Annotated in this window: 42 protein-coding genes, 2 tRNA genes and 1 other RNA gene (1 of these 45 running past the window's edge); 37 read left to right on the top strand and 8 right to left on the bottom strand. The window is 31.2% G+C overall.

Translation table 11 applies throughout. The features are described 5' to 3' along the window. The 6 genes from H527_RS23180 to H527_RS0114225 form a co-directional block, all read left to right on the top strand. Positions 1-2,847: T9SS type B sorting domain-containing protein (locus H527_RS23180; RefSeq protein ID WP_051316773.1), on the top strand; the 2,847-nt coding region annotated here is incomplete at its 5' end. Positions 2,848-2,915: 68 nt separating this feature from the next. Further along, positions 2,916-3,872: a PorP/SprF family type IX secretion system membrane protein gene (locus tag H527_RS0114205; protein ID WP_027413327.1), complete on the top strand. Its 957-nt coding sequence runs from the start codon at positions 2,916-2,918 to the stop codon at positions 3,870-3,872. A gap of 135 nt (positions 3,873-4,007) precedes the next feature. After that, positions 4,008-5,975 (top strand): OmpA family protein, encoded by a 1,968-nt coding sequence (locus H527_RS0114210; protein WP_027413328.1) that lies wholly within the window; start codon positions 4,008-4,010, stop codon positions 5,973-5,975. A 132-nt stretch (positions 5,976-6,107) separates the two neighbouring features. Further along, positions 6,108-6,926, top strand: coding sequence for a mechanosensitive ion channel family protein (locus H527_RS0114215; RefSeq protein ID WP_027413329.1), 819 nt, complete (start codon positions 6,108-6,110; stop codon positions 6,924-6,926). Between the two features lie 1,183 nt (positions 6,927-8,109). After that, positions 8,110-8,766 (top strand): TrmH family RNA methyltransferase, encoded by a 657-nt coding sequence (locus H527_RS0114220; RefSeq protein ID WP_027413330.1) that lies wholly within the window; start codon positions 8,110-8,112, stop codon positions 8,764-8,766. Positions 8,767-8,820: 54 nt separating this feature from the next. Continuing rightward, complete coding sequence (locus H527_RS0114225; protein WP_051316774.1) at positions 8,821-9,141, top strand: VOC family protein; 321 nt, start codon at positions 8,821-8,823, stop codon at positions 9,139-9,141. 167 nt (positions 9,142-9,308) lie between these two features. Here the strand turns inward: H527_RS0114225 and H527_RS0114230 are convergent, their stop codons facing one another. The 3 genes from H527_RS0114230 to H527_RS0114240 form a co-directional block, all read right to left on the bottom strand. Continuing rightward, on the bottom strand, positions 9,309-10,076 hold the full coding sequence (locus tag H527_RS0114230; protein ID WP_027413332.1) for a carboxypeptidase-like regulatory domain-containing protein: 768 nt from the start codon (positions 10,074-10,076) through the stop codon (positions 9,309-9,311). Positions 10,077-10,173: 97 nt separating this feature from the next. Next, entirely contained in the window at positions 10,174-11,937 is a 1,764-nt protein-coding gene (locus H527_RS0114235; RefSeq protein WP_027413333.1) for a DEAD/DEAH box helicase, read from the bottom strand. A gap of 170 nt (positions 11,938-12,107) precedes the next feature. Further along, positions 12,108-13,157: a glutaminyl-peptide cyclotransferase gene (locus tag H527_RS0114240; protein WP_027413334.1), complete on the bottom strand. Its 1,050-nt coding sequence runs from the start codon at positions 13,155-13,157 to the stop codon at positions 12,108-12,110. An 88-nt stretch (positions 13,158-13,245) separates the two neighbouring features. Here H527_RS0114240 and ffs point away from each other — a divergent pair. The 3 genes from ffs (at position 13,246) to fsa (ending at position 15,047) form a co-directional block, all read left to right on the top strand. After that, positions 13,246-13,344, top strand: an RNA gene (gene ffs, locus H527_RS23575) — signal recognition particle sRNA small type. A 98-nt stretch (positions 13,345-13,442) separates the two neighbouring features. Then, positions 13,443-14,264, top strand: a complete 822-nt coding sequence (locus H527_RS0114245; RefSeq protein WP_027413335.1) for an SDR family oxidoreductase — start codon at positions 13,443-13,445, stop codon at positions 14,262-14,264. Positions 14,265-14,393: 129 nt separating this feature from the next. Then, positions 14,394-15,047 (top strand): fructose-6-phosphate aldolase, encoded by a 654-nt coding sequence (gene fsa / locus H527_RS0114250; protein WP_027413336.1) that lies wholly within the window; start codon positions 14,394-14,396, stop codon positions 15,045-15,047. A 68-nt stretch (positions 15,048-15,115) separates the two neighbouring features. Here the strand turns inward: fsa and H527_RS0114255 are convergent, their stop codons facing one another. Then, the gene (locus H527_RS0114255) at positions 15,116-16,507 is read right to left on the bottom strand and encodes a hypothetical protein (RefSeq protein WP_027413337.1); all 1,392 of its coding nucleotides are present in this window, start codon (positions 16,505-16,507) and stop codon (positions 15,116-15,118) included. Between the two features lie 351 nt (positions 16,508-16,858). Between H527_RS0114255 and H527_RS0114260 the strand changes: the two genes are divergently transcribed. From H527_RS0114260 to H527_RS0114270, 3 genes are all read left to right on the top strand, one after another. Then, positions 16,859-18,484 (top strand): ABC-F family ATP-binding cassette domain-containing protein, encoded by a 1,626-nt coding sequence (locus H527_RS0114260; RefSeq protein ID WP_027413338.1) that lies wholly within the window; start codon positions 16,859-16,861, stop codon positions 18,482-18,484. A 923-nt stretch (positions 18,485-19,407) separates the two neighbouring features. After that, positions 19,408-19,827: a hypothetical protein gene (locus H527_RS0114265; protein WP_027413339.1), complete on the top strand. Its 420-nt coding sequence runs from the start codon at positions 19,408-19,410 to the stop codon at positions 19,825-19,827. Positions 19,828-19,830: 3 nt separating this feature from the next. Further along, positions 19,831-23,331 (top strand): T9SS type A sorting domain-containing protein, encoded by a 3,501-nt coding sequence (locus H527_RS0114270; protein WP_027413340.1) that lies wholly within the window; start codon positions 19,831-19,833, stop codon positions 23,329-23,331. An 823-nt stretch (positions 23,332-24,154) separates the two neighbouring features. Here the strand turns inward: H527_RS0114270 and H527_RS23185 are convergent. From H527_RS23185 to H527_RS0114295, 4 genes are all read right to left on the bottom strand, one after another. Next, positions 24,155-24,352 (bottom strand): hypothetical protein, encoded by a 198-nt coding sequence (locus H527_RS23185; protein WP_027413341.1) that lies wholly within the window; start codon positions 24,350-24,352, stop codon positions 24,155-24,157. A gap of 77 nt (positions 24,353-24,429) precedes the next feature. Beyond that, on the bottom strand, positions 24,430-26,154 hold the full coding sequence (locus H527_RS0114285; RefSeq protein WP_027413342.1) for an FAD/NAD(P)-binding protein: 1,725 nt from the start codon (positions 26,152-26,154) through the stop codon (positions 24,430-24,432). Positions 26,155-26,802: 648 nt separating this feature from the next. Further along, positions 26,803-26,876: transfer RNA gene (locus H527_RS0114290), tRNA-Arg, on the bottom strand. Between the two features lie 785 nt (positions 26,877-27,661). Continuing rightward, a complete protein-coding gene (locus H527_RS0114295; RefSeq protein ID WP_027413343.1) occupies positions 27,662-28,720 on the bottom strand; it encodes a M28 family metallopeptidase in 1,059 nt (352 codons plus the stop codon). Positions 28,721-28,893: 173 nt separating this feature from the next. Here H527_RS0114295 and H527_RS0114300 point away from each other — a divergent pair. The 25 genes from H527_RS0114300 to H527_RS22205 all read left to right on the top strand — a co-directional run. Continuing rightward, a tRNA-Ser gene (locus H527_RS0114300) sits at positions 28,894-28,978 on the top strand. A 1,237-nt stretch (positions 28,979-30,215) separates the two neighbouring features. After that, positions 30,216-30,674 (top strand): hypothetical protein, encoded by a 459-nt coding sequence (locus tag H527_RS0114305; protein ID WP_027413344.1) that lies wholly within the window; start codon positions 30,216-30,218, stop codon positions 30,672-30,674. Positions 30,675-30,709: 35 nt separating this feature from the next. Then, complete coding sequence (locus H527_RS0114310) at positions 30,710-32,071, top strand: DUF5458 family protein (RefSeq protein WP_027413345.1); 1,362 nt, start codon at positions 30,710-30,712, stop codon at positions 32,069-32,071. Positions 32,072-32,417: 346 nt separating this feature from the next. Beyond that, the gene (locus tag H527_RS0114315) at positions 32,418-32,846 is read left to right on the top strand and encodes a GPW/gp25 family protein (RefSeq protein WP_027413346.1); all 429 of its coding nucleotides are present in this window, start codon (positions 32,418-32,420) and stop codon (positions 32,844-32,846) included. A gap of 83 nt (positions 32,847-32,929) precedes the next feature. Then, complete coding sequence (locus tag H527_RS0114320; protein ID WP_027413347.1) at positions 32,930-34,702, top strand: type VI secretion system baseplate subunit TssF; 1,773 nt, start codon at positions 32,930-32,932, stop codon at positions 34,700-34,702. 5 nt (positions 34,703-34,707) lie between these two features. Continuing rightward, complete coding sequence (locus tag H527_RS0114325; RefSeq protein WP_027413348.1) at positions 34,708-37,146, top strand: AAA family ATPase; 2,439 nt, start codon at positions 34,708-34,710, stop codon at positions 37,144-37,146. 3 nt (positions 37,147-37,149) lie between these two features. Further along, the gene (locus H527_RS22195) at positions 37,150-38,124 is read left to right on the top strand and encodes a hypothetical protein (RefSeq protein WP_051316776.1); all 975 of its coding nucleotides are present in this window, start codon (positions 37,150-37,152) and stop codon (positions 38,122-38,124) included. A gap of 21 nt (positions 38,125-38,145) precedes the next feature. After that, on the top strand, positions 38,146-39,042 hold the full coding sequence (locus H527_RS0114335) for a TssN family type VI secretion system protein (RefSeq protein WP_027413349.1): 897 nt from the start codon (positions 38,146-38,148) through the stop codon (positions 39,040-39,042). A 1-nt stretch (position 39,043) separates the two neighbouring features. Beyond that, positions 39,044-41,170, top strand: coding sequence for a type VI secretion system tube protein TssD (gene tssD / locus H527_RS0114340; RefSeq protein WP_027413350.1), 2,127 nt, complete (start codon positions 39,044-39,046; stop codon positions 41,168-41,170). Positions 41,171-41,172: 2 nt separating this feature from the next. Further along, on the top strand, positions 41,173-41,868 hold the full coding sequence (locus tag H527_RS0114345) for a hypothetical protein (protein ID WP_027413351.1): 696 nt from the start codon (positions 41,173-41,175) through the stop codon (positions 41,866-41,868). A gap of 81 nt (positions 41,869-41,949) precedes the next feature. Beyond that, the gene (locus tag H527_RS22200; RefSeq protein WP_051316778.1) at positions 41,950-42,513 is read left to right on the top strand and encodes a hypothetical protein; all 564 of its coding nucleotides are present in this window, start codon (positions 41,950-41,952) and stop codon (positions 42,511-42,513) included. 64 nt (positions 42,514-42,577) lie between these two features. Then, positions 42,578-43,180, top strand: coding sequence for a toxin-antitoxin system YwqK family antitoxin (locus tag H527_RS0114355; protein WP_155837906.1), 603 nt, complete (start codon positions 42,578-42,580; stop codon positions 43,178-43,180). Between the two features lie 264 nt (positions 43,181-43,444). Further along, positions 43,445-44,596, top strand: a complete 1,152-nt coding sequence (locus H527_RS0114360; RefSeq protein ID WP_027413353.1) for a hypothetical protein — start codon at positions 43,445-43,447, stop codon at positions 44,594-44,596. Positions 44,597-44,660: 64 nt separating this feature from the next. After that, the gene (locus H527_RS0114365; protein WP_027413354.1) at positions 44,661-45,161 is read left to right on the top strand and encodes a hypothetical protein; all 501 of its coding nucleotides are present in this window, start codon (positions 44,661-44,663) and stop codon (positions 45,159-45,161) included. Positions 45,162-45,207: 46 nt separating this feature from the next. Continuing rightward, positions 45,208-45,663, top strand: a complete 456-nt coding sequence (tssO, locus tag H527_RS0114370; protein ID WP_035088247.1) for a type VI secretion system TssO — start codon at positions 45,208-45,210, stop codon at positions 45,661-45,663. Between the two features lie 5 nt (positions 45,664-45,668). Beyond that, complete coding sequence (locus H527_RS0114375) at positions 45,669-46,610, top strand: PKD domain-containing protein (RefSeq protein ID WP_027413356.1); 942 nt, start codon at positions 45,669-45,671, stop codon at positions 46,608-46,610. Next, entirely contained in the window at positions 46,607-49,012 is a 2,406-nt protein-coding gene (gene tssR / locus H527_RS0114380) for a type VI secretion system protein TssR domain-containing protein (RefSeq protein WP_027413357.1), read from the top strand. The genes H527_RS0114375 and tssR overlap by 4 nt, the downstream gene beginning before the upstream one ends. A gap of 3 nt (positions 49,013-49,015) precedes the next feature. Further along, positions 49,016-49,786, top strand: a complete 771-nt coding sequence (locus tag H527_RS0114385; RefSeq protein ID WP_027413358.1) for a DUF5457 domain-containing protein — start codon at positions 49,016-49,018, stop codon at positions 49,784-49,786. Between the two features lie 306 nt (positions 49,787-50,092). Further along, positions 50,093-50,491: a type VI secretion system tube protein TssD gene (gene tssD / locus H527_RS0114390; protein ID WP_027413359.1), complete on the top strand. Its 399-nt coding sequence runs from the start codon at positions 50,093-50,095 to the stop codon at positions 50,489-50,491. Between the two features lie 352 nt (positions 50,492-50,843). Continuing rightward, positions 50,844-51,503, top strand: a complete 660-nt coding sequence (locus tag H527_RS0114395; protein ID WP_027413360.1) for a hypothetical protein — start codon at positions 50,844-50,846, stop codon at positions 51,501-51,503. Between the two features lie 162 nt (positions 51,504-51,665). Further along, positions 51,666-51,947 carry a hypothetical protein gene (locus tag H527_RS0114400; protein ID WP_155837907.1) on the top strand — a complete coding sequence of 94 codons (282 nt, stop codon included), beginning with the start codon at positions 51,666-51,668 and terminating at the stop codon, positions 51,945-51,947. Positions 51,948-51,954: 7 nt separating this feature from the next. After that, positions 51,955-52,668, top strand: a complete 714-nt coding sequence (locus H527_RS0114405; protein ID WP_027413362.1) for a hypothetical protein — start codon at positions 51,955-51,957, stop codon at positions 52,666-52,668. A gap of 146 nt (positions 52,669-52,814) precedes the next feature. Continuing rightward, positions 52,815-54,545: a type VI secretion system Vgr family protein gene (locus tag H527_RS0114410; RefSeq protein WP_027413363.1), complete on the top strand. Its 1,731-nt coding sequence runs from the start codon at positions 52,815-52,817 to the stop codon at positions 54,543-54,545. 8 nt (positions 54,546-54,553) lie between these two features. Then, on the top strand, positions 54,554-55,909 hold the full coding sequence (locus H527_RS0114415) for a hypothetical protein (protein WP_027413364.1): 1,356 nt from the start codon (positions 54,554-54,556) through the stop codon (positions 55,907-55,909). Between the two features lie 12 nt (positions 55,910-55,921). After that, positions 55,922-57,671: the 5' portion of an RHS repeat-associated core domain-containing protein gene (locus H527_RS22205; protein WP_051316780.1), read on the top strand. Its footprint extends 2,483 nt past the window's final position; only the first 1,750 of its 4,233 coding nucleotides appear in the window; its start codon is at positions 55,922-55,924; its stop codon lies beyond the right edge, outside the window.

Raw genomic sequence — 57,671 nt, forward strand, 5'->3', positions numbered from 1 at the left:
GGTCCAGCACAAGCAACCAGTGTTGTCCTTACAGACCTGCTTCCAGCAGGAGTTACGTATGTAAGTGATACGGGAGCAGGAGCGTATGTTTCCGGAACAGGAGTTTGGACGATAGGCACAATCAACAGTACAGGAGTTGCAACTATAGATATAGTAGCGAGTGTAGATGCAGGTACTAGTGGAGACACCATTACCAATACGGTAACGGGTGTAACTTTAGACCAGACCGATACCAATACGACTCCAGATGATCCAAGTGAGGACATTGTGGTAAACAATGTAGTAGACTTAGTGGTAGCTAAAACAGTAGATAATACTACTCCGGATGAAGGTAGTACGGTTACCTATACATTAAGTGTAACCAACAATGGTCCTGCACAAGCAACTAGTGTAGTACTTACAGATCTGTTACCAGCAGGAGTAACCTATGTAAGTGATACAGGAGGTGGAGCGTATGTTTCCGGAACAGGAGTTTGGACCATAGGCACAATTAATAGTACAGGAGTTGCGACTATAGATATAGTAGCGAGTGTAGATGCAGGTACTAGTGGAGATACCATTACCAATACGGTAACAGGAGTGACTCTAGATCAGATCGATAACAATACCACCCTGGATGATCCAAGTGAGGATATTGTGGTGAATAACGATGCGGATTTGGTAGTGAGTAAAACAGTAGATAATGCTACTCCAAATGAAGGAGATACGATTACCTATACTATTGATGTAACTAATAATGGAGTAGCACAAGTAACTAATCTGGTTATTACTGACTTGCTTCCAACAGGAGTAACGTATGTTAATGATATTCCATCTCAGGGATCTTATGCTCCAGCATCTGGTAATTGGACTGTAGGAAATCTACTTAGCGGAGCTAGTACCACATTGGATATTATAGTAACCATAGATTCTGGGACTAGTGGCAATACAATTAATAATGTAATCACATTTGTGATGGATCAAAATGATCCTAATCTAACTAATAATGACCTTGAAGAAGATATTGTTATAGGTAACGATGCGGATTTAGAGATTACCAAAACGGTAAATGATAGCGCACCTACCGAAGGGGATACAATTACATATACGATTACAGTACGTAATAATGGAGAAGCTCAAACCACTAATTTACTTATTAATGACCTTCTTCCATCAGGACTGACTTATGTTTCAAATGCATCAAATGTAGGAACTTATGATAACATTACAGGAAATTGGACTATTGGTAACTTAAATGCAGGAGTTACGGCTATATTAAGTATAAATGCTATAGTGGATATAGGAACGAGTGGCACCACTATTAACAATGTAATCACTTATACAATGGATCAAATAGACCCTGATCTTACTAATAATGATCTGGAAGAAGAAATTAATGTCATAGGAGATATTGATCTTGTAGTAATTAAATCAATAATTGAGGCGGGACCATATGTACTAGGAGGAGTGTATACTTATAGCATTATTCTTTCTAATACAGGGCCAGCACAAGCAACAAATGTTTCGATTACAGATCAGTTACCAGCAGGAATTACTTATGTTTCTGATATACCAGATCAAGGATCTTATAATGCAAGTAATGGAGTTTGGACAGTAGGAACTATACCATCTGGAGAGCTGAGAATGTTAACGATAAGTTTTTCAGTAGATAATAATGTGGCAGGAGCGACTATCACTAATGTCATAACAGATGTAACACTGGATCAAAATGATGTGGATACTACCCCTGATGATCTAGAAGAGACAATCATCATTGATGGTGATAATGATAGCGATGGAATTTCTGATAGTGTAGATCTTGATGATGATAATGATGGTATTCTGGATACCGTAGAAGGTACAGTAGATAGCGATGGAGATGGTATTATAGATTCTTTTGATCAGGATGCTGATAATGACGGTATTCCAGATAATGTAGAGGCGCAGTCTACAGATGGATATGTGTCACCTACAGGTAACGATTCTGACAGAGATGGATTAGATGATGCATATGAAGGGACTGGTAATCAAGGAATAATACCAGAGAATACAGACGGAAGCGATACTCCGGATTATCTGGATGAGGATAGTGATAATGATGGTATTCTTGATTCAACTGAAGGTTTTGATTATGATAACGATGGAGAGCCAGATACATTACCTATTGGTAATGATGTAGATAGAGACGGTTTAGATGACGCTTATGATGGAGATACTACAGGTTATGGAGATCCAAATGGAGATATTGTAGATAGCGATCCTGGCACAGATCTGAATAATACAGATAATGAAGATGAACCAGATTACAGAGATACTGATGATGATGGTGATGGAGTCGATACTGCTGAAGAAAATTATGATGATGATAACGATCCTTCTGATACGGATACAGATGGAGACGGAACACCTGATTATTTGGATACGGATGATGATGGTGATGGAATTTTAACAGAAGACGAAAATCCAGATCCAAATGGCGATGGAAACCCAGATGATGCTTTTGATAGCGATGGAAATGGGACACCAGATTATTTAGAACCTAATAGCCCTAAAGGAGAAGGAGATGACGGTATAACAGTCTTTACAGGTATGTCACCAAATGGAGACGGAGTTAATGATGTATTTGTAATAACAGGAATAGAAAGGCTACAAAATACTTTAGAGATATATAACCGTTGGGGAGTTAAAGTATATGAGGCGAAAAACTATGGAAGAGATGGTAACTTCTTTAAAGGTTTTTCAAATGGAAGGGTTACAGTAGAAGAAAAAGACCAGTTGCCTGTAGGAACTTATTACTATGTACTTGAATATACCTTAGAATCTGGAAAAAGAAAAAATAGAGCAGGATATTTATATATCAATAGGTAATCAATCAAAATTTTAATTCCCATGGAGATACTACTCCATGGGTTTAATGAAAAAATAAATTATAGCGGATGAAAAAAATACACACAATAATAGCTACAACGCTTTTGAGCTTTGTGTTTTACAATAATTATGCGCAGCAAGATGCTCAATATACCCAGTACATGTATAATACGATAAGTGTTAATCCTGCTTATGCTGGTAGTAGAGGTGTTATGAGTATACTTGGACTTCATAGAAGCCAATGGGTAGGGCTCGATGGAGCTCCAAGAACACAAACAATTACTTTAAATACTCCTTTAGGAGAAAAAGAGCGTTTAGGACTAGGGTTATCTGTAATTAATGATGAAATAGGGCCAACGAGCGAAACATATATTGATATAGATTTTTCATATACAATTCCATTATCAGAACAATCTAAATTAAGTTTTGGTTTAAAAGCAGGAGGTCATTTACTTAATATTGATTTTCAGCGCTTGTCTCAATTTAATAATAATGATGCTTTGTTTGAAACTAATATAGATAATAAATTTAGTCCTAATGTAGGAGTAGGAGTGTATTATCATACAAATAAATTTTATTTCGGACTAAGTGCTCCAAACCTTTTAGAAACGGATCATTTTGATAAAAGTACTACTAGTAGCGATAGTAATGCCTCTAGTTTTTTGGCAGAAGAACGTGTTAATTATTATTTGATTGCAGGTCATGTTTTTAATATCAGTGATGATGTAAAATTTAAACCAGCAGTATTGACTAAATTAGTTTTCGGAACACCTTTGCAAGTGGATCTTTCTGCTAACTTTTTATTATATGATAAATTTACTTTGGGTGCTGCTTATCGATGGAGTGCTGCGATTAGTGGGAATATAGGTTTTCAAATATCTGATTCCATGATGATTGGATTTGCATATGATAGAGAAACTACACAATTAGGAAATACAACTTTTAATGATGGGAGTTATGAGGTGTTTTTAAGGTTTGAATTATTCAAAAAATATAATAGAATGTTAACTCCAAGATTCTTCTAATTTTAAAAAATAAAAATTACAAAAGTTTATGATTAGTTTATTCTTTTAAGAAAATTAATATCTAATAAAAAGTATTAAAAAACAAGTAACCATACAAAATTTAGTTTTTAGATCTTATATAAAAACGACCACATCATGAATTTAAATAAATACTTTATCAATATCGCTATAAGTTTGTTAATATCTTGTTTCACATTTTCTCAAGAAAAGCGTTTAGCTAAAGCTGATGAAAATTTTAGTCGTTTTGCTTTTGTTGATGCCAGAAAAATCTATCTTCAAGTAGCAAAAAGTGGTTATGCATCTCCAGAGTTGTTTAAAAAAATAGGGGATTCATATTATTTCAATGCCGAATTAGAAAAATCTGTAGGATGGTATGAAAAATTGGTAAATGAATATGAGGATCAGATAGAACCCGAATATTTATTTCGCTATTCTCAAAGTTTAAAAAATGTAAAACGTTATGAAGATGCAGATAAGGCTATGGAAAAATTTAAGCTATTATCAGGAAATGATCAAAGAGCAGAATATTTCGTAAGTACGAGAGACTATCTTAAATTTATAGAAATGCAATCAGGTAGATATACTCTAAAAAGACTTTATATTAATTCTAAATATTCAGATTACGCTCCTAGTTTTAATTATCAAGGGCAATTAATTTTTGCTTCTTCGAGAGAAGGGAAAAATAGCATGGTGAAAACGCTACATGAATGGAATGAAATGCCATTTTTAGATTTATATATTTCAGATATTTTAGGAGAACGTAGGGCATTAACGACGCCAAAAAAAATAAAAGGAAAAATAAATACCCGTTTTCATGAATCCTCTACATCTTTTAGTAAAGATGGACAAACGGTATATTTTACAAGAAATAATTTCATAAAGAAAAAATTAAAATCTAATGTAAATGGAACAACACTTTTAAAATTATATAGAGCAACTCTTGATGGAAAAAAATGGACTAATATAGAAGAATTACCTTTTAATAGTGACGAATATTCAGTAGCACACCCTGCTTTGAGTGCAGATGGTAGAAAACTATATTTCGCAAGTGATATGCCTGATAGTAGGGGGCTTTCAGACTTATATGAAATAGATATTTATGAAGACGGTACTTTTGGCGAACCTAAAAATTTAGGAGATCGTATTAATACAGAAGGAAGGGAGACTTTTCCTTATATTAGTGATTCTGGCAGGTTATATTTTGCTAGTGATGGACATGTAGGGTTAGGAGGATTAGATATATTTGTTGCAGTACCTGAAAGTTTAGGATATTCCATTCCTTACAATATAGGAGAGCCAGTAAACAGTTCAGAGGATGATTTTACTTTTGTTTTAGATGAAAACACCAAGATAGGTTATTTTGCTAGTAATCGCTCTGGAGGTAATGGAAACGATGATATTTATAGTTTTAAACAAACAAAAGAGCTTATAACAACCTGTGCACAATATGTAAGTGGAGTACTTACAGATGCATATACTAGGAATGTTTTACCAGGATCCGAAGTTATTTTGTTAGATGATAATAATCACGAAATATCTAGAGTAACGACAAATGCAAAAGGAAAATATAAATTAAATGTAGATTGTGGTAAATCGTATATTGTTAGAGGAACCAATCCAGGATATAGTGCGACAGAAGCCTTATTGGAAACTAATTTTGCTTTAGAATATACACATCAACTTCCTTTACAATTGGGAGAAGGAGGTTTGAATCAAAAAGAACTAAAACCAGGAGATGATCTTGCGGAGATATTAGATTTAGAAATTATATATTTTGACTTAGATAAATCATTTATAAGACCAGATGCAGAAATAGAATTGCAAAAGATCATAGCAACACTGAAAGAGTATCCTAATCTAAAAGTAGATGTTCGATCTCATACCGATAGTAGAGCAGGAGATAATTATAATATGTATTTGAGTGAGAGACGAGCGAAAAGCACCATAAAGTATATTATAGAAAAAGGAAAAATAAATAAATCTCGGATTACTGGAAGGGGATATGGAGAAACTTCTTTGGTTAATAAATGTAAAAATAAAATCCCTTGTAGTGATGAAGAGCATCAGCAAAATCGTAGAAGTGAGTTTATAATTGTGAAATAATAGGATTTACAATACGTTTTGATTTTTATTAAAGTTTTATTATTTATGATGTTTATTTCATTAGTTCTAGAAATATACGTAGATAATAAAACTTTAATCATTTTACCATTTAAATAAAAATACATTATAATTATGGAAAAAGCCCAAGAATGGTTCAACTATGGTATTGAACTGGCAAAAGAATTTGGACCTAAATTAGTCACTGCAATCCTTATATACGTATTAGGATCGTGGGTTATTAAGAGATTAATAGGTAGTATGAAAAAAGTAATGGCAAAAAGTAAATATGATGAGTCGTTACAAAATTTTTTACTAAACCTAGTATCTTGGGGATTAAAGGTGTTTTTGATAGTATTGGTTATATCAAGACTAGGAGTAGATGTAACTACATTTGCTGCAATAATAGCTGCAGCAGGTTTGGCAGTAGGTTTAGCATTACAAGGATCTTTATCTAATTTTGCAGGAGGGGTTTTAATTATGATTTTTAAACCATATAAAATAGGAGATTTTATAGAAGCTCAAGGAGCAATAGGAACGGTTAAATCCATAGAAATTTTTACTACTAAATTAACAACTCCTCAAAATAAATTAGCAATTATTCCTAATGGAGCAATTGCAAATGGAAACATAGTTAATTATTCTGCTGAGAAATGGATGAGAGTAGATCTTACTATTGGAATAGGATATGATGAAGATATCAAGAAAGCAAAAAATGTTTTATTAGAAGTTTTAACCTCTAATCCAAAAGTGTTAAAAAATCCAGAGCTTTCAATAAACGTAGAGGCTTTAGGAGAAAGCTCCGTAGATTTGGCAGTACGTCCATTTTGTAAACCAGAAGATTATTGGGATGTTTATTTTAGTACTCTTGAAAATTCCAAAATAGCATTGGATAATGCAGGTATAGAGATTCCGTATCCACATTCAGTAGAAATCCAAAAAAAAGATAACTAAACAAAATATATTTTCGGAAAGATACCTCGTGAGTTTGCTCCGAGGTTATTGATTTGACGTTTTTTAAATATAAATAAAAACAGGTAAAAGGATGATGTTATAGGTTAGAAAATGCTATAACTTATTCATAGTGAAGGTTTTTTCTTTTAGATGTTTAAATTATTTTGTTTTATTGTTTTGTTTAAATATTTGATTATTAATGTTTTATTTTTTTTGTAGTGTTATTTTTTAATTTGAATTTTATATTACTTCATAGAAATTAGTAAAATATTTTTAGTAAGGTAAAACCATAGTAATTTGGTGTTTTTAAGGTATACGATTTTAATTATTTGTGACTATCTTTAAATATCGCTTTTAATAAAAAAGTAACGTCCTAATTTTTAAATATAAGAATTAGTATTTTTGAAATATTATATTATTAAAAACATTAACTTGTTTATTTAAAGTTAGTGTTTTTTGGTAGTTTGTCTATCAAAAAAATGTGAAAGCTATTAAAATTACTAAATCGAATTTATGATTTTAACGCTATAACAAAAAACAACCCCGCAATTGTGAAACTTTGGCGAGCCAACAAAAGCAGGGGTCTGAATAACGATTAATTATGGATCAATCATTATGAGAGGACTATCATTTTTTAAACCAAAAAAATATCAATTAATATCATTAATTGAAGCCCGTTTACTTTATTTTAAAGAATCAACATCTTATTTTATTAGTGCATATTCAAAGTCGAAATATAGTAATTCTTTATCTTCTATAAGGGTTTACCATACTTTTTTTAGCAATTTGTTAACTAAATCTATAATTGAGAAAACTTTCGTTTTCCATCATAATACTTTTCTACTAAAGATTAAAATATAAATAATAAAGCTAATATCATATAGGTATTAGTTATAACAGAACATTTTGACAATGTGTTTACTTAAACCTTCCGTTTTTAGGGGTAATTTCGGGAGGTTTTTTTTTGTAACTACTTAGTATAATGATTAAAAATGCTATTTATCTGTAAATTCTATATATTGTTATGATACCCCATAAATCATATATTTTTGTGTATAAAGAAAGAGTACTTAAAATAATTTAAAAATTAAATTAAGTAGATTATTGGGGAGTTGTCTAATGTTTATCATTAGTACAGCTCTTTTTTGTTTAAAATTGTATATGTTTTTATACTTTAGCGGTTATGGTAGATATAAAACTTCTAGAATATTTAGAGTCGTTTCTTACTTCGAGAAGACAAGGCTTGTGCAAAAAAATACTTAATGAACGTACAAATTATTTTACTGTTGCTGTAGAAGATGTGTATCAGTTACATAATACTAGTGCTGTAATACGTAGTTGTGATGTTTTTGGTATACAAAATGTACATGTGATAGAAGAGGTTAATGTAAAACGTATTGATCGAGAGATAGCAATGGGAGCACAAAAATGGGTAGATATTAATCGATATGATTCTACAGGTAATTGTGTACAAGCTTTAAAAAATAAGGGATATCAAATTGTAGCGACTACACCTCATGACAATTCTAAGGTATTGCAAGATTTTGACATCAATAAACCAGCAGCCTTTTTTTTTGGTAGAGAGCAACAAGGATTAAGTGATACGGTTCTTAATGCAGCGGATAGTAAGCTTCATATTCCTATGGTTGGTTTTACAGAAAGTCTTAATATATCCGTTTCGGCTGCAATAATATTACAACATGTTACTTCAAAGTTAAGAGGCACAGATATTAAATGGCAATTATCTGAGGATGAAAAATTAGAGAAACGGTTAGAATGGACAAAGAAGGTAGTCAAGAGTCACGAACAAATAATTGCACGCTATTATGAAAACAAGTAGACCTCCTATAATATTTAAGTTGTGATTATATGATTTGAAATCCCTGTTACGGATATGAACAGGGCAAAAATATTTTATGAGAAAGTATTTTACATTGAGATATTACTTCAAAAGATGGATGGTATTGAAATGGGGTGGTTTCCTAATAAAAATGAACAAGGAACTGCTACAGGAACATTAATCTATGCAGGAGAAAATTATGGATCTAGTAAAGATGGAGTTTTAATATACTTTTCTTGTGATGAAATCAGTAGAGTAGAAGATGCAGGAGGTAAAATAGTCTCTGCTAAAAAACAAATTTCAGAAAATCATGGCTATATGGCTCATTTTATGGATTCCGAAGTTAATCGGATAGCGTTGCATTCTCTAAAATAGTTTTTATACGATTTACGGATGAGAATTGCGTATAAATAATTGCAAAGGTTTTTCGCTAGATTGATGAATCAAATTAAAGAATAGCCATAGCTATTGTTTCATTTTATGAAGAAAATATAGTAGAAAAAGAATGCGATTATATGCGAGATTTTTATTCGTAAATCGTATTATTTCCTGTCTAGTATTTTATACTCTTCGTAACATTCGCTTATGGCATCAAGAATTTGTAAGTCATTTGCAAATTTTATAAAATCAACAGAGTAATTACAGTTTCTGAGAATTTCATCTATATCTAATCTTTCTACTTGTAATAAAGCCATTAAAGTAGCACGGTCAAATTTAGTTTCTAAAAGATTTCTTATATCGTCATCTTTCTTCATTTTACGAAGCTTTCTTAGCTCTTTTGATCGCTTACTAAATATATTGTATAAAAAATCTGTGGGATTAAATATAGCACCTAACACTTTGTTAACAGCTCCAGGTTGTCTGTTTCCTCCTTCATATCCAGAGTTTAATCCAGAAATACTATATCTGTAATTATTATATATTGGTATTCTTTTTGCGTCTATTTCTAAATAACCTGTTAACTGAACATCGGCAACAACTACTTCTTCTAAGGCGATTCCTAATTCTGTTATCTTAATTTTAACTTCGCCAAACTTAATCCAGTCATTAGTGACTCTAATTCGTAATGGTTTGAATCCTATATAAGAAAAGTATAGCGTATCGTTAACCTTGGCTTGAATTTTAAAATCACCTTCATTGTTAGTAATTGTACCAACTACTTGGCTAAGGTTTATAACATGAACATTTTGTAATATTCGATCATTAGAAGCATTTTGTACTTTTCCAGAAACAATACCAGATATGTCTTCTTCTTGAGCATAAGTGGAAATGCTTAAAATAAGTGTAATAAAAAATAATATTCTTTTCATTTATTTATAATAAGACATTCAATTTTAAATAATATTACATTATTTTGTTATAAGAATATTATTTAAAATTGAATTTTGCTAAAGATGTTTTTTTATATTATTTACGGTCACTTCGTTTCCTTTTATCTCTTCTGCCTCCTCCGCTATTTCGATCATCGCTAGATTCAAAACGACTTTTACTTCTTGGTTTAAAACCATCACTTCTGCGTTTTCCTTTAAAGCCACCTCCATTATTATCTCGACGTCTTTTTCCTCCTCTATTTCTGCCAGAATCTTTAGAAATTTCTACATTAACCTTTCTTCCTTCCATTTTGAAATCTTCAAAAACAGAAAGAACACGTTCCTGATGTTCTGCATTTGTGTTGAAAAATGAAAAGCTTTCTTTTACATCTACTCGGCTTAATGAATCACTTCCTATCTCCAAAATATCTTTTAGAAAATCTTTTAATGTCATCCAATCAAACCCATCTTTTTCTCCTACATTAATAAAATAACGAGTGCTACCGCTATCGTTGCCAAAACTACTTTCTCGTTCATTAGAGGTATTTAAATCTTTAGATTTTTTGTAGTAATTATGAAAACGAGAAAATTCTACTGAAAAGAATTTTTTAATTAATTCTTCTTTAGAAAAATCTTCTAAAACCTCATTAATGGAAGGTAAGTAACTATCGATTTCATGGTTTATCTCGGCTTTACTGATGTCATTTGCCAAATGAAAAAGTTGTACTTGACAAATTTCTTCGCCACTTGGGATATCTTTTTTCTCAAAATTCTGTTTGATAATTCGCTCTACAGATTTTATTTTTCTAACTTCACTTTTAGAAACAATTACCATAGAAACTCCACTTTTTCCTGCACGACCAGTTCGTCCACTACGGTGAGTGTAGGTTTCTATTTCATCAGGAAGTTGATAATTTATAACATGTGTTATATCATCTACATCAATACCACGAGCAGCTACATCTGTAGCAACCAGCATTTGTATTTGACGGTTTCTAAAGCTTTTCATAACCAAATCTCTTTGGTTTTGGCTTAAATCACCATGTAAAGCTGCAGCATTGTATCCATCTTCAATAAGATTTTCAGCTACTTTTTGTGTATCTCTTTTGGTACGACAAAATATAACAGAAAAGATATCAGGGTTAGCATCTGATAATCGTTTTAATGCAGCGTATCTATCTCTTGAGTTTACTACATAATATTCATGTGAAACATTTTTAGATCCTGTGTTTTTATGACCTACTGTAATTTCTACAGGATTACGCATAAAACGTTTAGCGATAGTAGATACTTCTTTTGGCATAGTAGCCGAAAATAACCAAGTGTTTTTTTCTTTTGGGGTATGCGATAAAATAGCGTTAATATCTTCATAGAATCCCATGTTAAGCATTTCATCTGCTTCATCCAGAATACAATAACTAATCTGAGAAATGTCTACCATTTTACGATTAATCATATCCTGCATTCGCCCTGGTGTTGCTACGATAACTTGGGCTCCCCGTTTTATTTGTTTTGCTTGATCTGTTATGCTGGCACCACCATATATAGCTACGGTATGTAATCCAGGGATAAATTTAGAGTAATTTTTAAACTCATTAGTAATTTGTAAACAAAGTTCACGGGTAGGAGAAAGGATTAAACCTTGGGTAATCCTGCTCTTACTATCTATTTTTTCAATTAAAGGAAAGCCAAAAGCAGCTGTTTTTCCAGTTCCTGTTTGTGCCAATGCAACAATATCAGTATCTTCATTTAGCAAAATAGGTATTGCCTTTTCTTGTACTTCACTTGGGGTTTCAAACCCCATTTCATTCACCGCCTTCACGATGGCTTCACTAAGGCCTAATGCTTCAAATTTATTCATATAATAGTTAAAATAAGCCGCAAAGGTACGGTTTATTATCTGTCTATTATAATAACGAACGATTTATTATGATGTTACAATATGTGTACAAGCTTTATAGGTTCAAATATGTTTTTTAAAAATATTTTGTGCTAGTTTTATACACTTATTATAAAAAGGATGAATTATGTTTATTCGATTACCTCAATTTCAAAAAGTTTATTCCAGTTTTTTCCAGTAACAAATAATTGTTTTGTGTCTTTTTTATAAGCAATACCATTTAGAACATCTAAATCACTATGTTGTTTTACTTTTTCACGAAGCCCCGATAGATTGATAACTGCTTCTAGAGCACCATTTTTTGGATTGATGATCGCTATACCATCTTTTTGCCAGGTGTTTGCATAGATTTTTCCTTCTACCCATTCTAGTTCATTAAATCTGGATTTTACACTTTTATTGGTAGTAACTTGTATATAATCTTTTTCAGCAAGTGTATCTGGATCTAAAAACCATATTTTCTCAGTACCATCACTTTTGTAGATAAAGTCTCCATCAAAACAAAGTCCCCAGCCTTCTTTGCTTTTATTGTAGGCAAAACTATCTATTTTTTCCAAAGTATTACGGTCATATATAAACCCTTCTTTCGAAGTCCAGGTAAGTTGTATTATTTTGTCTTTAACGATAGTTATTCCTTCCGCAAAATATTCTTTCGAAATATCTTTTTTTTGTATTATTTTCCCAGTTTTATAATCCACTTTTCTTAAGGAAGAACTTCCTTTTCTTCCTGTACTCTCATAAAGAGTATCTCTGTAGAATTCTAATCCTTGTGTAAAAGCTTTTATGTCATGTGGATATTCGGCAATGATTTTATACGAATATAATTTTGGGGAACTATGGTTTAGAAAAGTGATTTTTTTAGTAATGGTATCCATGTTTCCATCATAAAATACTTGAGCAGTCAAGGTGTGATTGCCTAGTTTTTCATCATCTATTTTTTCTTCGTAATTAAAGTTGTTTTTAAGAGAAGTAACTTTATTGTCTAATATATAAGTTACAGAATCTATTTTGAAGTTTTTAGCATTTATGATGTTTGCTTTTATTGTTTCTCCTAGCTTAAATTTGACTTTATTGTCACTAGTAGCAATAGAAAAATGTTTTTTTTTCTGATCAGAATTACTTCCGCAAGAAAAATAAAATATGGTTAACAGTATGATGACGAATAGGTTACGAATATTCATTTGTGTGATTAAAGTTTATGGCAAGATATTTATTTTAATTGGGTTTAAAAAATCATTGTTTTATATATTAAAGATTGTATCTTTGCAGCGGCAAGTCCTACACAACTAGCTCCTGTTGAATCCTCCAGGGCGGGAACGAAGCAAAGGTAGACGGTTGTAGCAGTGTGATGTAGGTAGCTTGCCTTTTTTTGTATCCAATAGTTACGTGCAAAAAGTCTTACCTAAATTAAGTAAATCTATTTTCTTTATATATAATTAAATGTTCATAATTGTATATTTGCAAATATGGATAAAAACAAAAAGGAAACAGTTGTTTTGGTCACAGGAGGTTCTTCTGGGATTGGAAAATCAATAGGGGTATATTTAGCTGAAAAAGGGTATACTGTATATGGTACTAGTCGAAATCCATCAAGATTTCCTGATTTTTCTTCCTTTACTCTTTTACAATTAGATGTAGCAGATGTAAAGAGTATTAAAGATGCAGTTAAATTTATTGAAGAAAAACACGGAAGACTAGATGTTTTAGTAAACAATGCAGGGGCAGGTATAACGGGGCCTATAGAAGAAATTCCTAATGAAGAGATAATAAGAAATTTTAATACAAATTATTTTGGACCAATCAATGTTACGAAAGCTGTTTTGCCGATAATGAGAAAACAAGGTAGTGGTTTGGTTATTAATATAACTTCGATTGCGGGGTATATGGGATTGCCTTTTAGAGGTGTTTATAGTGCTTCTAAAGCAGCATTAGAGATGACTACAGAGGCATGGAGAATGGAGCTAAGTAATTTTAATATTAAAATGACTAATATCGCTCCAGGAGATTTTGCGACTAATATAGCAGCTGGACGTTATCATGCACCCGTAATTAAAGGTTCTCCTTATGAAGACCCTTATGGAAATGCTTTAAAATTGATGGATGATCATGTTGATTTAGGAAATGACCCATTGGATATGGCTAAAGAGGTTTTTATGGTTATAAATTCTAAAAAACCAAAAGTGCATTATAAAGTGGGGGCATTTATGCAAAAATTTTCTATTGTATTAAAACGAGTTTTGCCTGATAGGATGTACGAAAAACTCTTAATGAATCATTATAAATTATAAAATATTTTTTTTGTAACGTGTGGTTTCAAATAATCTAAAAGATTATGTGGGACGATAATGATTATTTTTATCTTCGCGCTGTAATAAGAATAGCATAAATTTTATACACAACAATCTAAAAAGAATACTATGAAATTTTTTATTGATACTGCAAATCTGGATCAGATTAAAGAAGCACAAGATTTAGGTGTTTTGGATGGGGTAACGACAAATCCATCCTTGATGGCAAAAGAAGGTATCACCGGTAAAGAAAATATAATAAATCATTATAAGAAAATATGTGAAATTGTAACTGGAGATGTTAGTGCAGAGGTTATTTCTACAGATTTTGATGGTATTATCAAAGAAGGAGAAGAATTAGCAAAACTTCATGATCAGATTATTGTAAAAGTACCTATGATTAAAGATGGTATTAAAGCAATTAAATATTTTAGTGATAAAGGGATTAAAACAAATTGTACATTGGTTTTTTCTGCTGGGCAAGCCTTATTAGCTGCTAAGGCAGGTGCTACTTATGTGTCTCCATTTATTGGTAGACTAGATGATATTTCTACAGATGGGCTTAATCTTATTGCAGAAATTAGATTAATCTATGATAATTATGGTTTTGATACCCAAATCTTAGCAGCTTCGGTAAGACATACTATGCATGTAATAGATTGTGCAAAGATAGGAGCAGATGTAATGACAGGGCCTCTTTCTTCTATAGAAGGATTGCTTAAGCACCCTTTAACCGATATCGGTTTAGCTAAGTTTTTAGAGGATTATAAGAAAGGAAATTAAAGTGTACTGTTAACACTTCTAAATTAAAATAATATCAACAAAGCTATTCTTTAAATAGAATAGCTTTGTTAGTTTTCTAAACTTGATAACTGTGTATATTGCATTAGTTGTTTTTCGAATAAAGAAGCAAATAAATCTGTATTTGGATTTATAATTTTTCCTTCTTGGTTAACAAGTATAACTTTATTTCTGTAATGAATAACTAGTTCTTCAGAAGAACATTTTGGGTATTTAAACTCATATTCATAATCTAAGTTGTACCGATGTCTTTTTATTGTTTTTAACCAATTCTTTTCTTGTTCGCTATCCGTATTGATGGCAATAAAATCAATATTTGGATATATAGTACTTAAATAAGCTGTTTTTTTATGAGCTTTTACATAGTGATCTTTGCTTTCCATAGACCAGAAATAGAGAGCGGTAATAGGTTTTTTGAATAATGAAGATAATTTTACAGTTTCTCCTTTTGAGGTTATTAAATCTTGATTAGGAATAATTTTATTAGGTCTTAATTTTGAGATTGATCTAGCAAGATTTTTTAATTCCATTTTCGATTTCTTGTTAGAGCTAATCTTTTGGTAATGTTTTAGTACCTTATCGGATTCATAATCATTTTTACTATCCAATAAAAAATTAGTAGTAAATCTTCTAAGTAGATTGTTTTTGATATATGGGTGTTTTATCATACTATCGATTAAATCCAGTTTATATAATGTGCTGCCAGATTGGTTATTATATTTAGATAACTTATTAGCATAATTAGATAAAGAAGCATTAATAAAATAATAATTTAAAAATCGATGAAAAGAGTATGATCTTTTTAATTCTTCATCATTAAAATTAATTTTGTTTCGATAACTAAAAAAAGAAGTAGATAGTCTTTTAGTAGCGTTAATACCTCCTATTTCATAACGTCTATTAAAGTACAGTTCATGTCTTGTGTAATAATCAAAAATTAAACTGGCTTGTGTGATTTTTTTAGCTAGGTTGCTTAAATTGTTTCGTTTAACTAATTTTTTGTATGTGATTAATTTTAAATTAAGTAAAGAATCTTGTTTTTTTTTGAAAAGAGAAGTGGATAGTCTAAAATCAGTTCTTCTTAATTCTTCACGTTCTATTTCATCTTGTAAAAATAAATCGATTAAAAAATTATTTTTTGCTGCACCATCACCAGTAAATACAAGAGATTCATCAAACTCTAAAGTATTTAGACGTATAAGGATACTATCTCCTTTTTCAAGAAGAATAACTTGGTTTTCAGGATTATGCTTAAAATAATACAATCCTTCTTCTTGATTTTCTATTTTATGCATAAACCTATTATTTCTATCTAGAAAGATAGTGTCATCATAATCAGAGTTTTTAGATAAAATGACATAATTGGTATTTGGATTTACAATTTCGCCTCCAAAATAAGTGTATTTTCTGTTGCTTTTTTCAGGAGTACTACAACTAAACAAGAAACACGATAAAAAAGAAATTAGGGTAAAATATCTCAATATATGAAATTGTATTTAAAGATTATATATGACTATCATTCAAAAATAAAGGGAAACATCTTTTTGGATTGTTAAGGATACGTTAATTGTGTTTTAATAGAGCTTTTAATCCACATTGTGGAGTTTAATTCTCCGAAGCTAGCCTCGAAAACAAGATATATTTTCGGAAACATACTTTAGCTTGCTCCGAGGTTATTGACTTATGAAATGAGATAGTGGATATTGTATTTAAATTAAACATAGATTATATTTCAGGTTCTGAATCCATTTTTCTACTTTTGCGCAAAATTTAACTATTCAATTTTTATAATCATGCTATCAGTTTCTAATCTTTCAGTTCAATTTGGTAAACGTATACTTTTTGATGAAGTAAATACATCTTTTACACAAGGCAATTGCTATGGTATTATAGGTGCTAATGGCGCTGGAAAATCTACATTTCTTAAAATACTTTCTGGAGTGATGGAGCCTACATCTGGTCATGTACATTTGGAGTCTGGAAAAAGAATGTCAGTTTTAGAACAAAATCATTATGCATATGATGAGTTTACTGTCTTAGAAACTGTGATTATGGGTAATAAGCCTTTATATAAGATTAAAAAAGAAATTGATGCTCTTTATGCAGATTATACAGATAAAAATGCAGAAAAGATAGGTGAACTTCAAGTGCAGTTTGAAGAAATGAATGGTTGGAATGCAGATAACGATGCAGCAGCAATGTTGTCTAATTTAGGGATTAAAGAAGACTCTCATTATACACCAATGTCAGATTTAGATACTAAACAACGTGTACGAGTACTAATAGCACAATGTTTATTTGGTAATCCAGATGTATTGATTATGGATGAGCCAACAAATGATTTAGATTATGAAACTATATCTTGGTTAGAGAGTTTTTTGGCAAACTTTGATAATACTGTTATTGTAGTATCTCATGACCGTCACTTTCTGGATGCAGTATGTACTCATATTTCAGATATTGATTTTAGTAAGATTAATCATTATAGTGGTAATTACACATTTTGGTATGAATCTTCTCAATTAGCTGTAAGGCAGAGAGCCCAACAAAATAAAAAGGCAGAAGAAAAGAAAAAAGAATTACAAGAATTCATTGCACGATTTAGTGCCAATGTTGCAAAATCAAAGCAAGCTACTTCGCGAAAAAAAATGATAGAAAAACTTAATATCGAAGATATTAAGCCTTCTAGCCGTCGTTATCCAGCTATAATTTTTGAAAGAGAAAGAGAGGCAGGAGATCAGATTTTAAATGTAGAAAACTTAGCAGCAAGTCTAGAGGGAGAAACATTGTTTAAAGATATAGATATCAACTTAGCTAAAGGAGATAAAGTAGTGGTTTTTTCAAAAGATTCTAGAGCAACAACAGCCTTTTATCAAATTCTTAATGATAAACAAAAAGCAGATAAAGGAACATTTGATTGGGGGATTACTACAAATCAATCGTATCTACCTGCTGATAATAGCGAATATTTTCAAAATGACTTATCTCTTGTTGATTGGCTTCGTCAATGGGCAACTACCGAAGAAGAGAGAGAAGAGGTGTTTATTAGAGGTTTTTTAGGTAAAATGATTTTTAGTGGCGAAGAAGCACTTAAAAAATCAAATGTATTATCTGGAGGAGAAAAAGTGCGTTGTATGTTATCAAAAATGATGATGACAAGAGCTAATGTCCTAATGTTTGATGAACCAACAAATCATTTAGATTTAGAATCTATTACAGCATTTAATAATTCTCTTAAAAAGTTTAAAGGCACAGTTTTGTTTACAACTCATGATCATGAGTTTGCTCAAACTGTAGGTAATAGAGTGATAGAATTAACTCCTAATGGAGTGATTGATAGATATACTACATTTGATGAGTATATGAGTGATTCAAAAATTAAAGAATTAAGAGAAAAAATGTATACAGTTAATGTATAAAATTTTTGTTAATTACATATTGTTATTTTAGAACCTGTATTTTTAAATCATAGCTTTAGTAAAACTGTTAGAATATTAGATTATTTATTTTAATATAAAAACAAGTACTATGATAAAGTTAAAAAATAACCAATGTTAGTTTTTGTAACATATTTATAATGAAATAGGTTTTTTAATCTATAGGATACTTCTTGGTTTTACGATTAACTATTTAGATAAATAGTAATAAGGGAGTAATTTCGAAGTTTCTTTTATAAATAGTATTCTATTTAAGTGTTTGAAAAACAGTAGTTTGTTATTTTACATGAGTTTTTTATTCCTTATATTTACGAGTCTTTTTATTAACCTGAGCTCTAATATTAGGATATACTATAAAAACCGTCATTTTTTTTATATTAATCTCTTGATTGTACTTGATATAATTTTTCTACTAGCCAATCAATCTCATTATTTATATATTTTAGTTTGAAGCACGGAATAAAAAGATGATTTTAATATATAATTTCATTTAAAAAACTAGATTTCTCCAATTAATTCAGAAATAAAAACAATGAAACCTATTTATTTAGGTATAGTTAAGGTATTCTGTTTTTAGCTTTACTGCCTAATAAAACCGTAATAACTTTACTGTTTTATTAAAATTAATATATTTAAATCTAAATTTTAAAAAAAATAAAACTTAAATTTGTATCATAAATGGTTAATTTAATATTAATTTTTTGAGAATATAGTCAATTGTATGTTAAACTAGACATAATTACTTTTTTAAAGTAAAAATAATTACAGCTATGCTGATTTTTCAGCACCTTTTAAATCTTCACCCCAAACCTATTAAATAAGAAGCTATAATTATAAAGTTTTATATTTTTCAAAATACTATTAATAGAATAGGTTGCCTTCATAATTTTAAAATATTAAAAATAATGTTATCAAGAAAAATCACAATTATTTTTTTTCTTACTCTAACGATATTTTCTTTTGGTCAATGTAAAACTATTAAAAATGGTAATGCAGGGGATAAAGAATCAAAGACTTTAATGATACAAGAAAATAAAAAAGACTCAAAGTTAAATGGAGATAAAACGATGAACCTTGTTATTAAAAAGAAGGTTAAATCAGAAGATCCAGCAACCTTTTTTGAATATATAGTATATAATCAAAAAACAAGAGAAATTATTAAAAAAGGCTCATTTAGAGGATCAGATATAGATTGGTATGATAATAATTCACTTCAGCTTATTCCTTATATAGGAATCGAACAAAAACCAATTTCAGATAACCCAGAAGATTTTCTCTCTTCAGAAAATAAAACTCAAATTACAATTATTAAATTAAATTACTAACTCATGACACACAAATTTTACTTTAAAAAAATGCTAGTCTTAGTGTTTTTAATAGTGGTGTATACTTCTTGTACAACGACTAAAAAAGAGCAAAAAGACATCGCTAAAATTGAGACTAGGGATATTGTTAAAAAACCTAAGGTCAAAAAAGATCATAATAAGAAAAAAGGCATAGAAATAATGGCAGACTATGTCAAAAATCTTTTAATGCCTATTGGAGCAGAAAAATCCACTTATGAAGAAGGTTTTTTAATAACGGAGCATCAGAAAGCTATGAAGAATGCTTCTAAGTTTAAAAATGCTAGTATTATTAAATGGAATGAACGAGGGCCGGTTAATGTACCTGGTAGAATACGAGGTATTGTAGTAGCGCCAGATGATGTAAATAAATGGTATGCAGGTACAGTAGGTGGAGGTCTTTGGGTTACTAAAGATGCAGGAAAAACTTGGGAAAATCTAACAGATTATAAAGTGCCAAATCTATCAACATCTACTATTGCAGTAAGTAAAAAAAATCCTAAAACACTTTATGTTGGAACAGGGGAACCATTCGGTAATTTAGATGCAATTGGAGGTATAGGTGTTCTTAAAACTATAAACGGAGGTCGTAGTTGGGAGTATTTGGATAATACAAAAGATTTTGGAGGAATAGGAAGGTTAGCTATAAACCCAGCAGATGAAAATAACCTTGTAGTAGCAAGTAGTACAGGTATTTATGTAACGACAGATGGAGGGAAAACTTGGCAGAATACGTATAGCGGAGGTAATGTTCAAGATTTAAATGCCTCTCCTAGGACTTTTAACACGATTTATGGAGGTGTTAATGGTGTAGGAATTATAAAAAGTAAAGATGCTGGGCTTACTTGGGATTTAGTATTAAATAAAGATGATTTTAATGCAAATCATGCTCGTTTTGAATTAGATGTTTCTCCAGCAGATCCTTGTAGAATATTTGTTTCTGTATATACACCTAGTGGAGGTGCTACAACAGCTGTTAATACTGATTTTTATGTTTCTGATGATCATGGAACTACATTTAAAGTTCTTGAATTTGATGGAGCGCCAGAGGCAGGGAACTTAGTTACAGGACAAGGATGGTATGATAATATGCTTATGGGGCATCCTTTTAATAAAAATATATTTTATGTAGGAGGAGTAGTAGTGTATAGAGTTGAAGTAGAAAAAACAGGAGTAGATAAAGATGCTCCTTTGAAATATTCATTTCAACCAATTGCAGCAGGGTATAATAATGAGTTAAATGATTATGTACATGTAGATCAACATGGATTAACATGGGCTTCAAATTATCCTGAAAAGAAATTTAAACTTATCCTAGCTAATGACGGAGGAGTATATCATACAGATTTTTTAACTGATCCAGGAACCACGGTTAACGATTGGTCAACATCCGCAGTAGGTCTTAATTGTACTCAGTTTTATGGTGCAGATAAACGTAATGGTGTAGAGGATTACATGGCAGGAGCACAGGATAATGGTACATGGATATCTTTAACAGGAGCTCAAGCAAATGATGAAACCGAATATGAATTTATAATTGGAGGAGATGGATTTGAAGTATTATGGAATTATAATGATCCTAATAAATTTATCGGAGGTTCTCAATATAATGGTTTTGTACGTTATGTAAATGGTAGAGGTTTTAATGCAAGACATGGTGATGCAGGAGCGGGTAAATCTCCTTTTTACTCCAAGATTGTCAATGCTAATAATAATCCAGATGTATTATTTAGTCCTTCCATTAATGGGGTTTGGAGATCTGATGACTTTGCAGAATCTTGGAGTTTGACTAGTATTCCTGAAAAATTTGCAGTAGGAACCAATGCATCAAGTGCATTGGATGTAGCTGTATCTATTGCTAATCCTGATATAGTATGGGCTGGTAATGCAATGACAGAGAATGGTAATTTTGTAATGCATGTTTCTAAAGATAATGGAGTTTCTTATGAATCGACGCTTCCATTTTCTGATCCAAGAGATGATAAAAATCACAATTTGTATATTTCAGGAATGGAGACTTCTCCTAATAATGAAAATAGAGCTTATATGTTGTTTTCTTCTCAAGGAGCAGCTAAAATTTTAAAAACAAATGATTTAGGAAAAACTTGGGAAGATATATCTGGTTTTTCTACAGGAGAGGATAGAGGTTTTCCTGATGTAGCCATTCACAGTATTGTTGAAATGCCTTTTGATGAAAATAGAATATGGGTAGGTACCGACATAGGGGTTTTTCAAACCCTAGATGGAGGTAAAAACTGGGCTCTTTTAGCAGGGTTACCAGCATTTTCTGTTTGGCAAATGAAAATAGTAAACAATCAAGTAGTAATGGCTACACATGGTAGAGGTGTTTGGACAGCTACTCTTGAAGAGTTAGAAGGATACGAGCCTCCAAAATATTTTGCTCCTCCTACAATAGTAAATGTAGCTCAGGAATCGATAGAGAATCAAAATGGAGTCGTTAATTATATCCATAGCAATGAGGATGTTGCCGCAATTATTGTATATCTTGATGGAGAAGAAGTAGCCCAGATTACAGATAATGTTGCTCCAAACACACAATTTGCTTATACTTTGGATAATCTTTCTGAAGGATTACATACGATAGGTTTACAAGCTATAAATAATGACCAAAAGAGATCAACAATATCTTCAAAAACTTTTGATATTATCGATTTCAATGTTCCAGACTCATTCATTGCGATTCAAACTTTTAAAACTTCTGATGTGTATACTTTTGGAGGAGAATTTGTGATTAATAATCTTGATGCAACCGTTAGTCAATCTGTTCTTAGTAATTTAGATCATCCATATTTAGATGATTCAGAATACCGAACTGTTTTAAAACAACCTATTATTGTTTCTGCGAATAACGCAAATTTAACGTATAATGATGTGGCAATTACAGAATTTGATGAAACACCAGGGCAGTTTTATGACTATGTATCTATAGAGGCTTCAAGTGACTTGAGTAATTGGGTAAGATTGGATGCTTATGATGCAGAAAAATTTTCAGAGTGGACAGATTTTTATAATTCAGGAGCTACAGTAATAAATGATGACTTATTTAAAGAGCAAACAATTAATTTGCTAAACTTTTTCCAAGCAGGAGAAACTATTGCAATACGATTTAGATTAATATCCGATCCTAATACTAATTCTTTTGGTTGGGCGATACGTTCTTTTAACGCACAAAAACAAGCTATTGCACCAGAAGAGGAAGAAAATCTTGTTAGAAGCTCACAAGGACCTCTTGTATACCCAACAAGTTCTGATGGGAATGTACAAATATCTTCTGCAATTGTTATGAATAATACTACTGTAGAAGTCTATGGTTTAAATGGCGCTTTAGTATATAACAAAAGAATAGGCGTTTTAAATAGTGCTGAGCAACCTCTATCTTTAGGAAAGCTTAATTCTGGAATTTATATGGTTAGAGTAAAAGGAGAAGGTGCTCCGGATACTATATCTAGAATTTTAATTAAATAATTTTTTATAAAAACAGATACCTCTATTGATAAGAGAATGAATTCTAAGTTATAAAATAAATAATTTAGCTAAATTTAGTAAAGACCTTTCATTAATTTGAAAGGTCTTTTTTTTAGAAATCAGGTTAATAATATGTTTTTAAGTTGTTTATCCATCTTAAAAATGACGCTTTGTTATACGTTATATTGGATTAAGACCAGTTTATATGAAATATAAATTATCGTTAATAGAAGGTGTAGAGGTAAGATTGGATCAAGATCAAAATGGATCATTACTTGATCCCTCTTTTGGTCTTGATCTCTAATAAACAAAAAAGCCTCACTAAATAATAGTGAAGATTTTGTGATCTAGAAAAGACAAATATTGAAAAAAAATAAAAATAGTTACTGAAAATCAGATATTTAGAAGTGTGTTTTAACGTTGCTTGATTTTTTTTGGACTTTTAATAAATCTTAGTTATTTCCATAATTAGATGAAATTTTTTATTTTTTTTGAATCCTTAGAAATTGAATTTTACTTTATTTATCAATGGATAATCCGTCATTCCTAATCCCGCTCTTTATTATACTCGACAGCATTGCAAAGCATTAAAACGATACCGATAAGAGCTTCATTTACAATAGTCGAAGTACTTAGAGTAATACATGTAACTGTACCAATTAGAAAGCACATTTTCAGCCTCTGTGATAGGTATATTGAAAATCTAAAAAGCTATTATTGATGATACAAATACAGTAGTATCAAATTTTGCTATGATTAATACATGCCTGTAATTATTCACATTCAATTTAGACTTACTGCTAGAACTAAATACTTAGTAAAGTTAATAATAGAGCAGAGGTAGTTGCGGATGCAATACAATAGTATTACATAATGTGTTGATTTCTGGCAAAGATGCTTTTATAAGGTCTTTCGTTTCGTAACCACTGATGTTACCCAAAAAGTATGCTCCACTTCCAGTTATTAAGGTGGCAATTATAGCAAAAGTCAATGCTCTTTTGTTATAATGAGTTAATTTCATTTGAAAACAAAATATATTTTCGGGAGCATACCTCATGAGCTTGCTCCGAGGTTATTGATTTATGTTATTTTTTTATATTAAAGATTACTTTTATTTACCCTAGAAGCGCAGTTTTTTGCCCAGTCTTCTACACGTTTTCCAAAACATTCTAGTATAGCATCAACACCCAATACACTACCCTTACAATTACGGCCTAACATATAAATCTGACTGTTTTGTCTATATGTATTTGTTTTTATTTGTCCATCCTCAAAAGTTTCAACACCTAAACTAGACGTAACAGCTTTTAGAACGTTATTATTTAAAAGGTTCAAAATTATATCAGAATTAATTTCTTTCAAAACAGGACTATCTAATACTGCATTAATCATAATATCAGCTTTTTTCATACTCTCATTATTTTTTAGGATCCAACCATCCTCAGATGCATTAACCTCTGGGTCTTTAACTAGGTCAAAATTAATTACACCTTCATCTGAAAGTGCAATTACTTGCTTTATAGAATCAACTGGTGGACCATAAGAGTATCTTTTAAGCCTTTCATCAATATTTATTATTTCCTCCATAATAGTATCGTCCAATCCACAGTACGAGAATAATTTGTACATACTAGGTTGCAAGTGGCGCCATAATTGACCTATAGCGTAATCTAAACTTATCCCTGTTTTGTGATGCGCCATAAGAACTGTTTTTTTCATATAACTAGTAACTTCTAAATCAGTATCAAGTATACAATCGTGCTTAAAGCAAGAATCTTTTAACCAAGCGCTTGAAATATCTTTAATTTTTTGATTAGAGAAATCGGCTGTAAGAAAACAATTCGGATTTCGATTCAAAACGGGAATTAAAGTGCTTATAAAAGTTTCTACCAAATATTGAGGAAATAACTCATTAGCTTTTAATCCATTTTTGATCTTGATTTCAAACATCTCAGTTAATTCTTTTTCAGGATCAAATAAAGAATCTACTTTAATATTGTATGGTTTAGGAACAGGTGGTAATCCATCAAGGGAAAATGGAATTATAGTATTCTTTGAAATCTGATCGTGTTTGTAACGTAAAAAGCAGTCATTTTTATTTTCTTTAAATTTAGATTCGTCATTTAATCCAAATAGTCTGAATAGATCCAAAGTTGCTAAACCAAAACCCCTTATGGCTATTACTCGGTTTTTGTCTATTCTTTTATCAAGCTTAATATCATAAGGAGTTAACTCTAATTGCAGTCCATACGTTTTAGATAATTTGTGCCATTTTTTTATTTGATCTGAAGGAAATGTTGGTTGGTGACCAATCGTTATTAAGCATTCATCTGCATTCTCTTTTTCATTATCTGGTGTTTCAATTAATAGAGCCCCATCTTGAAATACTACATTTGAAACCTCTAATTCAAAAAGTTCAATTTTATTTTGTTCCTGCAATATCTTTTTGACAGAATTAAAACGCTCCATTAAGTATTCTCCCATTACTTTTCTGGGTATGAAATAAAAGGTGTTTTTTGGAAATTTAAATTTATGAATCTCAAACCATTCAATAAATGAAGGAAAACCAGGTATGGTAAAATTTTCGAACTTAACAGGTTCTCTACCTTGCAAAGATTTTAAAGCCTTGTCAGAAATGTTAATCCAATTAGTTTCTACTTGATCGGTTCTCCATACTCGTCCAGCACCAAAAAAAGGATAGGAATCAAATAATTTGATATTTGGAATGAAATTAGATTTTGATAAATGTTTTAGTAAGGACTCTAAAGAGGATAAACCTCTAGGACCACAACCAATGATTGCTAAAGTTTCAATTTTTTTCATAAGTCTGACAGATAGTTCTTTTAGAAACAAATAATACTATTCATTTAAAAGTTGATAATCGAAGTTAAATTTCTTAAAGCATATCAATTAACTGAAAAGCTAAAATTATGACCTCTTATAGTAACCTCGATCTGTTTATTATAAACTTCGCATCACGTATGTAAACAACTAATCCTTAAATTTATAAATCCCATTTTATCAATATCTTAACTACTTAATTTAAAAAAATATTTGCCCCTTGATAAATTATTTTAACTAAATTCTAAAAAGGATATGTTTTACGCTTTGTTCTTTTATATTTTAACCCTATTTAACAAATCGCATCAATTTAAACCTTCAAGGTTTTTTGAATACCCCTGAATTACTAACTAATGGAGATACATTAAAACAACTATTGGCTCGAAGTAGATATCTACTATATAATACGATTTACGAATAAAAATCTCGCATATAATCGCATTCTTTTTCTACTATATTTTCTTCATAAAATGAAACAATAGCTATGACTATTCTTTAATTTGATTCATCAATCTAGCGAAAAACCTTTGCAATTATTTATACGCAATTCTCATCCGTAAATCGTATAACTTATTTTAGGACGGGACAATAAAAACAAAAAAGCCATACTAGTAATAGTATGGCTTTTTGTGAGCCCGATAGGATTCGAACCTATGACCGCCTCCTTAGAAGGGAGGTGCTCTATCCAGCTGAGCTACGAGCCCGTAACCATTTGAAACATCCAATAGAATAAATAACCTATTGTTTTGACGTTTTCAGCGGCGCAAATATACAATACATTGAGGTTTTTGCAAGCATATTGAGATATTTTTTTTCTTTTTTTTTCTTTACTTTAGTTGATAGTCTTTCTTAATATCATTATGATGACCTGTAATTATTTGACTTTCTTTTGTTTATAATCAATATAAGTGAGCTTTTTTTAGAGATTAAAAAGAACTAAAAAATCAATTTTTTTAATCATACATAAAATCTAACTAGTTGTGTAAAATATCCATTCTTATTATTAGGAAAAAAGTATACAAGCTGTTAAAGTAAACCTCATTATAGTCTTTGTTGGTCACTGTAAAATTCACTAAAAAGAGGAGGGTTTGAAAAAGATGGCTATTTTAAAAGATATTCATTCTTCTGAGTTAGATGGCATTTTTTCTAGATGCTTTTAACGTATTATATGAGATATGTTCAGTTCCTCTTTTGTTGATTAGAACATTACATATATTATAACTGCCTATCTTTTTTATGGTGAACAAAATTTCTACATATAAAATAACTTTTATAGCTTTTCACAATTTTGGTTACAGATATATGTTAAGCGGATATGGTAAAAATCAACTAAGTCAAAAAATTATATGTTAAGTATTAGGTGAATTAGCTGTTAATATGAATTAGGAAGAGCTAGATACTTTTAATTACCTTATTAAGGATCATAAATCACTTAATGTTTTATACGAAATTGATTTCCATTAAAAATATTTCTTAAACAAGAGAAAAATTATTCTCCTTCTTTAGCGCCATCAACCTTAATTCTTTCTATTCTATTTGCTACTTCCCAAGCTGTATAGAAAACCAATTTTGCTCGTTTTGCCATTAATTCATAAGCAATCTTATCTGGTGTGTCTGTAGGCTTATGGTAATCTTCATGTACCCCATTAAAATAAAAGATTATAGGGATATTATGTTTTGCAAAATTGTAATGATCACTTCTGAAATAAAATCTATTAGGGTCATTTTTCTCATTATACGTATAATCTAAATCTAATTGTGTATACTTTTTATTAGCCGTTTCACTAATTTCATGCAGTTCAGAACTCAATCTATCACTACCTATTAAGTATATATAATTTCTTTTATCTTCATCTTCATGCTTTTTATCAACTCTTCCTATCATATCGATATTAAGATCTGTTATTGTATTTTTTAAAGGAAAAACAGGATTCTCTGTATAAAATCTAGAACCATACAGTCCTTTTTCTTCACCAGTAACATGCAAAAACAAAATAGATCGTTTAGGGCCAAAACCGTCTTTTTTAGCTTGCTTAAAAGCACTAGCTATCTCTAAGAGGCTCACAGTACCTGAACCATCATCGTCGGCTCCATTGTATATATTACCTTTTTCATCCACTCCTACATGGTCATAATGTGCAGATAGCACTACTATTTCATTCGGTTTTTCCGTTCCTTCGATAAAAGCCAAAACGTTTTCTGAAGATTTAATACCACCTCTAAAATAGCTTTCTGGTATTTCTTGATAATAATCATCCCCTCCAAAAGGAGATGGTATCTCCATTTTTTTATATTGAGTTTTCAAATATTCTGCAGCTTTTTTTTGGCCGGCCTCTCCTGTATCACGACCTTCAAATTCATCTCCTGCAAAAACATATAAATATTCTTTCAACTCTTCTGCTGTAATACTTTCTGCATACGTAACTACAACTGACTCTGTATTCATACCAGATGTTGAATCTGTTTTTAATGGATTTATTGTCGGATTTTGAGAAGTTCCACAACAACAAATTATGAATGAAGTAACTAAAACTAAGATGTTTTTCATGTAATTTTTTAATTAATAGCGCACAATATAATCATTTTGTCGCATATCTCTTAAAGCTCTTTTCTTCTTTTAGAAAAAAAAACTTCAAAATATTTTATATTTTTCTTTTTAGATTTAAAAAAGGTTTTATATTTGCACCCGCATTCAAGGAATACTTGATGAGACTAAACACTGGAGAATTGGCAGAGTGGTCGAATGCGGCAGTCTTGAAAACTGTTGAGGGTCACACCTCCGGGGGTTCGAATCCCTCATTCTCCGCTTATAAGTTGTAAAAGCCCATAAATTATATATTTATGGGCTTTTTATATTTTCTTCAATATTAAATTCTTACACCTCTGAACTGGGCTCTAAAGGCTTTTATACGATTTACGAATAAAAATCTCGTATATAATCGCATTCTTTTTCTACTATATTTTCTTTATAAAATTAAACAATAGCTATGGCTATTCTTTAATTTGATTCATCAATCTAGCGAAAAACCTTTATAATTATTTATACGCAATTCTCATCCGTAAATCGTATTATTTTAGGATTAAAAGATTCTGCCGAAGCATTTATACTTCGATTGATAAAATAGTTTAGTGTTGATCTATGGTTTATCGTTATGGTATTGGCAATAGTATTGAATGCTTTAAAATGGATCAATCTTCTTTATTTTGGGATTAAAGATTCTGCTGATGCATTTGTGCTACGGTTTATAAAGTAATTGAGTATAGACCTATCAAGATACTTGTTTGTATTAAAATTTCACTGAAAATAGGGTATAAAAAAAAAGAGATGATGTTTAATTTTACAAATAATCATTAAATCTATAAACTTTAGTTTAATAAAAGATAGCTATACTGTATTTTGAGAAAGTCCGCTTTATTTTTGATGAATTACTTATTTTATAATAATCAATCTTAAAACTTATGATTAAAAACAGTGTAGGTAAAACTAAAAGTTTTTTAGAAATAATTGATTGATTTTATTTTATTGATATAGTATAAGTGGAATTATAACTTTTTTAAGGAAAAATTAAGACATGTTTATATTTGTATTTAATTATTTGTTTGTCAGGTATTTAGTTTGTTTTTAAATGCATTTTAATGTTTAAACAGTATTAATATTGAGGTTTAACCGTATGTATATTTATTTAATATCGATTAAGTTTGTTACATATTTACCCTACCCTATATAAAGTATTAGTTTTAATGGATTATTAAATGCTAAGTAATATGCATACAGGCTTGTTTTTTGTATGATGTATATTATGGAATTTAAAGATAATACTATCTTTTTTAGCATTTTAATAAATCAATTACTTACTGTATTGATGTGAATTTGTTCATTTTAAAATTTGTTAAAAAAGAAAATAATAATTGTTTATTAAAAAAAATAAGCATTGACAAACCTATGAATGAGATTAAATACAAAAAAAACAGATGTAAGTAGATAATAAAAAAAATAACATTCGAATACTAAAAATAATATATAACAAAAAAAACTTTAAAATATGTCTATGTATAACTATGGAATAGGAGGAAACGAAGTAAAAGTAGATGCAGGAGAATCTATTGCAGATATCCCAGCAAACAAAACTTTATTGATTCAAAAATTAACAAATGAAGCTCCAGTTACACCAGAAGCTGTTTATGGTCTTCAAACGGTAGAACAGGTATTTGAAAAATTCGCTCCAAATGTAGATGTCGAATTTCAAGATGAACAAGGAACAGATGTAAAAGAAAATATAAACTTTAAAAACCTTGGAGATTTTGGATCTAAATCTATTAAAAAGAACAGTGATTTTTTGAATAAACTGGATATTGAAAAAGAACAAAACACTAAAATTATTCGGCAACTTACCTCTAATAAAGGATTGAAAAAAGCATTAGAAAATCCCGAAACTAGAGCAGCTATTGTTCAAGTATTAGAAGAGTCTCTAAAAGAGATTGAAAACGCAGGAACTAAATAATACGTAAGATATTCATAAACCGACAATAAATTATTATGGCAATACAAGCAAAAGAAAATAAAGCGGCTTCTAAGCAAGAAAAACAAATTCAAAAAAGCGGATCTTCAGTTGAAGCCTTAGCAGAGTATGGTGGGTTTTCTTTTTTAGAAAATATAATCGATGGTTTTTCTAACCTTAACCCAAAAAGAAAAGCAAGAAGAAATATCTTTCTTACCGATGAGCAATGGGAAACGGAAAGAAAAAATTTATCAAATAGATTAAATGTGTGGGTAGATTTGCTGAATAGTGGAAAAGATACTGAAGGTATGCGAGATATAGCAAAAGATCGAGCAGAAAAAGCAGATACCACGTTAAATTCAAATTTAAAAAAAGCATTAAAAGCCACAGAAGAGTTAGAGAGATCTTATAGATCGATGGCTCTTTTTTATAAAAACACAGAATCTGATAAAGTAAAAAATGTAACTATACTTAATGCAGATTTAGATCAAATAAAAGATTTAGACAATACGCTATTTATAGATTATGTAGCAAATGAACTAAAACAAAATTTTGATCGCCTTGATCTTAGAAGTAATTATGGGATATTAAATGTACCTGGATATTTAGGATCTAATGCTGTTTTGGATAAATGGTCAAAAATAGCGTATGACAATAAAGCTGTTTTGGTAACAGATTTTCAGGATTTAGAATCCCCAGATGATGTTGTAGATATCTTCTTTAACGCTAATCATACTGGAGGAGATGTTTTTAAATCCAATACTTTAATGTCTTGTAATTGGTTATTAGGAAGAAAAAAAGATGATGTGGTAGGAGAAGAAGATAACCTATACGTTCCTCCATCTTCTGCATTAGCCGGAAAAATATACAGTACTTTGATGTCTCAAGTAGTTGCTGGTAAAAAATTTGGAGGAATTAATGAAGTAGAAAGTGTTCGTTTTGATCTTAAAAAGAGCGAAATCTCAGAACTAGAAAAAATGGGATTGGTGCCAATGGTTAATGAGTATAGTAAAGTTATGGCATTTTCTGCTAAAACATTATTCAATGGGGATAATCTAGGTCTACAAACATACTCTGTAGTAAGAGTATTTGATCATATAACTAAAGTGCTTTTTGATTTCTTAAACAGAAGAGCTTTTGAAAACTGGACAACTCGTACAGAAGCAGATTTAAGAAGTCAAATCGTTAAGTTTCTGGATGGAATACAAGGTCCGTCTAAACTTATTGAAAGGTTTCAGGTAATGAAAATAGAACAAGATAAGAACCAAAAAGACAGAGTACTATTAGATATACATATTACTCCATATTTTCCTGCAAAAAGTTTTGTAATTCAGTTAGATGGTCATAAAGGAGATGGTCCTGAAAATGCAGAATGGCACAGTGAATATAAACAACAGTAATATTAAATAATGCTACAACCTATTAAATTAAGCGAAATCAAAACGTATTGATGCCATCAATTTGTTTTTGATTTCGTTTAAAACGATAGGAGAATAATAGGTTTTTTAAAAGAACAGAGTTTTGTTTTTATGAAAAAAAAGATAGTAGATGTTGTCGTTTTAGGCTTTTTATATGAAACAATATAATTTGATATCCTATATAATTTTATATGTAGGATAGGGTATGGATAATATTTAATTATTACACTGTTTTTCAAAACTATAGTATTTATGTTTTTAAGATGTAGAGCATCTCTCTTTTTATTTTAAAAATAGGCTAAATTATAAGCACTAAAATCTAAAGCAGATGAAGTATCTAAAATTACCTATAGATTTTTCTGGTATGTTACACGGAAAAACACAAAAAAGATGTTCCGTAGAGGAATCTATTGCGCAATATATTATGATGCAAATAACCAGTAGATATGGAGAAGTTGCAGGGAGAAATGATTTTGGATCAGATATATGGGAACTCGAATTCAATCAGTTAGTCAAGATTTATGAATGGGAAGAAAAAGTAAGATTATCACTTCTTGAGTCGATCACTAAATACGAAACTAGACTTACAGACATAAATGTAGTTGTAAGTTTAAGTGAAATTGATACAGATGTAGATTCTAAAAAACACTCCGAGGTAAGAAGAAAAGCAGTGATAAGCGTTTCAGGAAATATTGTGCAAACAGGAGTAGCCTTTAACTTTAATACATCTCTATACGTAAGCCCTTTATCTCAATAATGAATAAATCTTATTGAATTTATGTAAAACTTGTTTTGTAACATACAATAGACTCATAAAAAATTCAATAATAACCTAAAGGTATGGTTGATAATAATTATAGAAAAATAAAAGAACGTATGAAAATGCGTTCTATGGAATTGTGGGGAATAGAAAACAGTCAAAAAGTAGACCCAGTTATTGAGATGTTTCTAGACGTATTCTCCTATGAGTTATCAAAGATATATCAAGAAGTCAAAATATCAGATGCCAAACTTTTAGAAAGAATATCAAAAATATTGGTTAATGAAAACTGGTCACTCCCTACGCCATCACATGCATTGCTTAGTGTACAGCCTTCTGAACAAGTAGGAGAAATAGAAAAAACTACCCAGTTATATTTTCAAAAAATAGTTAAAGGAGAGTTAAACGATGTGTTTTTTACTCCAATCAAAAAACAAGAATTATTAAAAGCAAAAGTATATTGTACTGCTTGGGAGCGAGAATTAGCTTTTGATACAGATAAAGGGTTTAAACATGTCATAAACTCTTATAAAGAAAGCCAAGTCCCAGAATATACTATTTGGGTAGGCATAGATATTGATGAATCTTTACTGCAAGAAATAACCAAAATGCCAATAAGTATACTGTTAAAAGACTCTCATCTTAATCCATATCTAAAGATGAGTAAAGTACAGGATTATGAAGGCAATGATTTAATATTATATCAGGAACAAGAAGATATAAACACGAATAAAGAACATTATTATACTACTATACAACGATATTATCAAGATTATTTATATACTATAGATCTCAGCAATAGTACTAAAAAAAGGCACAAATTAACCAATAGATGTAACGGCATATTTAATCAAGAAGAAATAGAAGAATATGATAAAGAACTTTTTTGGTTACAAATATCATTTTCGGTAGCTTTTACAAAAGAAGAGTTGGATAAGATTACGATTTCTACAAATACATTCCCTGTAGTGAATAGAAAAAGATCGTACAAGCAGCATAGCATAAAAAGAAACGGTAAGATTGTTTCTCTTTATTTTGATGAAAAAGAATATTTCTTAAACGTAGAATCTCTTATCGATAACGAAGGAAGAATGTATAAGAGCGCATTAAAAAATGACATAAATAATATGGAAGGTTCTTTTTCTCTTTATTTTGGAGATATAGAGCAGTTTGATGAACGTAATGCAAAATCTATTTTAACAGATGTAATACAAACAGTAAGAGAAGAAGGAAGCTCATTCTCTGCAGTAGGATATGATTTGTTAAATGCTTATCTAGAAGATCTTAATAATAAATTAGACACTCTAGAACGTAAAGTAAATTTTAGATATAAAGATGTAAGTGATAATAGCGAAAAAGTTTATCTACAAACAATTCCTCATAAAACTTCGAATACCTATGAGTGTATTTATTGGACCACAAATGCTGGTTTAGCCAATGATATAAAGCAAGGAACTTTACTCAATCAATATCAAACTATCGAACTACAAGCAGACAGTATTCGATTACAAACAGATACGGTTGGAGGAATAGTAAAAAAAGGAGCAAAAGAAAAAATAAGCAGTTTTAGATATGGACTACTATCTAAGGATAGAATAGTCTCTAATGAAGATATCAAAGAGTTTATATATATGACCATAGGGGATGTGGTTAAAAATGTATCTGTAAAATCAGGAGTAGGGATATCTGTGCACAAAAAACAAGGATTAGTAAGAACCATTAATGTAGAGGTTCTATTAAGTCAAAGCGGAAATTTAAGTAACGAAAACAAAAAACGATTAGGAAATTACTTGCAATTAGAATTAGAAAACAAATCAGTGCATAGCACCCCTTATCGTGTAAACATAATATAATAGTAATGATCGAAAATAATTTCAGTCCAAGTTTAGTATCTGCAGTACGATTAGCAAAATCGTTTGCCACAAAAGATAGACATACGACTTATGGAGTAGCACATTTGGCACTAGCATTACTATACGAACCTACAGGAGTAAGTGACATATTATCTAGTATGGGTAAAGATGTAGATTACCTGCAAGAGTGGTTCGAAATGCGAAAAGAAATATACGAATCACAGGATCCCGATGCAACAGAACCTGTGCCAGATGAAGAAGTAGATAAAGTATTCGAAGAATCAGAAAGATCAAAATTAAAATTAGGAACCGATTACATAGACGGGGTTTGTGTATTTACAGCAATTATCAGAAAAGGAGTTGTATACACTAACAAGCAATTAGAAACCATTTCGGTAACAGAAGAAGAATTTTATAAAATATACGATTCTCCTATTTTTTCCTCAAAAAATTTAACCGATAGTGAACATGCAGAACTAGTAGGGTCAATACCGTATTGTACAAATCTGATTACCCAAAAAAATATAGATGAAGGCACCTTGATCTTAGGGCGAGATAAAGAAATGCGAAGCATTCTGGAAAGTCTCGAACGACAAGAAAATAGAGGTATTTTGGTAGTAGGAGACTCTGGAGTAGGCAAAACGGGGATTATTAAAGGATTAATTAAGCATATTGCAGAATCAGAAAACTCTTTGGTTTCAGAAAAACAGATTATAGGGCTTAATGCATCCAAACTATTAGCAAATAGTGCCAATGAGAGCGATGTAGCTAAAAAACTAAGCGATATTTTTGATAAAATAGAAAAAGTAGAGAATTGTCTTTTAATTATCGACGACATACAAGTTCTTATTGAAGGAGCTCAGGGAGGATCAGGAGCAGTAACCAATTTAATCTCTGCAGAGCTTAATGATGGATCTATTAATTTGATTGCAACTATCAATCCCGATGCCTATAGAAAAACGATAGAAAAACATTCTATAAACCGCAAGCTCGAAGTTATAAAGCTTGAGGAGTTAGAAAAAATGATATTACTTAAATGCTTAGAGAACCATAGATATAAGCTCACTGCATATTATCAATTAAAAATAGCCGAAGAAGCCATTACAGAATCAGTACAATACTCCAAAAGATATTTCAAAGAAAACAAACTCCCTCATGGAGCAATAGAACTGTTAGACAGAACATTGGCATCGGTACATACCAGTAACGCCAATTCTTTAAAAGAAATAGAAGCATTACAAGCACAGTTAAAAGCGGTAGCCCTAGGAGAAAAAGACTCTATATCCAATCTTTATTTCTTGTACCGCTTGGTAACCGATAGGATTAGTCCGGTAGTGTTAAATAACATCTCGACTAAATACGATATCCTTGCCATAGAAAAAGAAGAAGAACTGGTTCAAAAACTAGAAGAATATCTAACAGAAGCAAAAAAAATAGCAGAACAGCCCATTAAAGAAATCACAGCACATGAGATTTCAGCTATGGTGGCAAGCATTACAGGAATCCCTATAGGAAAAATACAAGCCGAAGAAAAAGAGAGACTTCTTAATATTGAAGAACGCCTGCAAGCAAGAGTAAAAGGACAAGATCATGCTATTACTACATTGTCAGACGCTATTATAGAGTCCAGAAGTGGATTAAGCAACCCTAAACAACCAATAGGGTCATTTTTCTTTTTAGGACCAACAGGAACCGGTAAAACAGAGCTTACAAAATCTTTGGCAGAACTACTTTTTGATGACGAAAGCGCGATGATTCGCTTTGATATGTCAGAGTTTAAAGAAGAACATTCTGCTGCACTTTTATATGGAGCACCTCCTGGATATGTAGGATATGAAGAAGGAGGGATGCTAGTAAACAAAATTAGAGAAAAACCATATTCGATCATACTATTTGATGAGATTGAAAAAGCACATAGCTCTGTATACGATGTGTTTTTACAAATTATGGACGAAGGTCATATTCATGATAAACTGGGGCGTGAAGGAGATTTTTCTAATGCAATCATTATATTTACTTCTAATATTGGTAGCCAGTGGATTGCAGAGCAGTTTGGGGAGCAAAAAATACCATCTTCAAATCAATTGATCGAAGTAATGAGCAATCATTTTAGACCAGAATTTTTGGGTAGGATCACAGAGGTAGTGCCTTTTGCTCCAATTAATGAGCAAGTAGCACAAATGATCTTTGTATTGCAATTCCAGAACCTGCAACAACAATTAAAACAACAAAAAAATATAACCCTTAATTTATCTAAAGAAGCGTTAAAGCATTTATCCAACAAAGGATATTCAAAAACCTATGGAGCCAGACCAATATCGGGAGTGATTCGTACCTATCTTAAAAAAGCAATATCCAGAATGATAGTATCAGAAAGTGTAGTTTCTGGGGATGTGGTACTGGTAGATTATAAAGACGAAAGTTTAATCTGGGAAAAACAGTAACAGATGGCAGTAGACTTGGATGACATAAAAAAAAGTGAAATTACCGGTTTTGTGGCAGAGGTATTCTATGAAGAACTTATGTTTATCTTAGAGGATTCAAAAGATCGCAACGTATGGATAAAAAACCATGGTATGAACAGCAGGGCTTTCTCCAAAGACGTGCTGGATTTAAGTAGTTACGATCCCTTAAGTATGTCCCCTAAGGCAGATACTGTTTTTATTCATTTAAGCCGTAATAGTATCTACCATCAATTACCAGAAATATTATTTCACCCATTGGTAATCAGTACTCCCTCTATGAGTAATAAAGAGATTGTAGATGCCATACGCGAAAATCGAAAAAAAGAAGAAGAAAACATACATTTCTTTATTCCTTTTGATACCTTTTTGTTTGAAGAAAAATTAAAACTATCCAATAGGCACCTTAATATTTTTACCGATGATTATGCCAAACAGAACCTTTTTTCGTTTGCAAATGCAATCATTAAAAAAGATATTCCTTTACAAAAAGAGCAGCTATATAAACTGTTTCTAAATCTATGTAACGCAGAGCAATTAAAAGAAAATTTACCAGAGTTAGAAGAGCTATTACGATCTATATTAGGATTTTATGTCGTATTAGAGTACAGACCATGTGTATTAAAACAAAGCCCTTTTATGGCTTTAGGCGAAGGAATACTAGGATATGATATAGGCACTCAAGGACCAGTTATTAGCGAGCAAGATGATATTTATGCAATAATGCAGTTAGAAGAGCATCAAGAGTATAAAGTATTACAAAAAAACAGAAGCATTATTAAAAAAATATTAGAATTTTTTACTTTTTCAAATAGAAAAATTATAGTACAGCATAAAATTTTATACAGTAGTGGATTTCAATTAAGAACAAACTATTTGGGGTATGATACCATAATAGCGTATACCAACAATGAAGTAAAAAAAATTGAAGATCAGCAAATTTTAGCACCAAGTATTTAAAATATATATACCTAACAACCAATGAACGTATTATTACTTTTTTTTCTAAAATACTTATTAGCGCCACTAATTATGATTGTGGCAGTAGTAGTATTAAATACTCTAGCAAAAGGAAAAGCAGTACTAAAAATGAAAAAACTAATCATTTTTATTCTGCTACTAGCCATAATCCTGGCACTACCAAGTTTACTAGGGTTTCTTAAATACGAATTTATCTGGGGTGGTTTAGTCATTTCTATTTGTAGTTATTTGGGTATGGGATTTCTGTTTAATTGGTTTTCTACCAGTAAGATCTTTAACAGTATAGGATTTAAAGAAAACAGGTGGTTGATTATACTCGCCTTGTTTATAGCCATCATACTCTCCTCGTGGATTTACTATTTTGTGTTTTCGTGGGCAAATAAGCTAGGATACGAACTATGGGCAATGCTAACCATATTATGGTTTTTGGTGCCACCATTTTATGTGTTTTCCAGAAGCATGTATTTAAAAATACCAAGTCCGTTTTATAAACTATGGATGGTGAATAACGAGATTAATGATGAGGAATATTGGAACAATGTAGACACCTTTAGGCTAATGCAGGTAACCGTAAAAATAAAACGATCCCCGCAGGAAAGACATTACGCCTCCTTTTCTGTAAAACTACCCGAAGATGTAACCCTAGGCAGATGGTTTAATCGATTTATAGACGATCAAAACATACGATTTCCTAACAATGTGATCAAGCTAGAAGATGATAATGGTCCTTATGGCTGGATATTATACACCAATAAGTGGTTGCCGATGCCCATTTTTACCAGAATGCTCGATTTTGATGGGGATGTAACCCAAAATAAAATAAAAAATAAAACAATTCTATATGTACGTCGTGTTTCTAAAAATAAAGAAGGCGATACAGAAATAACAGAGGAGTAATATGGGATATATAGCAAAATTAAAAGTCTTTGGTCGCGAGTGGGAAGTACAAAATGTAGAAGTAGTATACCACCGCTTTATGAACCCAAAAACAGGACGCGCAGGAGAAGAGCCAATGGGAGGCTTTATATACCTAACTCTATTATCTGGATATGACGATGAGGTATTGGTATGGTGGATGACCCATAGTGAAGAAGGAGAACTCTGTAAACTAATCCCAGGAGAACTATCTTTTTATAAAGACTCTTTTGATACCCCAGTACAGTTTACCTATAGTTTTAACGATGCCGCATTAGTACAATATAAAGAAGCGTTTTCTAACCAGGGAGAAACCCCAATGACAATAGATTTAGTAATATCCCCAGCGATACAACAATTTAGAGGGCAAACCTATATAAAACACTGGCAAGAGAATTGGGTAAAATCCATAGAACAACTACCATACCAAGCAAAAGAAGAAAGTATAGAGCCAGAAATTGTACAGGTAGATTGGGTAGATGAGGATAAACAAAACATTACAGAGATTATATACGCAAAAAAAGCAAGTATACAAGCCCAGTTAAAAAACACTAAGGGAGGAGACGTAAAGGTTACCATCACTAAAAAAGATGGCTTAGAATTCGAGAAAAACAAAAAAGAATTAACCTTTTCTAAAACCGCAACCGATGGATTGGTAGAATTCCCTGTTTTTGAAATAAAAGAACAATGGGAAGAATTTAAAACCGCAGATATAGACGAACTTATTGCCAAGGTAGAACATAATGGAGCAAGTAAAAGAAGCGGAACATTACAAATCATACCAAAGCCAAAATTAGTGGCACATTTTAGACCTATTACCAATTGGAATGGAGAAAAATACGGCTTTGATTGGATTAGAATAGGAGATTCTGGGTTAACGGGAGATACTCTGGCAGCTAGTTGTAAAAATATAATAGGGCATTATTATTACACACCGCCAGGAGGGGCTAAAAGATTAGCTACAGATGGAGAAATTGCTAACAATGTAGCTACTTTTGTTAGCGAGCAAACAGAGTTTGATACTTATAAAAAAGACTTTAACCCCACCACTATCCCATGGAAACTAGATAGTGCAGGAAAACCCGAAGAGTATTATACACCATGGATTAGTATATTAAGAATACCCAACACGCACCCTGACTATGACCCAACAAATCCTGATCCTATTATTGATCTTACACTTCATATAGAAGTAAAAGACCCCGCTCACAGGATAAAGGTTAATTACGATAACACCTATTTTGAGATTACTGTACCTAATGCAACTATAGAAACTCATGGTACAACAGATTCTTTTATAGTACCAAATACTATAAATGTAGCAGGAACACATCAGTTAAATCTGACCATAAAAAACATACATACCTATGCCAAGGATCAAAAAATAGAGGTGTTTGCAGAAGAAAAACAAGCAGATGGCACTATTGTGGACAAGAGTGTAGGCAAATTATCTGCCTATGCCAATGCCAAGAAGAATAGAAAAAAAACAAAAATATTGTTGGTAAATGCGCAAACCAATATTACTGGAATAATTCCTGCGGATGATAAAATGGGATTAGACATCCCAAATCAACAACCGATAAAAGATATGTTAAAACGTTTTTTAAATCAAGCGTTGATCATTCCAGAATTTGAAATCGAAAAAATGGATTTGAGAACAAATACCACTTTCAACAACAAATATGCTCCTAATGGTACGTTTAGCCCCACTGTAGTACATGCCGAACTGGATCAGGCATTTTTCTTTGATGACCCCAATAATCCTACTATAGAAAACCCTGCCAAAACCAAATACCGAGATTATATGCGTATTTATTTTATAGGAGAATCGTGTAATTCTGGTCATTATGGGGTGGCAGAAGGCATTGTGGCAGATACTTGTATTGTATACTGTGATGGTTTAACCGATACTACTGCGGCTCACGAGCTCTATCATGCTATGGGATTATACCATAGTTTTAGTAACTTAGGGACGTATACCTATGAGTATGGTAAAACAGATTGTATTATGGACTATTCTGATATTGCCACTCCGGCAATACCTGTTATCCAGTTTTATAAATGGCAATGGCAGGTATTATGGACCAATCCTAAAGTAAAAAACGAATAATCATGAAAAATACCATCATCGTCTGCTTCCTACTATTACAAAATTATTGTAGTGCGCAACATAAAAATATACAAAAAGATACAGCAAATATGGCACAAGAAATAGAAACATTTGACATAAAAACATTTGAAAAAAATAAAACTTCTAATAGATACACTTTTTTAAATTCTAAAGGTGATTCTGTAAATCAAGAATTTAGAGATGGATATTACATTGAGAAAACGAAAAAAAAAGACAGTAAATATAGTATAACTAAAGTATTTAATGAGTCTGGTAATATAGAACAAAAAGGAGAGTATTATAATTCGGATCTTCATATAGGAAAATTTGAATGGTTTGATGAAAAAGGCGAAATAACTGAAATCAAAAACTACGATCAACACTTCACTTTTTCTTTAGAAGATGTTTTGAATTATTTGGAAGAAAATAATATTAAAGAAATAGATAAATCCCCAACAGGCCATAAAGTAACAATAACTTTATGGCGTACAGACTCCTCAAAGCTATCAGAAGAGGATCCTATAGTATGGACAATTTCTTATGGATTAGTCCCTCTGGTACTAAAAAACAATGATGCTATTTTTATGGGGGTTATTAAAATTACTTTAGATGGCAAAACAGGAGAAGAAATAAACAAGCAATATAAGCGGGCAAGAGTAGATACCGAGTGGCAACCTTTTGAGGATTTAAAAAAATAGTTAAACCCAAGCATATTGCGAATGAGGATAGGAGTAAGAAAAAATAGTGGGCATAGTTTAAAAATAGCAGATTAATAAATAATGAAATTAAAGATCGCAATACTACTTATATTATCCGTTATAAACTGTAAATCACAGGATTTTCCTAAAAAAGAACCTATGGCAGTTTTTGATATAGAAACTTTTGAAAAGCATAAAATAGATAATGAATATAATTTTATTCTTAAAGACAGTACTACAGTAAGACAATTAGAGTGGGAATATGAATATGAAGAAATTAGAAAAAAGAAAACCTCCTATTTTGAAATTTATAAATCATTTTATAAAAGTGGTGAGTTGAAAATGTTAGTAGAACGACTTCCAAATAGATTTGTTAAATATATAAAAGAATATGACGAGCAAGGTAATCTAATAAAAGAAACCGATTATGACAAAGGGTTTGACTATACTTGGGAAGATTTATTAAAATTACTAAAAAAACGTGAGGTAGATATTAAAGATACAGATAATACCACTATTCGAAAAGATGAAGGAGAGTGGTGGGTCTATTATGTGAAAGGGCTTTATATTTATAATATTCGTATTGATGGGAAAACAGGAAAAATACTTCTTGATGACAAGGATCTTTTTGAAGAAGGTTCTTAAAGTGGGTTATAAAAACCGGAAAAGATAATCAAATCACCAAAAATAACTTAGAACAAGCTATACGATGCAAGCAGTACTGAAATTGGTAATCTTTTTAACACTAAGTATGTTTTTTTACATACAAAGCTGCAAAGCACAGGATTTTCCTAAAAAAGAACCTATGGCAGTTTTTGATATAAACACTTTTGATAAGCATAAAGATCATTTGCTTGAATATGAGTTTTTTTTAAAAGACAGCACCTTTGTACATCAAAGAAAAAGACAATTTGAATATATTGAAACCATTCAGCCCAAAGGCGCATATTTTAGGACAATTAATAGATATTACGAGAATGGTAATTTAAAATCTACTGTAGAGGATTTTCCTAATGACTTTTTAGCGGGCATAATGAAAGAATACGATGAACAAGGTAACTTAATAAAAGAAACCAACTATGATGCTCCGTATAAATTTACTTGGGAAGAGGTATTAGAATGGATAAAAGAAAGAAATATAAATATGGAGTCTGATTATCTAATTATTGCACGTGGTTCTGATGAAAGTGGTACAAGTTGGGATATTACATGGGAGAAAGAAAACAAGAGCAGTTTAAGAAGAGCATTTATTGATGGTGTTACAGGAAAAATAATAAAAGAATTTGACCAAGAGTATCCATTAGATGAATAGTCATAAAAGGTTATAAAATGAAACAAGGCATAACAAAATTTTTTATACACGCAGAAAATGATTATTGGCGAGTTCCATGTGACCTCTAAAACAATAATATAAGCACATGAAATTAAAGATCACAATAGTACTTATACTATCCGTTTTGAAAATCGAGTAAAGAAACCAAAATACCTAAAACCATTTTAGGCAGAGTTAAGTAAAATAATAGAACAACAAGAGCAAATTAGATAGCACAGTTGAAAAACATAAAAATATAAGCAGATGAAAAATAACAACCATTATGCGGTTAATTGGACAGACGGAGTAAAACTAACCAAAGATCATTTTGTAGAAAGTTATTTCAACTCGGTAGATACCATTAGAGATAGCGTGCAAACCAGAATCCATACCTATGATTATGGCTTGTTGCAAGCAGAACAAGGAATGTTGTCTGCCTTAGAAATAGAAACCCAAACCCATACCGAAGAGCGATTGGTACTGGCACTGCAAAGTTGTAATGCAATTACCGCAGGAGGATGTAAAATAAAATTTTCTACAGATATGTATGGGGGCGAAGCTCCTGTAGCAAAGATAGAATCCAAAGATATAGATACCAATAGCAACTTAGAGTTTTTTATTATGGTAACTATCAATCCATTTGAGCTAATCCCGGTAGGAGAACCAGATCCAGAGGTAATACCCTTGCACCACCCAAATGTATTGCCAAAAGTGAGCCTTAAAATAGTACCCAAAAGCCAATTTAACAGTAGCTTTTTGGATACGTATTTTTTATTAGCAGGTAAAGTGTATTGGCGTAACGGCAGCTTTATTGTCGATAAAGAATATACCCCACCCGTATCCCGAATCTTGTATCACAAACCATTGCATGAATTTTATAAAAAAATTGCACAAGTACTAATAAGGTTGCGAAACTATTCAGTGATCATCAATAAAAAAAATAGAGACAAACAACAAAGCAATACACTGGTTCGTAACACCTTTTTGCTAAGTGATAAGGTAATGGATTTTGTGGCCCAACATACTTTTGAGTTTAACCAAACAGGAGAAGAACAGCCCCCGGTATATATTGCACAAAAAACATCTATTTTGGCAAACTATCTATCTAACGAACTAGCCATTATGGAAGAGACCGAAAAAGAAAAACTATTACAATATTACTACGAGTGGATAGATATAAAACCATCGGTTTTTGAGTCTACATTAGGAGATGTAATAGATATGAACTATAACCATCAGGATATTAATACCACCCTGGATAAGGTAGATTATTTTATGGCAGTTATGGATAAATTATGGCGAAGATTAAGTGATTTGGAGTATATAGGACAACGAAAAGATAATATTGTGATTAGCGAAGAAAGTATGAGCATAAAATCTATACCAAAAAACAAATCCTGGTCTATAATAGATTAGTGGTATAATCTTAAACTAGTGATGTATAAAATGAACTTAGATAATTATTAAAACTTATAGACTTGTGAAACCTTTAAATTATAAAAAAAGAAAAGCTTCTCAATTACGATTTTTGTTAGTTTTTTTGATAACGCTAACAGTTTTGTTCTGTAGTAGCTTGTTTGCAATCCATACAGGAAAAAAAGGAATAGGTGTTTTAGAAAAAAAGCACGCAGAATATAATGAAATTTTCGAAAAACAAGCATCTATAACTTTTAAGTTAGATGAAATCACTAAATATCTATATAGATTAAAAAATAAAAAAAGAACTTTAGGAGAGCATAAACAGTTTCAAGGTTTAATATCTAATATGAGAACAGATATCGAAAACGAAATTGCAAATACAGACTCTGTTGTAGAAGAATATCAATTTCAATTATACAACGAATTATTAGTACAGATAAAAGCAATTCAAACTATAGTAGATGACTATGAAAACGAATCTGAAGAATATTTGTATAATAAAGAATTACTAGAAAAGTGCAGAGAAAAATATAGATCAGAAGGAGGGAAATCAAAAAAATAACAGAAGCCTTTATTATAAAAAACAAGTAATAAACACATCGAGAAACATGAAGACAGATAATTTAAGCGAATCCTTCTGGAGAAGAATAAAATTTATACTCCTATTTACATTAGCGATTGTTTTACTCTATATTATTCAAACAAAATTTATAGTAAAAATCCCCGTAGTGGATAACGGAGAGCTATTGGAAGCGATTAGCAATTATGAAACTATTATAAAAAAACAAAATGAATATACAGAAAAAGTAAAAAATATTCATGAAGAAGTAAAAGCAATGGAGTTCGATATTCACCAAGTGCAAAAAAAGGATGAAATAAATAAAAAAATATTTGGCATTCGATCGGTATACAAAGAAAATAAAATGAATTCAAAATATTTTTTTGGGATTCAATCGGCTAATATATTACAGATTTATTTTGATACAAGAGAAGAGCATAGTTCTATGCTAAAAAACAAAAAAATCATTATGGACAACCTTAATGAATGTAAAGCAAATATTTAAAACCGATGAGATTTAATAAAAAAGTCATATTAATAATACTTGGCATAGCTATTATCGCAGCACTTATCATAGCAATATGGATGCCTTACAAAACTGCTATAAGTAGTATGGATTTTTCTATATACGACTCTAATGAAAACTATCATTATGAAATAAACGAAAAATTAAACTTTGCAATAAATGATAGTTTAGATCATAAAAATCGTGATATGATATGGTATATGGGCAACGGAGATACTATAATGCGTGCTCACGATGTTAATTATACCTATACCGAAAAAGGAAAGTATATGGTTACTCTGGAGGTGGATGCTAAGTATAAAATATCTAAATATATAGAGGTAATCTCGTTACCTAAGAAAAAAGCAAAAGACTCTATAGCCAGAATCTATGGAGTAGACGTAGGGTATGTAGGAGAGGAGTTAGTTTTTTCATCCTATGGTCCTGGTATAGATTCCTGGTTTTGGGAGTTTGGAGAAACAGGTACTGTAGATGCGTATGAGGGGCAAGTAGTATATGTTTATAAAAATCCAGGAATGTATAGTGTAAAATTAAAAACAAACACCTCTAAATATCCAGTTACTCATCGAATACAGATTCTACCATTATTTGAACCTATTGAGGAATCTGGAAATCTAGATTCTTTATCCTTAGCACAAGAGGATATAAAAATAAGATTGCAAACCATAGCAGATGCTTCGATTAGTAATAAAAGAGATTACTACAGAAGCTTAAAGCATATAGAAAACAGGTATACTTGTAACGATGCAGATGAGGTAATCGTAGTAATCAATGGTGCTAGATATAATGATTTATACAGCTATTGTCAAGGATTACATCACTTAGAAGGAAAAGGTGAAAAAACGGTAATTATTAACGAAGTAGCAATAGATACCTTTAATTGTTTAAAAAAGATACAAGTAACACAAAGTATAATTAATCAATGATCCAATATTCGCAGCATAATATAAAACAACAGTCAAAGATTATTACCATATCTGTTTTTGGGATGTTTTTAAGCCTTTTATCAGTATTGGAAGCACCGCTTTTAGCACAGGTTAGAAAATATACCAAAATCGAAAAAGTAAAAAGAAATACGTATAATTTAGAAGAAACCGCAAAAACACGAAAAAGACAAAGAAAAGACAAAAGTGTATATAAGGTATATTCAGATAGATCCAAAAATTTGGTGTATTTAGATCCTTATGCACAAAAAAAAGGAGAGAATCAAAATATACTAACTCCATATTATGTGCTGGATCAAGAAAATGATTATTTAGAAGTAGCAACAGCAGAACCTGAGATACTAGGAAAACCTAAAGGATTATTTTCCTTTTTATTTAGCGGAAAAAGAACTTTTAAAGATGCCAAAAAAGCAACATATATAGGATGGATTCATCAAGATAATGTAATACATTATGCACATCCAAAATTAAGCGAGTATAATTATAAACCTATGCGATATGTAGTAGGAGTACATGATCTTAATACCCTATATACTATTGAAAAACATGTTAAAGAAGATTCTGTATACGTGTATACAGATCCTTTATTTAAAGAAAAAAGCGATAAAAAACTAATACTGGATCAGTTTGTGTTTTTATATAAATACAATCCAAATAAAAAGGCAGCATTAGTTTCTAATTTAGCACACCTTAAGCCAGAGGACTCCCTTTCCCGAACCATAGGTTGGATACCAGAATCTTTATTAAAACAAATAGGACAACAACAAGTATATGCCATAGATCAAGTAGATTCACTAGCTTTTTTTGAAAAAAAGAAAGGAACCTGTACCTATATTGATGCAAATGAAATAGGAGGAGGATTTATTTATGATCTTTCAAAACATAAAGAAAAAACAATACAAAAAGAAGATTCTACAACGGTAGCAGTACCAATAAGTGTTTGGAATCACTATGATAATAAACTGATAAATGTAGACGGAGAAGATGTATTAATCAGAAAATTAAAAGATATAAAAACAGACAATAAAATTGTAAACTTTCATTTTATTTTTGATTGTGGAGAGGAGCTTAAGAAAAAGCAGCTTCTGCTTATGAGTTCCTTGCAGAGGATATGGGTACTACTATCTACCGAAGAAAAATATAAAGGATATGAGTTTAGTTTTAGTGCCAGCTCTTATGGTTGTGGAAAATTTTATGCCTTACCAAAAACCAAATCCTTTTCCTTATGGGTAGATTATCTTCAGAATATATTTTTGGATACAAAAAATTATGTTGCAAGCGAAAAAAACACAAAAGGGATAGAACAATGTTTTGAGTATGCTATAGCAGATATGGCAGAGCAAAGTTTTACCAATAATATTATAATGGTAGCCGGAGAAGAACGGTTTTTTACCCCACCAAATATCAAAGATATTACCCGAAAACTGGGGCAAACATCCTCTAGAATAATTTTTTACCAGTTAGAGAATAAAGTAGATGATCAACATCAAGATTATCTTTTACAAGCAAAAGATATTTTAGGTAGAGTTAGTACAAATCATTCAGGTTTTATAAGAGCATTTATTGTAGAGAACGACCTTATTAAAAACGAAAATATTTTTACAAGTATACCATCAGTAGATAATATTTATGTATACGATGCTCCCGATAATAGTACATACCAAGGAGGAGTTGTTTTTCCTAAAATTAATAAAACATTATCTGCTACATCCTTTGATAAAGCATTGGATTCTGTACTAAGTACAACTATACGGTTTAATGCAACGTTTACGGGCTCTTTAGAATACCATGCAAAAAAACTAGGGTTCTTAAGAAGTAAGTCGGGAGAAAAAATAAAAGAAATGATTTTGAGAGACACCACCTATTCTAATAGCTTAGGGATGTTACCCAGAAATTATATGTATGAAAAATATTATAAAAACAAAAAGTATAGTCCACAAGATAATCCAGATGCCATTACTGGGTATTTGTTAAGTAAAGAAGAATTAGAAATTGCAATAGATAGTTATAAATCCTTAGTCCCATTATTCTCAAAAGAGGTAAAGAGAAAAGAACGACGACGATTATATCGTATGTATAGAAAAAATAGTAGAAATATTAATAAAGAACTTTTAAGGAGAACGTTAAGGAGAAAAGATTATCTGGCAGATTTAATTTTTACAAAAACAGGAATTCCAGTAAAAAATGATTTTTTACTTAAAACTAAGATCAAACATATAAAAAGAAAACGAAGAACCTCGCATGCTGCTTTTACTAAAATAGTCAAAGAACTAAGAGAAAAAACAGAAGTGTTAGAAGAAATACTATCCAAAAAGAATACAAAAATGTATACAGATGGTAGTAAAAAGCAATATTATTTTATTTCAGATCATCATATTCTTTAAAAAATGAGTACATCCACAGATTTACCTATACACGACGTTATCTTAAAAATAATGTATAATGCAGATAGAGAAAAACCAATTGGGTTAACTGCAGGAGATGTTTTATGGAAAATTGATAATCCCGAAATTACAGAACGATATGTGAGAGAGGTATTAGATTGGTTGGTTAGAGAAAAAAGAGCACAAATATATCTGGATAAATACAGTTTGGATAGGTATGAGTTTTTAGACCAAAAAGCTAAATACGAAGAAGAAGAGGAAGAAGAGGGGATTGAAACAGGAAAAGAAACCTACTACATAAAACCATCTAAGAAAAAAATCAAAAACATAAGAAGCAAAATACTCTTTTTTGTTGGGCTATTACCATTATGTGTTATAACTTATTTATATACTAAGATGGATAGGGATTATGAAATATCTACAAAGCTAACAACTCCTAATACTATCGTAGATACACAAACGCCTGCAAAAAAGTTGTTTTTGCCTAATAATAAAGAAGAAAATATACAAAAAAAAATAGAAGACATATCCTATTTATTTTCCAGGCAAAATAGTAATAATACCAATGTAGAGCAAGAAATAGCCAGATTATATAAGATTACCGATAGCTTGCAAAAACAGCAACAATCCAGATTAAATATAATACAGCAACAACTAGATAAAAACATAAACGAAAACATTACGTATACGAATGGTATTTTACATAAAATAATACTCTGTAACAGCATCTTTTTGTTAATTATTATCTTTACTTTTTTTAAAGGTAAAATTTAAATATTTTAAGTAGAAATATTTTTTTTATACAAACTATTTCTGTATATTTGATGTAACAAATGACAATTTAGAATCTTCTTCTTTCTTGTAAAATAAATGTCATACTTGTCTGATCATAGATCTATTAGGGTCTTTCAATGAGTATTCACTCGGAAGTTTCTTCCAGAAAAGCACGTTTATTTTTAGTTGAGAAAATTTTCTATTGGCATAGAAAATCAGGTCTGTTTTGTATCTATACAATACTAGTCGCTATACGTGCAAAATAACCAAAATCAATTATTAATTAATTATTAAAAAAAAAACATTATGGGATCATTTAGAGCATCAATAAAAATAGGAGAAATAGAATGTGATGTATTGGATGTAGAATACATATTCAGTAGAGATACAGACAAAAAAGGTAAAGTATCCTCCAACGTATATGGTGGTAGAATAAATGTTACAGTCGAATCTACATCAGATACTTCTATTATCGAGGCTATGTTAAACAGCCAGTTTAAGGCTGTAGACGCAACTATTACTTTTAAGAAAACTGATGAAGATACAAAATTGAAAACTGCTGAGATTGTAAATGCGTATATCGTATATTACAAGGAGTCTTTAAACGTTAATGGTGAAGAGCCAATGACTATTAACTTTACATTATCAGCGGAGAAAATTACCATAGGTAATGCAGAGCATATTAACCGTTGGGCAAATTCATAATTTAGTACAAGAGCAAGTCAAATTATTTGGCTTGCTTTTTTTACTTGTTTTTTTGATAACCATATAGTTTTACAAAAAGCATGTTTGTATATATAAACGTGTACGATAAATTGTATAACATATGGTAGCTATGCTAATAACCCGAGTTGGATTAATATTTGGGTATGTACCATAAAAACCGTCAATTCGAGTGGTTTTCCATATCAAAATGGAGAAAAACTATACTTTGGGAAGTTTAACAGAGCTATCGAGAATAAATTTTTAGTACTGAAATGCTAGAGGTACTTTGTTTTGTGCAAAATCAAAGCGTAGATTTTTTACACTTACGTTTCTTTAAAAAAACATGTCATTTATGAAATTAAAACCTGGAGAAAAATTAATAGCTAAAGAAACCGATTATACATCTGGTTCTTTAGGATGGTTTGGAAGAGGTGTAAATGATGCTTATGATTTATATCTGGTAGAAGAAGTAAACGGTAACTACATCTTAGTACTTTTTATGAAGTTGCAATTTTTATTTGAAGAGTCTCCTTCATTAAAATGGACTACACAAGAAGAGACCTTATTTATAGAAGATTTTAAAAAGAAAATCAATCAAAAATGGGGAGGAAAACGAATATTAAAATCCCTATCTAAAGGAAAAAAAATAACAATAGACATAAGATTTGATACCTGGTCAGGAGGCTGGAGTATTTCTGAGCATTGGGAAATTACTGTAGAAAAAATCCAAAAAGGAGGATTTAGTACCAGTTCGGTTAATCCTATTTCAGGATCCGTTAAGTTAGATAGTGAAGATGGTAACTTTGCTAACAAAGGCTATGGTGTAAAGCAAAGAGGACTTGTGCATGAGTTTGGACATATGTTAGGCTTGCCTGACGAATACAAAGTAGGAACACCTCATGAAAAAGTTTATAATTCGATTATGAATAGAGGAGAAACCATTTTTGCACGACATGATGTAGTGTATCTAAAATGGCTAAATAATATAATAAAACAAAAAGGCATAAAATGAAAGTTTATAATGCTGAAAAATATAAATTAAAGAAGAATTATTTGTGGTAACAAAATCTTTTTTCTAGTAGCAATAAAATCTAAATATATGTTTATACAGCCTAAATACATTGGTTTGGTAATGTTTATTGTTTTATTCTCATGTGATAGCAAAAATAAAAATATGGACACCATTAAAAATACTTGGGAACAGCTGGTAAATAGTAAGACTATTGATGAAGAAGTAAAGGTGATTAAACAATTAAGAGAAGCAAGTAAAGAGAATGATTTCTCATTCACGTTATTTATATTAGATGAATCTGGAAATAAAATACATTATAACGATTTTGATAATCAAAAAATCAAAAGTGTTTCCGTAGATTTTTATGTTAATGATTCTGAGTATAATGGCAAAAACTGGAAACCATTAGATGTAAATAATATATCTCTACTCTTTTTAGAATAATATATAAATGATATTAGCAACAAACCTTTTTAATAAACCAAAAACAAAAGGTATTGACTTTAAGAAAGTTAGTGTTGGTGTATTATGTTTTTTGTGTATAAGCTGTAAAAAAGAAACTCAACCTGATAAAATACAGGAACAAGTCGTTAATCAAAAAAGGATTGTTCAAGAAAAAACAGTTATAAAAGAGCAAGACTCTATTAGGGTTTTTCGTGTTTTTTTATCAAAGGAAGAACCCCAAGATAAAAATGAAAAAATTTCTGTAATCACAAAAAAAATACAAGCCCAATTTGTAGAATATCCTTTTGAAAGTACTTCTAAGGAGTTAGAAGAGAGTATAGAGAAGCGTAAAGAAAAGAGTTTTTTAAAAACATTAGCCAGAGATTTTAAAAACAAAGATTTTTTAGAAGTGTCCTCTGTTCACTATTCGTACATAGTTCCAGAAGATAATAAAGGATCAAGTTATATATCTGTAGAGCAATGGGATTTTAAAGACCTACAAAAAGCAAAATCCTGTTTCGAGAGTTTAAAAAAATATGAAGAAGTAGAGATTTATTTTAAAACAATAAATTGGATATGGGTACATCAGGACAATACAATATATTTAGTATTTGCATTAGATTATCAAGTTACAGCTAAGGAAATGCAACGTATAAAGCAAGAAATAATTAACGTCATAAAACCGTCAGGAGAGTACCAAACGATTCAGTTTTATGAATAACACCTGGTAAAATAGGTGTCAAAAATCTTTTGGGAGCAGCTTAAAAGCAATACCCATTTAGAGGTATAATAACTAAGAGTTTAGTAGTGCTATTACACTTTTAGAACTATAAAAAAAATAATTTTTTTGATGTAAATAACAATAGTATGATAGAGCCAAAAACAAAAGTAAGTATAGATGGAGAATTTCTTGTTAACTTTGAGAATGTATCTCTTAATCAGCAAATAAACGAACATCATGATTTTGAAATTACTCTGGATTATGATACTATTGAATCCATAGGAACACATACACTGGATAAATCAAAAGATTGGCTGGGAAAACCAGTAGTAATCAATTTTGATGAAAAAGAATTTCTGGGAGTGATTACTAATGTGCAACTTATGCACGATAATGGATTTAATAGTAAGCTTATTGTTAGTGGTTATTCTAATACCATTAAATTAGAAGGAGGACTCCACATGCAGTCCTGGCTAGAAAAAGATCTTTCTACTATTGTTAACGATACGGTTGATGCTGGCGGTGTACAAGCAGCTGTATCTCCTGTGTTTACCACGCCGATAGAGTATCAGGCGCAATATCAAGAAAGTCATTTTCAGTTTATACAACGATTGGCTAAGCAATACAATGAGTGGCTGTATTATGATGGCGTAAAACTTGTTTTTGGGAAACCAGATTTAGAAGCAGCAATACCAATAGAGTACGGAAAAGATATAAATACCGTAAGTATATCTATACAAGCCAAAGCAAATAACTATACTAACTTTTCATATAATGCATTGGATGATAAAAAAAATGAATCCAAAACCAAAGGGAACGTAGCAGGATTAAACGAGTTAGGAGCCTTTGCTTTAGATAGCTCCAAACAACTTTTTACCATCGAGCCTAATGGATTTTCTGTAGCAAGAGTAAAAGATAAGAGCGAGATAGATAATGTTCTTAAAAATAAGCAATCCAGTGCCGTAGCAGATGCAAACGTTCTTAGTGCAACTAGTCACTTGCAAGGACTTACCGTAGGATCGGTAATTAAAGTAACTTCTGCACGATATGATAAAGGAGAGTTTGATATAAAAAATTATGGCGAATACATAATCACACAAATTAGCCATAATGCCACAGGATCTTACGAGTATACCAACCAATTTCGGGCAATCTCGTCTGGAGTAGAGGTTTTACCAGAACCAGGAGTAGAGTTTCCGATAGCACAACCGCAGATAGCAACAGTATTATCTAATGAAGATCCTAAGAAAAAAGGAAGAGTACAAGTACAGTTTCAATGGCAAACAGGAGCGATGAAAACCTCATGGATACGAGTGATGACTCCAGATGCAGGAAAAAGTGATGATGTCGGGACTAACAGAGGATTTGTGCATATACCAGAAGTAGACGATCAGGTAATGATAGGATTTCGATACAACGATCCAAACCGCCCGTTTGTAATGGGTAGCTTGTTTAGTGGCACTACAGGAATAGGAGGATTAGACGGTAATAAAATAAAAAGCATTACCACTCGCACAGGAAGCACAATCACTTTTGATGATGCCGAAGGAAAAGGGAAAATAACAATAAGTGATCCTAGTGGTAATATTGTTACTCTTAATGGAGACGAAACGATAACCATATCAGCTCCTAAAAGTATAACAATGAACTCTAAAGAAATTAATATTTTAGGAGAAGATAAAGTGCATATAGAAAGTAAAGAAGTTACTATTGTAGGAACAGAAAGTATTAAAGAAACAAGTGACACTCTGGTAGAGATACAATCACCAAAAATATCTACAAGTTCTGATACTACAGAAATTAAAGCTACAAAAACAATGGATATTGTGGGTGACGGACCAACCAATGTAAAAGGCCTAATTGTGAATTTAAATTAGATTTTTTTATGAATAATGAGCACAATCCTATAGCGCAACGTATTAATTACCTACAAAGTTTTTGGATGCAACAGCGATTATTAAAACCTAAAGCACGGTTTATACGATGGTTGGTTGATGAACCCGATGTGCCATTAGTAAATGGATTTTATAAATTAGAATCGTCACCCTACGGTAAAATAGAAGAAACACTGGTAGTTATGTTTACTGATTTTGAATCTGAAACTTCTTTTTCTTATGCTTTAGCAAAAGATTGGCTAGCGGTTTACAAAACAGAAAGCGAAAAACATCCAGAATTGCAATGGGTAGATTATCAGTCGTTAGATAGGGATTTTGAATTATTAGACCCTGAAAATAATGTATTGGCAAATCTTTTTCTGGTAGAACTGTTAACCAAATTTAAAGCTTACGAAGGAAAAAGCGCTCCTCTATATATTGGTGTAAACCCAAGAAAGATAACAGATCATGCCGCTTTATGTTCATGGATTTGTACTCTTATAGAACAACTTCCTGAGAATATTGGTTTTGTAGTTACGGATTATAAAAAAAACAATTTTTTCGAATCTGTCTTTACTAATGAAGAAGCGTTTTTTGAGAAACAAACAATAAGGTTGAAAAACCAGGATATACAAGGGGCATATACCAAATTAATGACCCAGGGCAATCCCAATGATCCGCAAGTTGCTTTTAGAAAATGTATGGTGAAAATGGGAGAAGCCGCATCAAAAAACAATCAAGACAACCTTATTAAATGGGGAGAAAAAGGATTACATATAACAAAACAAACAACCGATTTGCCCTTTTGGGCATCTGCGCATCTAATCTATGCAGGGTATTTATTTGGTTTTAAAGATACAGAGCGTATTACTAATTTATTAGACAAAGGCATACAAATAGGAAAAAAACAACCAGAAGACAAAGCACTACTTGGTGTTACGCTACAATTATACAGTTATAAAGCTGCTTATTATAGTTTTATTAACAAAAAAGAAGAAGGTCTAGAGTGGTTTATAAAACAAGCCACGCTAGCAAGAGAGAATGAAGAAAGCATTGTTGCAATTACTGCCTATAAAAATGCGTTTTTACTTGCCGAACAGAGTAGCATGATCAGCGAGGTAAAAGACACTATTCCTATAGCTTTCAAATACGGCTATGCTATAGAAGATAGTCTTTTAAAAATAACCGAGTTTGCTTATATCGCATTTCATTATGTAAAATTGCTGAGAGAAGAAAAGGAAACCCCTGATCTAAAAGAAGAATTAAAAACCATAGATACTCGCATGACGCTTTTGTTTGGAGATACTTGGGAAACCCAGTTCGCCAGTTTAAGGAAGCAAATAAAAAACAAAGAATTAGCATCATAATACCCAACAATTATGTTATTAGCAGACAATCATTTTACACCAGTTATAGGATTAGATGTACACTTTACGGTAGTACCACCTTTTAATCCATTTCAACCCTTTATAGCGGCTATTCTGGATCCTATGGATTATGTTCCGTTTATAGGCGCTACAGTGCATGTTAATGGAGCAAAAAGAGGAGTCTCAGATACTAGTGGGGTATTGGTAACACTATTTCATATTCCCATAGTAGGTGCTTTTGCTGCAGCTCCAATAATTGGGCATGAGAGTATGAACTTTTTTTCCAGTGAAACCGTAAAAGCAGATGGCACACGCTTAAGTCCCAAAGGGCATATGGTAATGAGTTGTAACGATATAGGTATACCATTATCTTTATCACCAGGCAAAAAGAAATTCTGGAAACTGGTTCCTACCATATTTGCGCCTACATCTTACTCTTTACCAATCCCGTCTGGTAAACCCGTAAATGTTGCACCACCTTATAGTCCAGATTTATTAGGAATGGCTATGGGCTTAGCTATGAGTTTTGGTTTTGGAGCTATAATGCGATATGCAGGAAGACTCTTAAATAAACTAGCCAAAAAAATAGGCAATGGCTCGAATAAAATGAGCAGTTGGTTGTGTAAATTAGGTTTTGAACCTATTAATCTAGTTACAGGAGCTGTCACCTATGAAGGAGTCGATTTTGAACTCCCAAGTCCTATTCCATTTGCATGGGAACGTGTATGGGATTCAGATTCAGATTATGTAGGCATACTTGGGCATGGGGTACATTGTAAGTACGATCGTGCTGTAGAGCTTTTTCCAGATCAAGATGCTGTAGGGCTTCGGTTTGAGGATGGCAGAATGTTGGCATTTCCCTTTTTAGAACGTGGCGATTCTATATATATGCGACAAGAAAAAACAACCCTTACCAGAACTCCCAAAGGAGATTTTGTAGCCTATTCGCATACCGAAGAGTTGTACTCCCATTTTGAGTATAAAACAACACAAGATAACCAAACCCTGTATAAGCTTACTAAAATAGAAGACTTACGAGGTTTTAAAACCCAGTTTATTTTTAAAAACAATAGGCTAACTCAAATTATTGATGCCTCTAATAGAGAATTAACCTTAGAATATACACCACAAGGTTTTGTAAGTAATATCTATTTAAAAAAGAAAGAAGACAAACAACTTATGGTAGCGTATCAATATGATGCTTTGGGCAATATGATTGGTATTGCAGATGCGCTAGAGCAGCAAACCATAATGGAGTACCAAGACCATCTTATGGTTAAAAAAATAGACCGTAACGGACAAGCCTTTTATTGGGAGTATGAAGGCAAAGGTACCGCAGCAAAATGTATACACACTTGGGGTGATAATGGCTGGCAAGAAGGCTATATGGAATACCATACCCAAGAAGGCTATAACAAAATTACCGATGCCAATGGCATTGTAACCTATTACTACTATACTCCAGAAGGTTTAGTTACCGAAATTAAAAATGGAGAGGGTGATAGCGAATATATGGAGTATACAGAGTATATGGAACTGTATCGCGAGATAGACCAAGAAGGTAATGTAACCGGGTATACCTATGATGAGCAAGGCAACCAAACAAGTGTAGTGTACCCAGACGGATCTGCATCGCAATACATGTATAATGATGCTGGACGATTATTGATTACGATAGATCCTGAAGGCAATAAACGTAATTATACCTATAAAAAAGAAACTCCACACTTAGTAAATAGCATTGTAGAACCCGATAATAGTA

This window comes from Aquimarina muelleri DSM 19832, assembly GCF_000430665.1.
In the GTDB taxonomy this organism is placed as follows: Bacteria; Bacteroidota; Bacteroidia; order Flavobacteriales; family Flavobacteriaceae; genus Aquimarina; species Aquimarina muelleri.

Coding starts and splice junctions, on each gene's coding strand:
- H527_RS0114270 (WP_027413340.1), top strand. CDS start 19,831: ATGACACACAAATTTTACTTTAAAAAAATGCTAGTCTTAGTGTTTTTA.
- H527_RS0114320 (WP_027413347.1), top strand. CDS start 32,930: ATGGTTGATAATAATTATAGAAAAATAAAAGAACGTATGAAAATGCGT.
- H527_RS0114310 (WP_027413345.1), top strand. CDS start 30,710: ATGGCAATACAAGCAAAAGAAAATAAAGCGGCTTCTAAGCAAGAAAAA.
- fsa (WP_027413336.1), top strand. CDS start 14,394: ATGAAATTTTTTATTGATACTGCAAATCTGGATCAGATTAAAGAAGCA.
- H527_RS0114385 (WP_027413358.1), top strand. CDS start 49,016: ATGAGTACATCCACAGATTTACCTATACACGACGTTATCTTAAAAATA.
- H527_RS0114225 (WP_051316774.1), top strand. CDS start 8,821: ATGAACAGGGCAAAAATATTTTATGAGAAAGTATTTTACATTGAGATA.
- H527_RS0114395 (WP_027413360.1), top strand. CDS start 50,844: ATGAAATTAAAACCTGGAGAAAAATTAATAGCTAAAGAAACCGATTAT.
- H527_RS0114220 (WP_027413330.1), top strand. CDS start 8,110: ATGGTAGATATAAAACTTCTAGAATATTTAGAGTCGTTTCTTACTTCG.
- H527_RS0114410 (WP_027413363.1), top strand. CDS start 52,815: ATGATAGAGCCAAAAACAAAAGTAAGTATAGATGGAGAATTTCTTGTT.
- tssO (WP_035088247.1), top strand. CDS start 45,208: ATGAAGACAGATAATTTAAGCGAATCCTTCTGGAGAAGAATAAAATTT.
- H527_RS22200 (WP_051316778.1), top strand. CDS start 41,950: ATGAAATTAAAGATCGCAATACTACTTATATTATCCGTTATAAACTGT.
- H527_RS0114260 (WP_027413338.1), top strand. CDS start 16,859: ATGCTATCAGTTTCTAATCTTTCAGTTCAATTTGGTAAACGTATACTT.
- H527_RS0114400 (WP_155837907.1), top strand. CDS start 51,666: ATGGACACCATTAAAAATACTTGGGAACAGCTGGTAAATAGTAAGACT.
- H527_RS0114360 (WP_027413353.1), top strand. CDS start 43,445: ATGAAAAATAACAACCATTATGCGGTTAATTGGACAGACGGAGTAAAA.
- H527_RS0114355 (WP_155837906.1), top strand. CDS start 42,578: ATGCAAGCAGTACTGAAATTGGTAATCTTTTTAACACTAAGTATGTTT.
- H527_RS0114335 (WP_027413349.1), top strand. CDS start 38,146: ATGAACGTATTATTACTTTTTTTTCTAAAATACTTATTAGCGCCACTA.
- H527_RS0114315 (WP_027413346.1), top strand. CDS start 32,418: ATGAAGTATCTAAAATTACCTATAGATTTTTCTGGTATGTTACACGGA.
- H527_RS0114375 (WP_027413356.1), top strand. CDS start 45,669: ATGAGATTTAATAAAAAAGTCATATTAATAATACTTGGCATAGCTATT.
- H527_RS0114240 (WP_027413334.1), bottom strand. CDS start 13,157: ATGAATATTCGTAACCTATTCGTCATCATACTGTTAACCATATTTTAT.
- tssD (WP_027413359.1), top strand. CDS start 50,093: ATGGGATCATTTAGAGCATCAATAAAAATAGGAGAAATAGAATGTGAT.
- H527_RS0114405 (WP_027413362.1), top strand. CDS start 51,955: ATGATATTAGCAACAAACCTTTTTAATAAACCAAAAACAAAAGGTATT.
- H527_RS0114230 (WP_027413332.1), bottom strand. CDS start 10,076: ATGAAAAGAATATTATTTTTTATTACACTTATTTTAAGCATTTCCACT.
- H527_RS0114295 (WP_027413343.1), bottom strand. CDS start 28,720: ATGAAAAACATCTTAGTTTTAGTTACTTCATTCATAATTTGTTGTTGT.
- H527_RS0114215 (WP_027413329.1), top strand. CDS start 6,108: ATGGAAAAAGCCCAAGAATGGTTCAACTATGGTATTGAACTGGCAAAA.
- H527_RS0114415 (WP_027413364.1), top strand. CDS start 54,554: ATGAATAATGAGCACAATCCTATAGCGCAACGTATTAATTACCTACAA.
- H527_RS0114345 (WP_027413351.1), top strand. CDS start 41,173: ATGAAAAATACCATCATCGTCTGCTTCCTACTATTACAAAATTATTGT.
- tssD (WP_027413350.1), top strand. CDS start 39,044: ATGGGATATATAGCAAAATTAAAAGTCTTTGGTCGCGAGTGGGAAGTA.
- H527_RS23185 (WP_027413341.1), bottom strand. CDS start 24,352: ATGAAATTAACTCATTATAACAAAAGAGCATTGACTTTTGCTATAATT.
- H527_RS0114205 (WP_027413327.1), top strand. CDS start 2,916: ATGAAAAAAATACACACAATAATAGCTACAACGCTTTTGAGCTTTGTG.
- H527_RS22195 (WP_051316776.1), top strand. CDS start 37,150: ATGGCAGTAGACTTGGATGACATAAAAAAAAGTGAAATTACCGGTTTT.
- H527_RS0114235 (WP_027413333.1), bottom strand. CDS start 11,937: ATGAATAAATTTGAAGCATTAGGCCTTAGTGAAGCCATCGTGAAGGCG.
- H527_RS0114245 (WP_027413335.1), top strand. CDS start 13,443: ATGGATAAAAACAAAAAGGAAACAGTTGTTTTGGTCACAGGAGGTTCT.
- H527_RS0114305 (WP_027413344.1), top strand. CDS start 30,216: ATGTCTATGTATAACTATGGAATAGGAGGAAACGAAGTAAAAGTAGAT.
- H527_RS0114285 (WP_027413342.1), bottom strand. CDS start 26,154: ATGAAAAAAATTGAAACTTTAGCAATCATTGGTTGTGGTCCTAGAGGT.
- H527_RS0114210 (WP_027413328.1), top strand. CDS start 4,008: ATGAATTTAAATAAATACTTTATCAATATCGCTATAAGTTTGTTAATA.
- H527_RS0114265 (WP_027413339.1), top strand. CDS start 19,408: ATGTTATCAAGAAAAATCACAATTATTTTTTTTCTTACTCTAACGATA.
- H527_RS0114325 (WP_027413348.1), top strand. CDS start 34,708: ATGATCGAAAATAATTTCAGTCCAAGTTTAGTATCTGCAGTACGATTA.
- tssR (WP_027413357.1), top strand. CDS start 46,607: ATGATCCAATATTCGCAGCATAATATAAAACAACAGTCAAAGATTATT.